Annotated in this window: 52 protein-coding genes and 2 pseudogenes (2 of these 54 cut by a window edge); 43 read left to right on the top strand and 11 right to left on the bottom strand. The window is 66.9% G+C overall.

Annotated features, from left to right (window positions below; all coding sequences use genetic code 11):
- The 20 genes from R5H19_RS06935 to R5H19_RS07030 all read left to right on the top strand — a co-directional run.
- A protein-coding gene (locus R5H19_RS06935; protein ID WP_318158261.1) for a DJ-1/PfpI family protein crosses the window boundary here: on the top strand, positions 1-339 show its 3' portion. Its footprint begins 273 nt before the window's first position; only the last 339 of its 612 coding nucleotides appear in the window; its start codon lies beyond the left edge, outside the window; its stop codon occupies positions 337-339.
- 10 nt (positions 340-349) lie between these two features.
- Complete coding sequence (locus R5H19_RS06940; RefSeq protein WP_318158262.1) at positions 350-547, top strand: hypothetical protein; 198 nt, start codon at positions 350-352, stop codon at positions 545-547.
- Entirely contained in the window at positions 547-951 is a 405-nt protein-coding gene (locus R5H19_RS06945) for a GFA family protein (RefSeq protein ID WP_318158263.1), read from the top strand. The genes R5H19_RS06940 and R5H19_RS06945 overlap by 1 nt, the downstream gene beginning before the upstream one ends.
- A 28-nt stretch (positions 952-979) precedes the next feature.
- Entirely contained in the window at positions 980-1,348 is a 369-nt protein-coding gene (locus R5H19_RS06950) for a VOC family protein (protein WP_318158264.1), read from the top strand.
- A gap of 27 nt (positions 1,349-1,375) precedes the next feature.
- Positions 1,376-1,525 carry a hypothetical protein gene (locus R5H19_RS06955; protein WP_318158265.1) on the top strand — a complete coding sequence of 50 codons (150 nt, stop codon included), beginning with the start codon at positions 1,376-1,378 and terminating at the stop codon, positions 1,523-1,525.
- A gap of 60 nt (positions 1,526-1,585) precedes the next feature.
- The gene (locus R5H19_RS06960) at positions 1,586-2,290 is read left to right on the top strand and encodes a YafY family protein (RefSeq protein WP_318158266.1); all 705 of its coding nucleotides are present in this window, start codon (positions 1,586-1,588) and stop codon (positions 2,288-2,290) included.
- Positions 2,291-2,413: 123 nt separating this feature from the next.
- The gene (locus tag R5H19_RS06965) at positions 2,414-4,237 is read left to right on the top strand and encodes a DUF885 family protein (RefSeq protein WP_318158437.1); all 1,824 of its coding nucleotides are present in this window, start codon (positions 2,414-2,416) and stop codon (positions 4,235-4,237) included.
- Between the two features lie 79 nt (positions 4,238-4,316).
- Positions 4,317-4,727 carry an MbcA/ParS/Xre antitoxin family protein gene (locus R5H19_RS06970; RefSeq protein ID WP_318158267.1) on the top strand — a complete coding sequence of 137 codons (411 nt, stop codon included), beginning with the start codon at positions 4,317-4,319 and terminating at the stop codon, positions 4,725-4,727.
- A 95-nt stretch (positions 4,728-4,822) separates the two neighbouring features.
- Entirely contained in the window at positions 4,823-5,524 is a 702-nt protein-coding gene (locus tag R5H19_RS06975) for an RES family NAD+ phosphorylase (RefSeq protein ID WP_318158268.1), read from the top strand.
- 348 nt (positions 5,525-5,872) lie between these two features.
- Positions 5,873-6,922 carry a glucokinase gene (locus R5H19_RS06980; RefSeq protein ID WP_318158269.1) on the top strand — a complete coding sequence of 350 codons (1,050 nt, stop codon included), beginning with the start codon at positions 5,873-5,875 and terminating at the stop codon, positions 6,920-6,922.
- A gap of 5 nt (positions 6,923-6,927) precedes the next feature.
- Positions 6,928-10,143 (top strand): TonB-dependent receptor, encoded by a 3,216-nt coding sequence (locus R5H19_RS06985; RefSeq protein WP_318158270.1) that lies wholly within the window; start codon positions 6,928-6,930, stop codon positions 10,141-10,143.
- Positions 10,144-10,303: 160 nt separating this feature from the next.
- Positions 10,304-11,692, top strand: coding sequence for an APC family permease (locus tag R5H19_RS06990; protein WP_318158271.1), 1,389 nt, complete (start codon positions 10,304-10,306; stop codon positions 11,690-11,692).
- A gap of 4 nt (positions 11,693-11,696) precedes the next feature.
- Positions 11,697-14,414, top strand: coding sequence for a sugar-binding domain-containing protein (locus R5H19_RS06995; RefSeq protein WP_318158272.1), 2,718 nt, complete (start codon positions 11,697-11,699; stop codon positions 14,412-14,414).
- Between the two features lie 16 nt (positions 14,415-14,430).
- The gene (locus R5H19_RS07000; RefSeq protein WP_318158273.1) at positions 14,431-15,438 is read left to right on the top strand and encodes a LacI family DNA-binding transcriptional regulator; all 1,008 of its coding nucleotides are present in this window, start codon (positions 14,431-14,433) and stop codon (positions 15,436-15,438) included.
- A gap of 239 nt (positions 15,439-15,677) precedes the next feature.
- Positions 15,678-16,523, top strand: a complete 846-nt coding sequence (locus R5H19_RS07005; RefSeq protein WP_318158274.1) for a sulfotransferase — start codon at positions 15,678-15,680, stop codon at positions 16,521-16,523.
- 1,450 nt (positions 16,524-17,973) lie between these two features.
- Positions 17,974-18,456: a hypothetical protein gene (locus R5H19_RS07010; protein ID WP_318158275.1), complete on the top strand. Its 483-nt coding sequence runs from the start codon at positions 17,974-17,976 to the stop codon at positions 18,454-18,456.
- The gene (locus tag R5H19_RS07015; protein ID WP_318158276.1) at positions 18,453-19,202 is read left to right on the top strand and encodes a DUF1828 domain-containing protein; all 750 of its coding nucleotides are present in this window, start codon (positions 18,453-18,455) and stop codon (positions 19,200-19,202) included. Before R5H19_RS07010 ends, R5H19_RS07015 begins: the two co-directional genes overlap by 4 nt.
- A gap of 145 nt (positions 19,203-19,347) precedes the next feature.
- On the top strand, positions 19,348-20,340 hold the full coding sequence (locus R5H19_RS07020; protein WP_318158277.1) for a DUF4238 domain-containing protein: 993 nt from the start codon (positions 19,348-19,350) through the stop codon (positions 20,338-20,340).
- Between the two features lie 188 nt (positions 20,341-20,528).
- Positions 20,529-21,368, top strand: a complete 840-nt coding sequence (locus R5H19_RS07025; protein WP_318158278.1) for a macro domain-containing protein — start codon at positions 20,529-20,531, stop codon at positions 21,366-21,368.
- A gap of 140 nt (positions 21,369-21,508) precedes the next feature.
- The gene (locus tag R5H19_RS07030; protein ID WP_040673615.1) at positions 21,509-22,069 is read left to right on the top strand and encodes a TIR domain-containing protein; all 561 of its coding nucleotides are present in this window, start codon (positions 21,509-21,511) and stop codon (positions 22,067-22,069) included.
- 164 nt (positions 22,070-22,233) lie between these two features.
- Here R5H19_RS07030 and R5H19_RS07035 read toward each other — a convergent pair whose 3' ends face one another.
- Positions 22,234-22,917, bottom strand: a complete 684-nt coding sequence (locus R5H19_RS07035) for a discoidin domain-containing protein (protein ID WP_318158279.1) — start codon at positions 22,915-22,917, stop codon at positions 22,234-22,236.
- A 152-nt stretch (positions 22,918-23,069) separates the two neighbouring features.
- On the opposite strand from R5H19_RS07035, the gene R5H19_RS07040 reads away from it, so the two are divergent.
- From R5H19_RS07040 to R5H19_RS07050, 3 genes are read left to right on the top strand one after another with little or no spacing between them, the layout of a single operon-like run.
- Positions 23,070-23,432 carry a metalloregulator ArsR/SmtB family transcription factor gene (locus R5H19_RS07040; RefSeq protein WP_318158280.1) on the top strand — a complete coding sequence of 121 codons (363 nt, stop codon included), beginning with the start codon at positions 23,070-23,072 and terminating at the stop codon, positions 23,430-23,432.
- Complete coding sequence (locus R5H19_RS07045; protein WP_318158281.1) at positions 23,410-23,910, top strand: SRPBCC family protein; 501 nt, start codon at positions 23,410-23,412, stop codon at positions 23,908-23,910. The genes R5H19_RS07040 and R5H19_RS07045 overlap by 23 nt, the downstream gene beginning before the upstream one ends.
- A 36-nt stretch (positions 23,911-23,946) precedes the next feature.
- Positions 23,947-24,885, top strand: coding sequence for an alpha/beta hydrolase (locus tag R5H19_RS07050; RefSeq protein ID WP_318158282.1), 939 nt, complete (start codon positions 23,947-23,949; stop codon positions 24,883-24,885).
- A 323-nt stretch (positions 24,886-25,208) separates the two neighbouring features.
- On the opposite strand, the gene R5H19_RS07055 is transcribed toward R5H19_RS07050, so the two are convergent.
- Positions 25,209-27,425 carry a family 20 glycosylhydrolase gene (locus tag R5H19_RS07055; RefSeq protein ID WP_318158283.1) on the bottom strand — a complete coding sequence of 739 codons (2,217 nt, stop codon included), beginning with the start codon at positions 27,423-27,425 and terminating at the stop codon, positions 25,209-25,211.
- 256 nt (positions 27,426-27,681) lie between these two features.
- Positions 27,682-28,569, bottom strand: coding sequence for a phenylalanine 4-monooxygenase (gene phhA / locus R5H19_RS07060; protein ID WP_318158284.1), 888 nt, complete (start codon positions 28,567-28,569; stop codon positions 27,682-27,684).
- Between the two features lie 138 nt (positions 28,570-28,707).
- Between phhA and R5H19_RS07065 the strand changes: the two genes are divergently transcribed.
- From R5H19_RS07065 to R5H19_RS07080, 4 genes are all read left to right on the top strand, one after another.
- A complete protein-coding gene (locus tag R5H19_RS07065; RefSeq protein ID WP_318158285.1) occupies positions 28,708-29,184 on the top strand; it encodes an Lrp/AsnC family transcriptional regulator in 477 nt (158 codons plus the stop codon).
- Positions 29,185-29,224: 40 nt separating this feature from the next.
- A complete protein-coding gene (locus R5H19_RS07070; protein WP_318158286.1) occupies positions 29,225-30,025 on the top strand; it encodes a lysophospholipid acyltransferase family protein in 801 nt (266 codons plus the stop codon).
- Positions 30,022-31,041 carry an alpha/beta fold hydrolase gene (locus R5H19_RS07075; protein ID WP_318158287.1) on the top strand — a complete coding sequence of 340 codons (1,020 nt, stop codon included), beginning with the start codon at positions 30,022-30,024 and terminating at the stop codon, positions 31,039-31,041. The genes R5H19_RS07070 and R5H19_RS07075 overlap by 4 nt, the downstream gene beginning before the upstream one ends.
- Positions 31,042-31,137: 96 nt before the next feature.
- Positions 31,138-34,500: a GH92 family glycosyl hydrolase gene (locus tag R5H19_RS07080; protein ID WP_318158288.1), complete on the top strand. Its 3,363-nt coding sequence runs from the start codon at positions 31,138-31,140 to the stop codon at positions 34,498-34,500.
- Here the strand turns inward: R5H19_RS07080 and R5H19_RS07085 are convergent.
- Together R5H19_RS07085 and R5H19_RS07090 are read right to left on the bottom strand one after the other, a co-directional pair.
- Positions 34,497-35,126: a 2OG-Fe(II) oxygenase gene (locus tag R5H19_RS07085; RefSeq protein WP_318158289.1), complete on the bottom strand. Its 630-nt coding sequence runs from the start codon at positions 35,124-35,126 to the stop codon at positions 34,497-34,499. The genes R5H19_RS07080 and R5H19_RS07085 overlap by 4 nt on opposite strands.
- A 23-nt stretch (positions 35,127-35,149) precedes the next feature.
- A pseudogene (locus R5H19_RS07090) lies at positions 35,150-35,367 on the bottom strand (DUF3820 family protein).
- A gap of 76 nt (positions 35,368-35,443) precedes the next feature.
- Between R5H19_RS07090 and R5H19_RS07095 the strand changes: the two are divergent.
- Together R5H19_RS07095 and R5H19_RS07100 are read left to right on the top strand one after the other, a co-directional pair.
- A complete protein-coding gene (locus R5H19_RS07095) occupies positions 35,444-35,848 on the top strand; it encodes a DUF1778 domain-containing protein (protein WP_318158290.1) in 405 nt (134 codons plus the stop codon).
- Complete coding sequence (locus R5H19_RS07100) at positions 35,845-36,357, top strand: GNAT family N-acetyltransferase (protein WP_318158291.1); 513 nt, start codon at positions 35,845-35,847, stop codon at positions 36,355-36,357. Before R5H19_RS07095 ends, R5H19_RS07100 begins: the two co-directional genes overlap by 4 nt.
- Positions 36,358-36,396: 39 nt before the next feature.
- Here the strand turns inward: R5H19_RS07100 and R5H19_RS07105 are convergent, their stop codons facing one another.
- A complete protein-coding gene (locus R5H19_RS07105; RefSeq protein WP_318158292.1) occupies positions 36,397-37,872 on the bottom strand; it encodes an AAA family ATPase in 1,476 nt (491 codons plus the stop codon).
- A 101-nt stretch (positions 37,873-37,973) separates the two neighbouring features.
- Between R5H19_RS07105 and R5H19_RS07110 the strand changes: the two genes are divergently transcribed.
- From R5H19_RS07110 to R5H19_RS07145, 8 genes are all read left to right on the top strand, one after another.
- Positions 37,974-39,062 (top strand): PQQ-dependent sugar dehydrogenase, encoded by a 1,089-nt coding sequence (locus R5H19_RS07110; RefSeq protein WP_318158293.1) that lies wholly within the window; start codon positions 37,974-37,976, stop codon positions 39,060-39,062.
- A 167-nt stretch (positions 39,063-39,229) separates the two neighbouring features.
- Positions 39,230-39,523, top strand: coding sequence for a GIY-YIG nuclease family protein (locus tag R5H19_RS07115; protein WP_318158294.1), 294 nt, complete (start codon positions 39,230-39,232; stop codon positions 39,521-39,523).
- Between the two features lie 128 nt (positions 39,524-39,651).
- Positions 39,652-40,275 (top strand): YbhB/YbcL family Raf kinase inhibitor-like protein, encoded by a 624-nt coding sequence (locus R5H19_RS07120; RefSeq protein WP_318158295.1) that lies wholly within the window; start codon positions 39,652-39,654, stop codon positions 40,273-40,275.
- Between the two features lie 135 nt (positions 40,276-40,410).
- Entirely contained in the window at positions 40,411-40,566 is a 156-nt protein-coding gene (locus R5H19_RS07125; RefSeq protein WP_007809737.1) for a DUF1328 domain-containing protein, read from the top strand.
- Between the two features lie 54 nt (positions 40,567-40,620).
- Positions 40,621-40,983, top strand: coding sequence for a hypothetical protein (locus tag R5H19_RS07130; RefSeq protein ID WP_318158296.1), 363 nt, complete (start codon positions 40,621-40,623; stop codon positions 40,981-40,983).
- A 28-nt stretch (positions 40,984-41,011) separates the two neighbouring features.
- Entirely contained in the window at positions 41,012-41,497 is a 486-nt protein-coding gene (locus tag R5H19_RS07135) for an ABC transporter ATP-binding protein (RefSeq protein ID WP_318158297.1), read from the top strand.
- Complete coding sequence (locus R5H19_RS07140) at positions 41,494-41,817, top strand: hypothetical protein (protein ID WP_318158298.1); 324 nt, start codon at positions 41,494-41,496, stop codon at positions 41,815-41,817. The genes R5H19_RS07135 and R5H19_RS07140 overlap by 4 nt, the downstream gene beginning before the upstream one ends.
- Entirely contained in the window at positions 41,814-43,001 is a 1,188-nt protein-coding gene (locus tag R5H19_RS07145) for an AI-2E family transporter (protein ID WP_318158299.1), read from the top strand. Before R5H19_RS07140 ends, R5H19_RS07145 begins: the two co-directional genes overlap by 4 nt.
- Positions 43,002-43,019: 18 nt before the next feature.
- On the opposite strand, the gene R5H19_RS07150 is transcribed toward R5H19_RS07145, so the two are convergent.
- The 4 genes from R5H19_RS07150 to R5H19_RS07165 form a co-directional block, all read right to left on the bottom strand.
- Entirely contained in the window at positions 43,020-43,766 is a 747-nt protein-coding gene (locus R5H19_RS07150) for an SDR family NAD(P)-dependent oxidoreductase (protein ID WP_318158300.1), read from the bottom strand.
- Positions 43,763-45,346: an efflux transporter outer membrane subunit gene (locus R5H19_RS07155; RefSeq protein ID WP_318158301.1), complete on the bottom strand. Its 1,584-nt coding sequence runs from the start codon at positions 45,344-45,346 to the stop codon at positions 43,763-43,765. Before R5H19_RS07155 ends, R5H19_RS07150 begins: the two co-directional genes overlap by 4 nt.
- Positions 45,346-48,537: an efflux RND transporter permease subunit gene (locus tag R5H19_RS07160; RefSeq protein ID WP_318158302.1), complete on the bottom strand. Its 3,192-nt coding sequence runs from the start codon at positions 48,535-48,537 to the stop codon at positions 45,346-45,348. The genes R5H19_RS07155 and R5H19_RS07160 overlap by 1 nt, the downstream gene beginning before the upstream one ends.
- 184 nt (positions 48,538-48,721) lie before the next feature.
- A complete protein-coding gene (locus R5H19_RS07165; protein WP_318158303.1) occupies positions 48,722-49,963 on the bottom strand; it encodes an efflux RND transporter periplasmic adaptor subunit in 1,242 nt (413 codons plus the stop codon).
- A 142-nt stretch (positions 49,964-50,105) separates the two neighbouring features.
- Between R5H19_RS07165 and R5H19_RS07170 the strand changes: the two genes are divergently transcribed.
- Positions 50,106-51,068: a LysR family transcriptional regulator gene (locus tag R5H19_RS07170; RefSeq protein ID WP_318158304.1), complete on the top strand. Its 963-nt coding sequence runs from the start codon at positions 50,106-50,108 to the stop codon at positions 51,066-51,068.
- A gap of 18 nt (positions 51,069-51,086) precedes the next feature.
- On the opposite strand, the gene R5H19_RS07175 is transcribed toward R5H19_RS07170, so the two are convergent.
- Entirely contained in the window at positions 51,087-51,884 is a 798-nt protein-coding gene (locus R5H19_RS07175) for an undecaprenyl-diphosphate phosphatase (protein WP_318158305.1), read from the bottom strand.
- Positions 51,885-52,182: 298 nt separating this feature from the next.
- Here R5H19_RS07175 and R5H19_RS07180 point away from each other — a divergent pair, with 298 nt between their 5' ends.
- From R5H19_RS07180 to glnA, 5 genes and pseudogenes are all read left to right on the top strand, one after another.
- The gene (locus R5H19_RS07180; RefSeq protein ID WP_318158306.1) at positions 52,183-53,238 is read left to right on the top strand and encodes a TraB/GumN family protein; all 1,056 of its coding nucleotides are present in this window, start codon (positions 52,183-52,185) and stop codon (positions 53,236-53,238) included.
- A gap of 80 nt (positions 53,239-53,318) precedes the next feature.
- Positions 53,319-53,921, top strand: coding sequence for a hypothetical protein (locus R5H19_RS07185; protein ID WP_318158307.1), 603 nt, complete (start codon positions 53,319-53,321; stop codon positions 53,919-53,921).
- 443 nt (positions 53,922-54,364) lie between these two features.
- Positions 54,365-54,703: a P-II family nitrogen regulator gene (locus R5H19_RS07190; RefSeq protein ID WP_318158308.1), complete on the top strand. Its 339-nt coding sequence runs from the start codon at positions 54,365-54,367 to the stop codon at positions 54,701-54,703.
- Positions 54,704-54,806: 103 nt separating this feature from the next.
- Positions 54,807-56,045: pseudogene (locus R5H19_RS07195) on the top strand (ammonium transporter); the annotation flags it as partial.
- Between the two features lie 195 nt (positions 56,046-56,240).
- Positions 56,241-57,186: the 5' portion of a type I glutamate--ammonia ligase gene (glnA, locus tag R5H19_RS07200; protein ID WP_318158309.1), read on the top strand. Its footprint extends 464 nt past the window's final position; only the first 946 of its 1,410 coding nucleotides appear in the window; its start codon is at positions 56,241-56,243; the stop codon falls past the right edge of the window.

The raw sequence follows: 57,186 nt of genomic DNA on the forward strand, positions 1-57,186 counted from the left end.
TACACCGCCGGTGCGCCGGTGGCGGCGATCGACAGCGGCGTGCTGGCGCTGGCCCGCAGCGGCCTGCTCGACCATTGCCGACACACCGGCAACTGGGCCGGGCACATCGACAGCCACGTACCGGCTTACGCCGGCGCGGAGCAGTATGACGCCGGCGTGCTGGCGGTCAGCGATGGCGGCGTGATCAGCGCCAGTCATCTGGGCAGCGTGGAGTTCGCCCGCGAGGTGATCCGCACGCTGGACCTGTACAGCCCTGGCGACCGCGAACATTGGTACCGGCTGTTCAAGCACGCCCAGCTGCCGCCGTGGTGCGTCGGCGAAGCCGTGGCGACGGCCTGAGGCATTCGCCATGAAATCATCCCTGCAACGCGTGCTGATGGCCTATCGCCCGCTGTATCTGAACGGCTTGCTGCTGGACGGGCAGTACAAGCTGCCCAGGACCGATCCGCCGGAGGATCCGGCGGAATCCCCGTGTTCGCCCCGACCACGCCAGCGCATCCTGCTGGCCGCGCTGGCCCACATCGTCTTCCCGCCGCGGAGCAAGTGATGATCAGGACCTACCACGGCAGCTGCCACTGCGGCGCGGTGCGCTACGAGGCCGATATCGACCTCGCCGCCGGCACCGGTCGCTGCAACTGCTCGATCTGCACGAAGACGCGCGACTGGGGCGCGGTGATACGGCCCGACGCCTTCCGCCTGCTGGCGGGCGAGCAAGCCTTGTCGGACTACCGGTTCCACTCCGGCCGCGTCCATCACCTGTTCTGCAGGCATTGCGGCGTTCGTTCATTCGGCCGCGGCCATATCGAGGAGATCGGCGGCGACTTCGTCTCGGTCAGCGTGGCCTGCCTCGACGACGTCGAGCCGCAGGAACTGATCGACGCGCCGCTGCGCTACTCCGATGGCCGCCACGACAACTGGATGTCGGCGCCGGCCGAAACGCGGCATCTCTGATGCCAATCACAGCCATAGAAGAGGCGCCATGATCATCGACCACATCAGCCTGCCGAGCAGCGATCTTTCACGCAGCCAGGCTTTTTTCGGCCAGGTGCTGGCCCCACTGGGCATCGGCGTGGTGAAGGAATATCCCGGCGCGGTCGGCATGGGCCGCGACGAGCCGGAGTTCTGGCTGGTCACCGGGCCGGCCGCGCCAACCCCGCTGCACGTGGCCTTCGCCGCCGCCAACCGCGCGCAGGTGGATGCCTTCCATGCCGCCGCGCTGCTCGCCGGTGGCGCCGACCATGGTGCGCCGGGCCTGCGCCCGCACTATCACGCGAACTACTACGCCGCCTTCGTGATCGGCCCGGACGGGCACAACCTCGAAGCGGTCTGCCAGCTTGCGCAGGACTGAACCGTCCATCGGTCAGGAGTACCCCGCATGGACACCGCGCTGAACGAGACCACCCTGTTCAAGCTGGGGCCCGAGCTGCCGGCAATCCGAGCCCACGTCGACCGCGCGCTGGCGCGCTTGGCGATGCGGCGCGCCGCGGCGAAGGGCGCCGAACTGCTGGCCGCGCAGTCGGCCTGATGCCATGGGCCGTGACGTTCGACGCTGTTCGCCACCGTCCGCCTCGGCGATGATGCGCGGATGCGCCGCGCCGATCGCCTGTTCCTCATTATCCACGCCCTGCGCGGCCGACGCACCGCGCTGCAGGCGCGTTCGCTGGCGCAGACGCTGGGCGTGTCGCTGCGCACGGTGTACCGCGACGTGGCCGACCTGCAGCTGTCCGGCGTGCCGATCGAGGGCGAGGCCGGCGTCGGCTATGTGCTGCGCAAGGGCTCGGACATCCCGCCGCTGATGTTCACCGCGAACGAGCTCGAGGCGCTGGTGGTCGGTTCGCGTTTCGTGCGCGCGTTCGCCGGCACCCAGCTGGCCGACAGCGCGCAATCCGCGCTGTTGAAGATCGAGGCGGTGCTGCCGCCGGAACTGCGCGAGCGCGCCGCCCGCACGCGGATCTTCGCGCCGGTGTGGCGCGATCAGGAGCGCGAGGATTTCGCCGCGCTGATCGACCGGCTGCACGCGGCCATCCTCGGCAACCAGGTGTTGCGGCTGGAGTATCGCGACGAAGGCGGCAACCCCAGCACGCGCGAGATCGAGCCGCTGTGCCTGTCGTTCTGGGGCGGCAAGTGGACGCTGGGCGCGTGGTGCCGCTTGCGCCGCGACTTCCGCAATTTCCGTCCGGACCGCATCGACACCTGCGCACCCAGCGGCGAAACCTTCGCCGACGCCGGCGAGCGCAATCTGGCCGCCTATCTGCGTGCGGTCGGCACGGGTGGGCTCGACCTCGGCTGAGCGGCACGGGCAGCTGCTCGTTGCCATGCCGCGGAATGAAGGCGAGGATAGGCGCTTGCATCACGTTGCGTGATGGATGTCGATGTCGCCCCGCTACAAGGAACCCGTGTGAACAAGTCCCTGATGATGGCGCGGCTGGCCGCGCTCGCGCTGGCCTGCAGTGTCGTGCCGCTACCCGCGGCCGGCGCCCTGCCGCCGGTCCCCGCCGCAGCCCCCGCCAACGCCAGCGCCAGCGCCGATGCGCGCTTCAAGAGCATCTACAGCGCCGAATGGGCCTGGCGTACCGGCCAGGCCGGCATCAGCACTTCCGGCGAGCCGCAGCTGAACAGCGGGCGGCTTGACCAGGTCGACGCGGCCAGCCAGCAGCGGCGGCTGGACTACTGGCAGGACGTGATGAAGCAGCTGGCCGGCATCGACGTCGCGCAGCTGTCGCCGGCGAACCGGGTGAATTACGCGATCTACCGCGAGCAGATCGGCAATTTCGTCGCCGGGCAGAAGTTCAGGGCCTGGCAGATGCCGTTCAACAGCGACTCCGCGTTCTGGTCCGACCTCGGCTACGTGTTGGGCGGCGATCGTCTGCGCACGGCCGACGACTACCAGCGCTACCTCGACCGGCTCGGCCAGGTGCCGGCCTACTTCGACCAGCAGATCGCCAACATGCGCGCCGGCCTCGAGCGCGGCTTCAGCGTGCCGCGTGCGGTGCTGGACGGGCGTGACGTGTCGATCGCCGCGGTGGCCGAGCTGAAGGACCCGACCCGCAGCAGCTTCTACGAACCCTTCCGGCAACTGCCGGCGTCGATCCCGGCCGATCGCGCGCAGGCGCTGCAGGGCCAGGCGCTGCGGCGCATCCGCGACGAGGTGATCCCCGCCTACGCGAAGCTGCTGGCGTTCTTCCGCAGCGAATATGTGCCGCAGGCGCGCACCACGCTGGCGGCCGAGGCGCTGCCGGACGGCAAGGCGTTCTATCGCCAGCAGATCCGCGAATACACCACGCTCGACCTCGATCCCGAGGCGATCCACCAGATCGGCCTCGACCAGGTGGCGAAGATCCACGCGCAGATGCTGCAGGTGATGCAGGAAACCGGCTTCAAGGGCAGCTTCGCCGAGTTCCTGCAGTTCCTGCGCACGGACCCGCAGTTCTACGCGAAGACGCCGGACGAACTGCTGATGCGCAGCGCCTGGGTGGCCAAACAGGTGGACGGCCAGATGCCGCGCTTCTTCGGCCACCTGCCGCGCGCGCACTTCACCATCAAGCCGGTGCCGGCCGACATCGCGCCGTACTACACCTCCGGCCGCGGCGGCGCCGACGCGTATCTGGTCAACACCTACGACCTGAAGTCGCGGCCGCTGTTCAACGTGCCGGCACTGACCCTGCATGAGAGCTACCCCGGCCATGCGCTGCAACTGGAGCTGGCCGACGAGCAGCACGACCAGCCCGCGTTCCGTCGCAACAGCTACATCTCCGCCTACGGCGAAGGCTGGGGGCTGTACTCGGAATACCTCGGCAACGAGATGGGCATCTACCACACGCCGTACGAGCGTTTCGGCTACCTCACCTACCAGATGTGGCGCGCCTGCCGGCTGGTAGTCGACACCGGCGTCCACCATCTTGGCTGGACGCGCCAGCAGGCGATCGACTACCTCACCGAAAATACCGCGTTGTCCGCGCGCGAGATCGCCAACGAGGTGGACCGCTACATCAGCTGGCCGGGCCAGGCGCTGTCGTACGAGCTGGGCTACCTGAAGATCCTCGAATTGCGCGCCAGGGCGGAGCAGGCGCTGGGCGCGAAGTTCGACCTGCGCCACTTCCACGACACCGTGCTGCAGCTGGGCTCGGTGCCGCTGCCGGTGCTGGAGCAGCGCGTCGACCGCTTCATCGCCGATGGCGGCCCGGAGCCGGATTACGGGTGCGACTGCGCGAAGGCGAAGGGTGCTGCGGGGCATTGAGCGTGGCTGGCATTGGGCTGGCCTTTTACTTCAATTGTGAAGTAATATGTGAAACAACTTCACAGGGAGAGTAGGCGCCATGGCCGCTCATTCGACCCGCATCGCCGAAGCCGCACCCCGTTACACGCCGCCGGATACGCTTGCCGACCCGGCGCTGCGCGCGTTCTTCCGGCTGGCCGAGCACTGGAAGTTGCGCATCGCCGAGCAGCGCCGGCTGCTCGGCGACCCGCCGGAGTCGACCTTCTACAAATGGAAGCGTCAGCAGGGCGGCGCCCTGGGGCGCGATACGCTGGAACGCATCAGCTACCTGCTCGGCATCTGGAAGTCGCTGCAGATCCTGTTCCCCGACCCGGCCCAGGCCGATGCCTGGCTGCGCAGGCCGAACGCGGCGCCGCTGTTCGGCGGCCATTCCGCGCTGGAGCGCATGCTGTCGGGCAACGTCGCCGACCTGTACGTGGTGCGTCAGTACCTGGATGCGCAGCGCGGCTGACGCATGCCGTGAGCGCGGTCGCGACGAGCGAGACGGAAATGCCGCACGCTCCGCTCTCCCTGCCATGCGGGGAAGGGGCACATCATGGAGCCGCGATGCCAACCGAACTTCCACCCGTCAAACGCATTCGCTGGAATCAGGCCTACCGCATCGTGCCCAGCCGCTTCCCGCCGGTCGGCGTGTACGACCGCATCGCCGATCCGGCCGATCTCGACGCGCTGTTCGCGATCGAGGCGCTGACCAACCCGCGCCTGCGCGAGGAAGCCGGCGCATTGAAGCTGGTGCCGCGGGAGCATCGCATCAGCGGGCCCGGCTCCACCCCGGTGATGGCTGCGTTCACCCATCTCAATCCGGACGGCAGCCGCTTCTCCGACGGCAGCTGGGGCGTGTTCTACGCCGCGCACAGCGTCGCCACCGCGGTCGAGGAAACCGTGTATCACCGCGAACGCTTCCTTGCCGCCACCGCCGAGCCGGCCTGTGACATTCAGATGCGCTGCTATCGCACCAGCGTCGACAGCAAGCTGCACGACATCCGCGGCGGCTGGGCGGCGGCGCACGACCCCGTCAGCTATGCCGCCAGCGTGACGCTGGCGCGCGAGCTGCGCGACGCGGGTTCCAACGGCATCGTCTACGACAGCGCGCGACATCGTGGTGGCGAGTGCCTCGCCGCGTTCCACCCCGACGTGGTGGGCCCCTGCGTGCAGGCGCAGCACCTGGTCTATCGTTGGGACGGCACCCGCATTGTGCAGGTGCTGCAAGTGAACGAACTCAAGCGGTCGCTGCCGGACGCGCCGTAGCCGCGGGTGTCGGCAAGGGCGTGCCGCCGGGAAGCCCGGGCGCCGCCAGGCGCGTGCGCCGTCCCCTCATCCCGCGCCACTTCCGGCCGCGAGCGTCATCGGCCACTGGCGGCGGAGGCAGGGCCGGGTGGCCGCATTCCCGTTCCTCGGCATGGCGATCGGCCACGGATGCCGAAATGTTGCAATGCGGCCGTGGTGGTCGCGGTACGGGCGAAAAAGAAAGACAAATAACACGATCTATCAGAATGTTGCATGGCATGTGCTTCCGGTATTTGGCTTGCTGCTTCGCAAGTTGACACCGGTGACAATGGCTCGCAATCTGATGCCGTTCCAGTGCGGGGAGGCACAGTGGACGCGGCAAGCACCCGTCTCGATCTAGCAGCGCATGTCCCGGCGATGCCATTTCTGGCAGCCGACGTTGGCGGAACGTTTGCCCGCGTCGCCCTGATCCAGGTGCCCCAGGACCAGCGGCGCGAGGTCGAAGTGCTGGCCTATCGCAAGCTCGCCTGCGCGGAGTTCGGCGGACTGGCGGAGCTGCTGCAATCGTTCGTGGACCGCGACGCGCGGACCAGCGTGCGGCACTGCGTGCTCGCCTGCGCCGGCCAGGTAAAGGGCGACGAGGTGCTGAGCGACAATTCCCCTTGGCCAATCAACCTGGCGCACGTGCGCCGTGCGATGGCGCTGGACGACGTTGCCGTCCTCAATGACTTCGAGGCCCTGGGATACGCGCTCGGCAACGAGCCCGCCAGTGGCGCCCGCCTTCTGTGTGGACCGGCGATCCGGGCCGAGGGGGCGATCCTGATGATCGGGCCGGGAACTGGCCTGGGTGCGGCCGTGCGCTTGCCCGGCTCGGCAGGCGGCCACGTGCTGGCGACGGAAGCCGGCCAGATGGATTTCGCCGCCGGCTCGGTCCGCGAACGCGAGGTTCTCGCCCACCTGGCGCCCCAGGGCGGCTACGTGGCGTATGAGCGCATCGTGTCGGGCCCCGGCCTGCTGACCTTGTACGCCGCGCTGTGCGCATTGCAGGGGGAAGCGCCGCGGCTGGCAACGCCCGGGGAAGTCACCGCCGCGGCCGCCGCATGCAGCGACGCGCGGGCCGTGGAAGCCGTGCAGATCTTTTGCGCGTCGCTCGGAAGTTTCGCCGGCAGCCTCGCGATGACCTTCATGACCACGGGCGGCGTGTATCTGGCCGGCGGCTTCCTGCATTCCATGTTCACGCTGCTCGAGCGCAGCGCTTTCGAAGAGCGGTTCCTGCACGGGCGCAGCGTGCGCGCGTTCCTTGCGCGGGTTCCGGTGTGGGTCACCGAACACGGGCGCAATGGCGTGCTCGGGGCGGCCCAGTGGTATCTCAGGCGCGGCGTGCCCCGGGGGGCGCTGCACGCATCAACCAAGAGGTAAGGCTCATGTCCACCCTACATCGCAGGCACCCCTTGTCGTTGGCCGTATCGATGGCCTTGCTGGCGGCGGTGGCGACGTCGGCGACGGCGGCACCGCGCCCGGGCACCGCCCCGGATGCCGCGGGGCCACAAACCGCTGCCCCGCAGGACGCATCGGCGACACCCGCGGCCGATGCCCAGAAAGCCGAGTCCAGGAAGAAGGGCGCCGGGGCGGACAAGGACGCCAGGAATGCAGTCTCGCTGTCTGCCGTCACCGTCGTCGGCGTGCGTGCCTCGCAGATGCGCGCGATCGAACTGAAGCGCCAGGCCCCCAACATCCAGGACAGCATCACCGCCGAGAGCATCGGCCAGTTGCCCGACGTGACCATCACCGACGCGTTGCAACGCGTCACCGGCGTGCAGGTCAACCGCGACGCCGGCGTGGGCACCACGGTGGACGTGCGCGGCCTGCCCGAGGTGGGCACCATGCTGAACGGCGAAGTGTTCATCACGGCGGACCAGATCGACTCGCAGCAGCCCGACTTCACCATGCTGCCCGCCACGCTGTTCCATGGCGTGGACGTCATCAAGTCGCCCACCGCCAGCACCACCGACGGCGGCATCAGCGGCGCGCTCGACCTGCATACCTATCGCCCGTGGGACCTCCCCAGCGGCTTCACCTACAGCTACTCCGCCAACGGCGAGCGCGGGCGGACCAGCAGCAAGTGGGGGCCCGAGGCCAACGGGCTCATCTCGTACAACGACGAGGGCCGCTGGGGCCTGCTGGTTTCCGCCGACTATTCCGACACCACGCGGTCGAACTCGAACGAGGGTCTCGACCAGTACGGCGTGGTGCTGAACGGTGAAAACGCGGCCAGCGCCGGCGGCTACAACGGCTTCCTGACCCCGTGGAACGGCGCGCCGATTCCTCCGCAGATCGTGCAGAACCCCGACGGCAGCGTCGACGTCAACGGCGACGGCAAGTCCGACGGCGTGTTCATGGGCAGCCAGAACATCGGCCTGTACGACATCACCACCCAGCGCAAGCGCAAATCCGGCAGCGCCTCGTTCCAGATGGACATGGGCAGCGGATTCACCTTCACCAGCGACTACTTCTACGCGCAACAGAAGCAGTTCGACCGCAACGTCGGCATCCAGATCAACTCCACCAACTGGCAGGGCGCGACCTACGTGCCGCTGCAGTCCCGCGACACCGGCCGCCCGGTGGCCGGCTCCTACGGCACGCCCGAGCCGGGCTGGGACGGCACCCACCTGTACACCACCCAGGTCTACGAAAAGTGGCCGGGCGACGTGGAGTCGTTCTCGCAGGTCACGCGCAGGAATTCCATTGCGAAGAACTTCAACGCCCAGCTGGATTTCGACAACGGCGGGCCCTTCACCGGAAGCATCCGCGGCATCCACGACACCGCGCAGCAGTCGAACGTGGAGACCGACCTCAACATCTCCAATTCCAATGGCGAGATGTGGGGCAACGTGCTCAAGGACGGCGTGCCCGATGATGCCGTGCCGCCCGGCACCTACATCTACCCCGACGAACTGGGCGGCAACCGCGTCTTCAACGCCAACGGAATGGCGCAGAACACGGTCCCCATCGTTGCCGACCTGCGTGGCCGCTACCTGATGGTCAGCCTGCCCTCGTCGCTGGCCACCCAGTTCGCCGACCCCAACGGCTGGACCATGAAAACGCTGGAGTCCTCCGGCGATTACGACCGCAAGGTCGCCCTCAACGCGGTCCGCTTCGACGGGCACTTCGACTTCGGCACCGGCATCAAGCTGGATTTCGGCGTGCGCAACAGCATCCGTCATGCCGACAACGTCGGCTACACCCTGGTCACCCCGGTGTACGGCGGCATGGGTGCCAGCGACCCGAACGGATGCCTGGTGCGTTACGTGGCCGCCGACGTGGTGCTGAACAGCGGCTCGTGCACCGCGGGCAATGACCTGGGCTACTTCCGCGCCGGCCCGCTCTCGGCGCAGCAGATTCCGAACACGCCCGCGCCGCTGGCCAGCCACTGGAAGCAGTACGCCAACCTGCTCGGCTCGGGGATCACCTTCTGGGCGATCGACCCGCATGCGATGGACAACCCCGAGGCGTACTGGAAGTCGCTCTATCCGCAGACCCAGCGGCAGGGCGAACCGGGCACCACCTGGGCGGTGGGCATCAAGGAAACCTCGGCCTATCTGCAGGCGAATTTCGACGGCACCCTCGGCAGCATGCCGTACAGCGCCAACGTCGGCCTGCGCGTGATCCGCACCAACCTCGGCGTCACCCAGCGCCTCAGCGGCGACCCGGGCGCCTACGGCACCGAGCCCGCCGACGTCGGCGCCCAAGTCACCCGGCGCAGCTACAAGGACTACTTGCCGGCGGCCAACTTCGCGCTGGATCTCACCGACAGCCTGAAGTTCCGCCTGGGCTTCTCCAAGAACATGATGCCGCTCGACCTCAGCACCTGGGGCGGCGGCCTGCAGCTGAACTACTCGCTGGTGGAAACCCCGCAGGGCCCGCTGTTCCGCGTGGCCGCCGGCAGCTCCAGCGGCAACCCCAACCTCGACCCGTGGCGCTCCAAGAACTACAACGCCTCGCTCGAGTACTACATCAATCCCACCAGCATGATCAGCCTCGCGCTGTTCCGCATCAACGTGCAGAGCTTCATCAAGAGCGGCAGCGTCATCGACTGCACGCTGCCGGACGAGGACGGCGTCGTGCGCAATCATTGCGTCACCATCACCGAGCCGATCCAGGGCACCGGCAACAGCATCCACGGCATGGAGTTCGACTACCGCCAGGGCTTCACCTTCCTGCCGGGCTTCCTCTCCAAGACCGGCATGGAGATCAACGCCACCTACGCGCCGAGCGACTCGGGTGAAACCGACCTGGCCGGGCACAAGATCCCGTTCCAGGACAATTCGACCAAGTCCGGCAACTTCATCCTGTGGTACCAGGATGACCGCTTCCAGGCCCGCGTCGCGTACAACTACCGTTCGCGGCGCGCGGTGTCGGAGGACGTCGGCGGCATCACCGGCATGGAGATGTACGAGGCGCCGCAGAAGTACCTGGACGCGTCGGTCTCGTACAAGATCGCCAAGACGGCCGAGGTGTTCGTGGACGGCACCAACCTCACCAACGAGTACCAGCGCTACTACCTGGTGTGGCCCGACCAGCCGGGGCATTCGAACTACTCCGAGCGCATGTTCATGGTCGGCATCCGGGGTCAGTGGTGATCGGACGGCACGCCGATGACCTGCGCGTGCCGCAGCCGGGGCCGAAGGCGACAAGATCGAGGTAATCCGTATCGCGGATGCGCACGGCACCCGCGAGCCGGCACGACGCAACAGCCATTCCATCCTCCACCTCGACGCGCCCGACGACGGCAAGGCTGACATGCAGGCCACCACCACCACACGACCCACCCGCGGCAGCAGCTTCCATCGCTCCATCGGCCTGTTCACCGGCACCGCGATCAACATGACCCAGATGTGCGGCATCGGGCCGTTCATCACCATCCCGATCATGGTCGCCACCATGGGCGGGCCGCAGGCGGTGATCGGCTGGATCGTCGGTGCCCTGCTCGCGGTAGCCGACGGCATGGTCTGGGCGGAGCTGGGCGCGGCGATGCCCGGCTCCGGCGGCACCTACGTCTACCTGCGCGAAGCCTTCCAGTACCGCACCGGCAAGCTGATGCCGTTCCTGTTCATCTGGACGGTGCTGCTGACGATCCCCTTGCTGATGTCCACCGGCATCATCGGCATGGTCGAGTACCTGGGCTTCTTCTTCCCGCACCTGGGCTGGTGGCCGGTGCACCTGATCAGCCTGCTGGCGACCGCCCTGGTCACCCTGCTGCTGTACCGGCGGATCGAATCGATCCGCGTGATCACCATCGCGCTGTGGGTGATCATGCTGCTCTCGGTCGTCGGCGTGTCCGCGGCGGGCTTCGCCGATTTCCATCCGGAGTTCGCCTTCAGCTACCCGGACGGCATGTTCGGCGGCCAGTTCTTCGTGGGCCTCGGCGCGGGGCTGATCATCGGCATCTACGACTACCTCGGCTACTTCACCACCGCCTACATGGGCGACGAGCTGCGCAACCCGGGCCGGACCATGCCCGGCTCCATCATCATCTCGGTGATCGCGATGATGTTCGTCTACCTCATCCTCAACATCAGCGTGCTCGGCGTGGCGCCGTGGCAGGAGATCGCGCAATCCAAATCCATTGCGTCGCTGGTGGTGGAGCACAGCTGGGGCCACAGCGCCGCCGCGGTGATGACCATCCTCATCATCGTGACCGCGTTCGCCTCGGTGTTTGCCGGCCTGCTCGGCGGCTCGCGCGTGCCGTTCCAGGCGGCGCACGACAAGGTGTTCCTGTCCGTGTTCGGCAAGCTGCATGCGAAGCACGGTTTCCCGCACGTGGCCCTGCTCACCATGGGCGTGATCACGGCCATCGGCACCTTCTTCGACCTGGCCGAAGTCATCAATATGCTGCTGGCCGCGACCATCATCGTGCAGTTCATCGCGCAGATCGCCGCGCTGGTGGTGCTGCGCAAGCGCCAGCCGCAACTGCCCCGGCCATACCGGCAATGGCTGTACCCGGTGCCGTGCGTGATCGCGCTGGTGGGCTGGATCTACGTCTACCTGTCCGCGTCCACCTTGTCGCTGATCCTGTCCGGCATCTGGATCGTCGCCGGGCTGGCGGTGTTCGCGCTCTGGGCCAGGGTGAATCGTTCCTGGCCGTTCGCCCCCGTGGAAATCCGCGAAGCCTATCTCGAGAAGGACTGACGCCATGCGCCTGCTGGCCACCACCGTATTCCTGTCGACGTTCGCGCTGGCCGCCTCGGCGGCCGTGCCGACCGCGCGCAGCGGAGTCGTCGCGCCCACGCGGGTGGACGGCGGCGGCGGTTCCACCACCGCCGTGGCCGCTTGGCAGATCCAGTCCAGCGACAAGGCGCAGGAAGACGGCGCCGCGATTTCCGCCGCCGGTTTTTCCACCCGCGGCTGGTACCCGGTGAGCGGCCGCGCCACGGTGATGGCGGGCTTGCTGGAAAACGGCGCGTACAAGGACGTGTTCTACAGCGACAACCTGCGCGCGGTGCAGGCGCCCGACGCCAGCGGCACGCTGTTCGTGAACCCCTGGTGGTATCGCACCGAGTTCACCCTCGCCGAGGGAGCGCACGGGCTGCACACGCTGCTGCGCACCAACGGCATGATCGCCAGCGCCGACGTGTGGGTGAACGGGCACCTGGTCGCCGACCAGGCCAGCGTCGCCGGCGCCTATCCGGTGCACGAGCTCGACGTGACGCCGTGGGTGCATGCGGGCAGCAACGTCCTGGCGCTGCGCGTGCATCCGGCCGACCCGCGCCGCAGCCTGTCGATCGGCTGGGTCGACTGGAACCCGACCCCGCCGGACAACAACATGGGCCCGTGGCGCGGCGTGGACATCGTGCGCACCGGGCCGATCCAGCTGCGTTTCGCGCAGGTGACGCCGACGCTGTCGTTGCCCGATCTGGCGCACGCCGCGCTGACGGTGAAGGTGGAAGCGCGCAACCTCGACACCGTGGCGCGCGAGGCCACGATCACCGGCGAGGTGGCCGGGGTTTCGCTGCGGCGGACGATCCGCCTCGCCGCCGGCGAAACGCAGACCGTCGCATTCACGCCGAAGACCGACCCCGGCCTCAAGCTCAGCCATCCGAACGTCTGGTGGCCCGCCGGCATGGGGGCGCAACCGCTGTATGCGTTGCAGCTGGCCGCCACCGTCGATGGCGCGACCTCCGACAAAACCGCCGCGACGTTCGGCATCCGCAGCGTCAGCTCGAAGCTGACTGCGCAGGGCTACCGCCAGTTCTTCATCAACGGCCTGCCGGTGCTCATCCGCGGCGCCGGCTGGGCGCCGGACATGTTCCTGCGCGACGACCCCGCGCGCATGGAGGCCGAGTTCAGCTACGTGCGCAACCTCGGCCTCAACACCATCCGCAGCGAGGGCAAGCTGGAGAACGCGCGCTTCTACGAGCTGGCCGACCGCGACGGCATCATGATCCTGGCCGGTTGGGAATGCTGCGACAAATGGGAGTCGGCGGCGAAGACCGGCGGCGCACCATGGGATGCCGCGGATATGAAAGTGGCGCAAGCCTCGATGGCGAGCGAGGCGCGCCTGCTGCGCAACCATCCGTCGGTGATCGGTTTCCTGATCGGCAGCGACAACGCGCCGCCGCCGGCGCTCGCGAAGATGTACGTCGACACCTTGCAGGCCGAAGACTGGTCGACGCCGATCATCGCGGCGGCCGTCGACCAGGCCACCGCCGAGACCGGCCCGTCCGGCATGAAGATGACCGGGCCCTACGCCTGGGTGCCGCCGTCCTACTGGTACGCCGACCAGCTCGGCGGCGCGTTCGGCTTCAACTCCGAAACCAGTGCGGGCGCCGACATCCCGCGACTGGAAGACCTCACCCGCATGCTGTCGCCGCTGGAGCTGGAGACGCTGTGGCGGCACCCCGAAGTGCGCCAGTTCCACGCCGCCGCGGACTGGTCGACCTTCGCCAGCCTCGCGCCGTTCGACACCGCGCTGGCCAAGCGCTATGGCGCACCGAAGAACCTCGCCGACTACGTGGCCAAGGCGCAACTGGAGAACTACGACAACGTGCGCGCGCAGTTCGAGGCGTACAACGCGCACCGGGATGCGGCCAAGCCCTCGACCGGCGTGATCTACTGGATGCTCAACAACGCCTGGCCGTCGCTGCACTGGCATCTGTACGACTACTACATGAATCCGGCCGGCGCCTACTTCGGGGCGAAGAAGGCCAACGAGCCGGTGCACATCCAGTACTCGTACGACACGCGCGACGTGCTGCTGGTCAACCAGACGCTGACCGGCGAGCATGGCCTGCAGGCACGTATCCGCGTGCGCAACCTGGACGGCAGCGTGCGTTACGAGCGGCGTGTGCAGAACATCGACCTGCCCGGCAACGGTACGCGGCAAGTGGCGACGCTGCCGGCGCCGGCCGGCCTGTCGCCGACGTACTTCATCGAACTCGAACTGGCTTCCGCCGATGCCCGCCCGATCAGCCGCAACGTGTACTGGCTGCCGACCCAAGCGGATCAGCTCGACTGGGCGCATTCGAACTGGTACCTCACGCCGGTGACGCGCTACGCCGACCTCACCGCGTTGCAGTCGCTGCCGGCGGCGACGAGCGAGGTCCGCGCCACGCTGCAGCACAGCGGGGCGGACGAGGTGGTCACCGTCACGCTGGCGGTTCCCGCCTCGTCCGCGGCCGTGGCATTGTTCCAGCACGTGTCGGTCAAGCGCTCCGCCGGCGGCGAACCCGTGCTGCCGATCCGGTGGAGCGACAACGACGTGACGCTGTGGCCCGGCGAATCGATCACCCTGACCGCGCGTTACGCGGGGCAGGGGGCGGCGACGCCGGTCGTCGAAGTGAGCGGATGGAATGCGCCCGCGCGCAGCTATCCGCTGGTCGCCCAGCCTGCCGCACAGGAACAGAGCCATTGAACAAGGCCAGACTTGCATGACCCGCGTGACCATCAACGACGTCGCCCGCGCCGTCGGCACATCGAAGAAGACCATTTCGCGGGTGCTCAACAACGATCCGAACGTGAGCCAGTCCATGCGCCAGCGCGTGGCGGATGCCGTCGCCGCGCTGAACTACCGGCCGCTCACCTCGGCGCGCAGCCTGGCGGCCAATCGCTCCTTCATGATCGGCCTGCTGTACGACAACCGTTCGCCCAGCTACATCATGGAGGTGCAGGCCGGTGTGCTGGAAGCGTGCGAGGCGCAGCACTACAGCATGATGGTGCAGCCGCTGGTGTCCACCGCGGCGGACTTCGTCGAGCGCGTCGAGGACATCCTGTCGAGGCACCGGCCCGACGGGTTGGTCCTCACGCCGCCGCTCACCGACCACCCGCAGTTGCTCGAGTGCCTGCGCCGGCAGGGCGTGCCGTTCGCCTCGATCGCGCCGCGCCACCCCGAGGATTGCATCGGCGTGATGCTGCACGAGCGCGAAGCCGCCGCGGCCATGGTCGAACACCTGGTCTCGCTGGGTCATCGGCGCATCGCCCACATCATCGGCGACCTCGAACACGGCGCCGGCATCTGGCGCCTGGCGGGCTATCGCGACGGCCTCGCGCGCGCCGGGCTGAAGGAAGACCCGGCGTACATGGTGCAGGGCCGGTTCTCCTTCGAGTCGGGCGTGGCGGCCATGCGCCAGCTGCTGGCCCTGCCGAGTCGGCCGACCGCCGTCTTCGCGGCCGACGACGACATGGCCGTGGGTGCGATCTGGGCGGCGGCGGAAGCGGGGGTGTCGATTCCGCGCGAGATATCCATCTGCGGCTTCGACGACACCACCATCGCCACCCAGGTGTGGCCGCCGCTGACCACCGTCCACCAGCCCGTGCGCGAGATGGGCCGGCGCGCCACCGAGGAACTGCTGCGGCGCGTACTGAACAAGGGCGAGGCCGGGATGGTCGTGGTCGACTACCAGATGCGCATCCGTGCCTCGACGGCGCGCATCGCCTAGGAGCGTGGGCGGCAGGAACTCAAGGGGCTGCGGCTTCGCGCTTTCGGCCAGCTTTTCCGCTCCTTTTCGTCAGATAGCTACGGCTATCTTCCTCAAACGATCGAAAAACCTGGCTCGAAATCGCTTTGCCTCGCTCCCTTGGTTCCCACCGCCCACGCTCCTAGCCGATCGCCTTACCATCCGACCGAGCCCGCCGGGCGTCTTCGCCATCCACGTCACCGCCAGAGGAGAGTGCCCGCATGCCTGCCGCACATGACGTCGCCAAGCCGGCCCGGAAGTTCCACTTCATTTCCGGCCTGCCACGCTCGGGCAGCACCTTGCTGGCCGCCATCCTCAACCAGAACCCGCGTTTCCGCGCCGGCATGACCAGCCCGCTGGCCGACATCATGGGCATGGTGATCGCCGAGGCGAGCAGCAAGAACGATTTCTCGTTCGACGTTTCCGACAACCAGCGCGCCGCGATGCTGCGCGGCCTGGCCGAGAACTTCTACGCGGAGCAGGCGGACGCCAGCGTCGTGTTCGACACCAGCCGGCTGTGGTGCAGCCGCATGCCGCTGCTCGGCACGCTGTTCCCGCAGGCCAAGGTCATCGCCTGCGTGCGCCAGCTGTCCTGGGTGCTGGACAGCATGGAACGGCTGGTACGCCGGCAACCGGTCGGCGTCAGCAAGGTGTTCCGCTTCGACACCAACACCACGGTGTACTCGCGCGTCGAGGCGCTGACCGACCCGCGTGGCATGGTGGGCTTCGCCTTCCAGGCCACCAAGGACGCGTTCTACGGCCAATACGCCCCGGGCCACCTGCTGCTGCTGACCTACGAGAGCCTGGTCCGCAACCCCTTGGCGGCAATGCGCGCGGTCTACCAGTTCATCGGTGAGCCGTGGTTCGAGCACGATTTCGACAACGTCGCCTTCAGCGCGGACGAATTCGACGCCCGCGTCGGCATGCCCGGCCTGCACAGCGTGCGCCCGAAGGTGGAACCGATCGAGCGCAGCTCGATCCTGCCGCGCGAAATCTTCGGCCGCTTCGTCAACGAGTCGTTCTGGATGGATCCGAAGAACAATGTGAGTCAGGTGCCGATTGTGTAGGGGCTGTATTTGGGCGTCGGACTCGAGGCTGCGACGAACCATCACCGGCAGTGGCGGTCGGCCATAGCCGGGGCGCTCGCCCCATCTCGGTGAGGTCGTAGCGTCCGGCTTCGACTCATCGCGGGTGTCGTCAACAACCGGTCTGGGATGACACCGTGAATCTTTCGCCACAAGACAAAGAGCTTCTCCGTAGGATCGATGAAGTGCTTCACTACCGGTGGGATCCCATCGGAGTTGCTGGCATCCCGCAGGCTAGAGATGAGTACGAAAGTTATGTTCCACAGGTGTTTCAGCTGCTCAAAGGGACCCTGGACGGCAGAGATGTCGCCGCCTATCTCAATTGGCTAGGCACGGAACATATCGGTGTGGGATCCAACCCTGGTCGCGACGCGGAGGTGGTAGAGGCACTGCTGCGATGGCGAAACCACCTGATGCAATAGTCTCCTTGAACGTCTGCTCCTGGCGCCGGAAGCAGCCGCTTCGAGATAGCCATCCAGCTCATTTCAGAGCGACCTCGAAGCAAAAGCTTTCGTGCGCCTTCGGCGCGCGAATGGCTTTCTCTTGAATGGCCAAGAGAAAGTCACCACTGCGCTGCAGGAGCAGCGCGAACAGCGAAGCTGGCCCGAAGGGCGAAGGGCAGGATGCCCGGAGTAAAGAGAAGGCCACCCTCCTCGGCGCTTGCCGGGCTCGGGCAACCGCTCCTGCGTTGCCTCAACTCGGGCATCCATGCCCTCGGCAGCCCGACAAGTCCGTGAGCCGCGGCCGGGCTTTTCGCCAGCACATCCCTGTGCTGGCGAAAAGGCATCGGCATCATGCCGATGCCCCTGCGGGCCTGTCGTCCACGGCTCACCGCCTCACAAGGGGGGGTAGATCAAGTTCAAAGGTGTCCGTCAAACCCGGGCCCTCTCAACCTGACCAAAGCGGAGGCTTCGACGCAGCTTAACCCAGCGACAAAAAAGACCCGCCCGCGACTCTCCCGGTACCAAGCCCGACTCTTTTCCACCGGCGCCTGGCTCGCCGAGTCCCGACGCCGGGTCTTTTCCAGCCGAGCGCGGCTCTTTTTCGGCGGAGCGTGGCTCCCGCGAGTGCCAGGCTTGCTCTTTTCCTGCGGCGCTTGGCTCTCCGAGTGCCAAGGCCGACTCTTTTAGGGTGGCGTCTGGCTCCCGGCGTGCAGCGATTGTGACTCCCGCATGCCGCGCTCGGCTCTTTCAGTCTCGTTCGACAGGATCCCGGGCCGATGTCGCGGACGGATTCAATGTGTCCACGGCGAATGCAGGATGCGCTGCACAGGTCCTCGGGCTGGAAGCCGGGCTTCTTGAATGCGAGGAAATCGTCGTTGAAGATCGAGGTCAGGTTCGCTTCCTCGCGACAGTAAGTGAACCTGACCCCGATAGTCCTTTACCCCAGACGGCCCCGCTTATATGGTGACCGGGCTGGGGGAGGTACAAGCATGGGATGGCTGGACGAGTGCCGCGAAAAATGTCGCAGGGTCAAATTCGTGTCCGAGCAGCTGGTCTGGGACGAAAAGACCAATCACCTTGGATCGCTCAAGGCGACGAGCCAATTGCTCGACCACAATCATGCGTCGATTCCGGGTCTCTACTTCAAGGGCGTCTATAGCCCCAAGCCGTTGACCGGCGATGTCTACTCGTTTGCACTCATGGCATTGCAGGGGCGCACGCATCATCGAGTGTTCATGCTTGAGGTCTACCCGGTGCATGTCGTTTCGCATCGCGGTCAAGCCGAATGGATTAAGGGGCCGCACGTCCATCTAGGCGACGCGCGACTTGAACAGTTCACCCGCGCCGTTCGCGGCAACATCAGCATGGTTTCGGTCACGGGTTGGATCGAACGCTTCCGGCGTCACGTCCATGTCCGTGACAATGGCGACCTTCGCCTAACACATCCACTGAGCGACACGCTGTTCGGATGATCACCCTCGATTGCCAATGGTTCAGCGCCAACAACGGTTGGCACTGCACAAAGATCGAAGGACGTGCGGAGGAAACCCTGTACGTCAGCACACCGGTATTGCTCGCTGATGGCAAGCCGCTGGACTTCTACCTGATCAAGCGTGGCAACGCGTTCCTCTTTACAGACGACGGACTGACCCTCTTTGCGTTGCAGAACTACGGCATCGACATTGATACCCGCCGACACCTGAAAGGGCTAGAGGCTGTCACAGATCGAATGGGGTTTAAAATTGCGGAGAACGGTGCGATCGAAGCCCTCATTCCGGAAGGTCAAGCTGCGTGGTGGATGGGGCAAGTTCTTCGGATGTTCTGCGGCATCGCCGATTGGCAGTCGGAACGGTTCGACCAGCACGACGAGGACTTCAGCCTCACCGATGAAGTGGAGCGTCTGCTCAAGGCAAAAGCTCCTAATCGAAAGTTGACGATCAACCCGCGCGTCAAGCTCAAGGGGCTGGATTACAGCTTCGACTTCCTCTGGGGCGAAACTTACGTCGATGCGATCTCGCCGACCGCGCAGTCGGTCAGCGCGCGCCTACGCAAAGCGATTCTCGCCACGCAGGGCGACGACGATATCGGGCTTCTGTTCATCTTAGATGATCGTTTTGATCGGGAGCGTGCGGACAGGGAGTTGCCGGTCCTTGGGCAAGTAGCCGAGACGGTGCGGCTTTCGGACTTCAAGCAGCACTACGCCGTCTTGCAGGGATGAAATGCGGCAGAGCGAAGCGCAGCTATCAGTTGTGTCGGGCTGGCATCGCCTCACCCAAAGGTAAGACAAGATCGGGATCAGGTTCACTTTCTCACGGCAGTAAGTGAACCCGACCCCGATAGTCCAGCAACCCCGATAGTCCAGCATGAAGCCGAGCAAGCCGCCGGTATGCCTCAGAGTCACTGAACCAACGATGCCTGCCCACAACCATCACTTTCTTTCACAATGCTATCTGCGCGGATTCACCGACAACGGAAGCAAGAAGTCCAAGCTGATCGGCATTGACCGCCAAACCGGGAAATCATTTCCCACGACGCCACGCAACGTCGGCAGTTTGCGTGACTTCAATCGAATTGAAGCGGAGGGCATTGATCCGGACGCGCTAGAAAACTCCTTGTCCGAGTTCGAGACGGGTGCGGCCCTGGGGTTGCGGGCTCTTGCTGAGGGAGCGAAGTTTGAAGGAGAAGTGCTGGACAACGTGCTGACACTGGCGGGCTTGCTTCACGTTCGTTCTCCCGCCCGTCGAGAGCAATGGCGAAAGTTTCAAGCGTCGATCGCTGAGCGGATAATGGATTTGACCCTGGCAACGCCTGAGCGCTGGGAGAGCCAACTGAGGCAAATGCGTGAGGCTGGGCAAGAGCCGAAAGGCGACACGAGCTACGAAACCGCGAAGAAATTCTTTGACAGCAAGGCTTACACCATCGACGTGGCGCGTGAGCATCACATCCGCATGGAATTTGTGAGCTTGGATGCGGTCATGCCGTTTTTGATGGAACGTCGGTGGCTCTTGCTTGAGGCAACCGCGGACACGGGACCATTTGTAACGTCGGATCATCCCGTCAACTTGTCTTGGAAAGAACCTGAATCAGTGCCGCTTTTTTATCGAGATCACCCTGGCCATGGCATGAAGGAAACGCGGGTTTGGTTTCCCGTTTCCAAGAACCTCGGCATGATTGGAGAGTTCGATGGTCGCGAAGGCAGGCACCCGGCGACCAAGCAAACTGTGGCTGCCATGAATTCCATGACGATCAGCTTCTCACAGCGCCAGTTCTATGCCCCTAATTTGGGGTTTCCTATTGTCGGACCAAGTGGGGAAATTCGAGACGGCCGACATCTGTTAAACGCGCTCCGTCGATAGAATGGATCGTGAGCATGGATCACGCCGCCAACCGCGGCAGATCAAGGGGACGGAGGTAGTTAAATTGGATTAATTACCATCGGCGCTGCAGGACAAGGACTTCATGCTCGACACAAAGGCTCTGGCGAAGGCCTACGGCTACAAGTCTTGATGCTGCGAAAGAAAGAAGGTCAGGGGAATCGTTCAACATGAAACCAAAAGTCACGTTCTTCGACAGAAATGTGATCAAGAGATCCGTGAAATTTGTTGCGGGCGCATCAACCGTCCTGTCCGCGGTCCTGTTGTTCGTCGACATACCAGCCGACTACAAGATAGGGGCTGGCATCGCGTTCTTGGCCGTGCTTGCCCTGATCCACGTCGCCACTTGGGTGCGCGCGAATTCGCTTCGTGAAATCAGCATCGAGATTGAAGGAAGTAAAGTAAGCATCACCACCGGTGACATTTTCAAGCAAAAGGGGCTGAAGGCGATTGCTTTCAACGAATACCTAGACACCCGGGTGGACAACGTCATCATCAGCAAGGCATCGCTAAACGGAAAGTTTATCGAGTCTGAGCTGAAGGAGTCTGTCGAGGCGCTCGACGACTATATCGCGAACTTTCGATTCGACGATGGGGATATTTTCGAGACCACGGTTCAGCGACGTATCGGTAAGACGACGCGTTACCGGCTTGGCACGATCTGCGTGTACAACGACTTCCTCCTCACGGCCTTTGCCCGATTTGACGCTAACAACCAGGCCAACCTGACGATGCCGGAATACCTAGAGTTCCTCATCAACTTCTGGGACAAAGTTAATAAGGTCTATGCCCAGCAAAGCGTGTCAACAACTATTTTTGGCTCTGGAATTACCCGTATCAAGGGTCACAAGACGATCAGCGATGAGGACTTGTTGAAGATCATGCTGTGGACCTTCCGGATCAGCGAGATGCGGTTCAAGTATCCTGCAAAGCTAACCATCGTCATTCACGAGAGTAAGATCGATCAGATCAATCTCTTGGACATCGCATCGGTGAAGAACGGCGTCTAGCGTGCGGGCCTTTCTAACTCTTGCGGCGGCTGATCGCTTACGGCGAATAGAGAGCATTGCCGCCATTCGTTGTTTGGATCGTTAATAGCTGCTGGCGACAGAGTGGGCGCGGCATTAATCGGGAATTTCCGGAGAAACTAATGACTTACCGAAACGGCTCCTATGTCGCCTTCCACGCTGGCGGAACGACTGATCCCACGGCATCAGATATCAAGTACTACAACACGATGAAGATGTGGAGTGCTAACAAGAACATCGAATTCACATTAATCAACAGCCATGAGAAGACAGCGGCAGTACGAGATTCATCAACAAAGGAAACTTTGCGTCGGTCGCTGGTCGCGCGCCTCAACAACTCCAAGCACATGGTGCTTGTCCTGACGACGACGACAAAAAACGACACCGACTGGGTTCCATTCGAGATAGCTCACGCCGTAGATGTGTGTCAGATGCCGATCATCGCTGTCTATCCGGACTTCGACTCGATACTGGCACCGGCAGACCTTGCGAATTATTGGCCTCCTGCTCTTGCGTCACGCATCACGAACGGCAAGGCTCGCGTAATCCACATCCCGTTCAAACTACCGGCTGTACTTGACGCTATCGCGCAGTTTGGCGTCTCGAACACGGCCTATCCGACAAATGGCTACGGCTTCTACAACCGTGAAACTCAGGTTGGATGGGGGCTCATAAAGCCCTGACCATTCGTTGCAGTGTATTGACTTCGGAAGCCACTGAACTCAAACGTTGAACGACCGGTCCTGGCCGAAACCGACCATCGAAACGATCTGACGCCTGCCTCGCTTGCCATCCCACTCCCCTGACGCCAATCGACAGAACTCCCGAACGAAGCCATCCGTGAGTTTCACTGCACGAGAATCTCGTCAGTGAACAAATGCGCCGGCTTGCCGGCGCCCTCATGCCCGGCCGGCAACATGCCGTAGTTCTGCGCGGTGACGCGCAGGTAGCGCGCGGTCACCGGCGCGGCGGCGTCGAAGCGCACGGTGCGTATGGTCGCGCGCAGGTCCATCGGGTCCACCGCGATCGGCGTGGACTGCAGCGTGCGCCAGCTCTTGCCGTCGTCCGACACGGCGAAGGTGACGCGGCGGGGCAGCAGCGCCCATGAGCCGCTCTGCTGCAGGAAGCGCATTTGGATGCGGTGGAACGGCGTGGCGGGCTGCAGGTCGAGGGTGGCGTCGAGGTCGGCGCCGCGCCAGCCCACCCACAGGCCGTCGTTGAAGTCGTCGTCGCCGATCACGCCGTCGACCAGTTGCGTGGCGGTGCCGGCGTAGTGCGGGTCGGGGCCGGTGAGGTAGTTGATCGGCTTGCCCAGCACCTTGTTGTCGACGCTCTGGAACGTCTGGCTGGGCAGGTAGGGCACGCCGCGGCGGAAAGGCGCGATCTTCAGCGTGGCCGGCAGGTAGCGGTCCAGCACGTCGCCGAAGGCGGGCGACTGCGCAGTCGGCTCGCTGCCGTCCACGGTGTAGTGCAGCGCGATGTCGTCGAAGCCGCGCGCGGCGCGCACGCGCCAGCGAATCAAAGGGGACAATCAAAGGGGACGGAGGTGGTTAAATTGGATTAATTACCTCCGTCCCCTTTGTCGCCTTTGTCGCGGGACCCTGGCGAGGTTGGGGCGTCCGCTTTCGACCCCGGGGAATCATCCGCTTGCAAACTGCCCGAATGCGGTTTACTGTGAACCACATGGTTCACTATCAAGCCCGTCTCGACGCAACGTTCGCCGCACTTTCCGACGTCACCCGACGCGGCGTGCTGGAGCAGCTCGGGGGGGCGGACGCCTCGATCACCGACCTTGCCCAAAGGTTTCACATGACCCTCACGGGCATGAAGAAACATGTCAGCGTGCTGGAGCAGGCGGGGCTGGTGACCACGGAGAAGGTCGGGCGGGTACGAACCTGCAGACTCGGGCTGCGCCGGCTGGAAGAAGAGGCCGCCTGGATCGAGCGGCACCGCCAACTCTGGAGCGCACGTTTCGACGCGCTGGACGAGCTTGTCGAGCACATGAAATGCAAGGAGAAGGCAGATGCCCAAAGCAAAAGAAGGTAGTCCCGCCGCCATGAACCGCACCGCCGTGGAACGCAAGTCCGACCGCGAACTCGTCGTGACGCGAACGTTCGATGCCCCGGTGCACATCGTTTTCGAAGCGTGGAGCAAACCCGAATTGTTCAGGCGCTGGTGGGTTCCGCAGTCGGCGGGCCTGTCGCTGCTCTCGTGCGACATGGACGTGCGCACCGGAGGCACGTATCGCCTCGTCTTCCGCCATCCGATGTCCGATCAACCGATGGCGTTCTTCGGCACGTACCGGGAAGTGACGCCGAACGAGCGCATCGTGTGGACGAACGAAGAAAGCGATCAGGGCGCCGTGACCACGGTGACGTTCGAGGAAGATGGCGGCAAGACGCAGGTCACCTTCCACGAACTCTACCCCACAGAAGCGGCCCTCGACGAAGCCCTCGCCGGTTCTGCCGAAGGCCTGCCCGAGCAGTTCGCGCAGCTGGATGAGTTGCTCGCAGGCAGAGCGTGACCACACTGCGGCCACCGGTGCATGGAAGGGGCGGCGATGAAACGCACGATCGCCGCCATGCTGGCCAGTTCGGCGCCAGGTGAGGACGATATGCGCAGACGGGATTTCCTGAAGACCGCCATGGCGACCGCCGTGCTGACTGCGGCCCTTCCCGCTCGAGCCAGGAAGACTGCCGCCGCTTCGAGCGGGAGTTTTGCCGACATCAATGGCCAGCATCTCTTTTACAGCGTGCATGGCGCCGGCAAGCCGCTCATTCTTCTCCACGGTGGCATCGACCCGGGCAGCTTCGGGAGCAATCTGGCCGAACTGGCCAAGGGCCGGCGGGTGATCGCCCCCCATCTCCAGGCACACGGGCGCACACCGGACACCGACAGGCCACTGCGCAGTGAAACGATGGGCGACGACATGGCCGCCCTGATCGGCCATCTGAACCTCGGCAAGGCCGACGTCATGGGCTACTCGCTGGGCGCCAGCGTCGCGCTGCAGACCGCTGTCCGCCATCCGGATGTGGTCGACCGGCTAGTGATCGTGTCCGCGGCAATGAGGCAGGACGGCTTTTATCCGGAGGGGGTGGCGGCCTTCAAACAGCTGGAGGCCAACGCTGCCACGTTGGGCCCTGGCGTCAAGGCATCGCCGTTGGGGGAGGCCTATCCCGATGTCGATTGGGCCAACCTCTTCAGGAAGGTCGGCGACCTGACCACACGCCCGTTCGACTGGAGCGCCGACGTCGCCAGGCTGCAGGCACGTACACTGCTGGTCTTTGCCGACGCTGACGCCATCCGGCCCGAACACATGGTCGAGTTCTGGAAGGCGTTGGGAGGCGGCCGGCGCGATGCCGGGATCGATGGCTCCCTGCGGCCCGCCAACGAGCTCGCCATCTTGCCGGGTACCACGCACTACACGCTCCCGGTCGAGCCGATGCTGCCGGAGATCGTCGAACGCTTCCTCGGCGCTGCATTGAAGGCAGTAGGTTAGGGCCCCGCGAAGCGCTCACGAAGCCATCAGGGCGCGGGAGAGTTTTGATGTTTTGAGCCATCGGACATGCCACCGCGGACACGTGAGGGTCCGTGGGTGAGGATGGTCGTGATGTGCAGTGCCCGGCTCGGCGGCAGGCGTCTCCGCCCAGTTGTCGGCTTCGAGCAATTCTTCTCGACGAATCCGGGGCTGGCTTTGGGACCCGGTCATGTCAGGCAGGGGCCGAAAGCCGCCCTTGTCGCAATGCGACGCCTGCCTCGCTGCCCAGGCCACTCCCCGGGCACCCGCTGCCAGGACTCACGAGCGAAAATCGTCCGTGAGTTTCATTGCACGAGAATCTCGTCGGTGAACAAATGCGCCGGCTTCCCCGCGCCCTCATGCCCAGGCGGCAGCATGCCGTAGTTCTGCGCGGTGACGCGCAGGTAGCGCGCGGTCACCGGCGTGGCGGCGTCGAAGCGCACGGTGCGTATGGTCGCGCGCAGGTCCATCGGGTCCACCGCGATCGGCGTGGACTGCAGCGTGCGCCAGGTCTTGCCGTCGTCCGAAATGGCGAAGGTGACACTGCGCGGCAGCAGCGCCCATGAGCCGCTTTGCTGCAGGAAGCGCATCTGGATGCTGTGGAACGGCGTGGCGGGTTGCAGGTCGAGGGTGGCGTCGAGGTCGGCGCCGCGCCAGCCCACCCACAGGCCATCGTTGAAGTCGTCGTCGCCGATCACGCCGTCGACCAGTTGCGTGGCGGTGCCGGCGTAGTGCGGGTCGGGCGCGGTGAGGTAGTTGATCGGCTTGCCCAGCGCCTTGTTGTCGACGCTCTGGAACGTCTGGCTGGGCAGGTACGGCACGCCGCGGCGGAAAGGCGCGATCTTCAGCGTGGCCGGCAGGTAGCGGTCCAGCACGTCGCCGAAGGCGGGCGACTGCGCAGTCGGCTCGCTGCCGTCCACGGTGTAGTGCAGCGCGATGTCGTCGAAGCCGCGCGCGGCACGCACGCGCCAGCGGTGGTGGGGCGCGTTGAACTCGAGCTTGTAGTCGACCAGGTTGCGGTCTTCCGGGCCGTAGGCGATGTGGCGCTCGTCCAGCCACGGGTAGTGCGCGCGCACGCGCCGCTGGAAGTCGGCGTAGTCGCGGGCGTCGGGGTTCCACAGCCGCTCGGCCAGCGCGAGCACGCGCGGGTAGAGCATCGCTTCCAGGTTGCGCGGGGTGACGCGCTCGCTCCACAGCGGCGCCTCGGCGCCGAGCAGCTGGCCCTGGTGGCCGGCGTAGGCCGGTGCGGCGAACGGGTCGATGCGGTAGACGTCCTGCGTGGTGAGCTCTTCGATCGGCGTGTCCAGATAGAACGGCCCGGCGACGATCAGCCGGTTGCCGTTGGCCAGTGCCTTGGCCGCCTCGGCGTCGCCGCGCCACATTTCCACCACGGCGTTTCGATCCGCGCCGCCTTCGAGGATCTCGTCCCAGCCGACCAGCGTCTTGCCGCGCGCTTCGAGATCGCGCTGGATGCGCTGCACGAACCAGCTCTGCAGCGCCGCGACGTCGGCCAACTGTTCGTCGTGCATGCGCTGCTGCGACGAGGTGCTCGCCGCCCACTGCTGCTTGGGCACCTCGTCGCCGCCGATGTGGATATACGGCGCGGGGAACAACTCGGCCACCTCGTCGAGCACGTCGTGCAGGAACGCAAACGTGGCCTCGTCGCCCGCGCAGTAGATGTCGGTGAACACGCCCCAGGTCGCCGGCACCGCAATCGGCTGCTCCGGGCAGGACAGCGACGGGTAGGCCGCGACCGCCGCCGACGCATGGCCCGGCATCTCGATTTCCGGCACGATCATCACGTTGCGCTGGCGCGCGTATTCGACGACGTCGCGGATCTCCTGCTGGGTGTAGAAGCCGCCGCTGCGGCTGCCGTCGGCCTCGCTGCGCCAGGCGCCGACGCTGGTGAGCTTGGGGTACTTGCGGATCTCGATGCGCCAGCCCTGGTCGTCGGTCAGGTGCCAGTGCAGCACGTTGAGCTTGTAGCGCGAGAGCAGGTCGATCTGCTGCTTGAGCAGAGGCACCGGGATGAAGTGCCGCGCCGCGTCCAGCATCACGCCGCGCCAGGCGTAGCGCGGCGCGTCGTCGATGCGCACGGCCGGGATGGCGAGCGTGGCGTGACGCCCGGGCGGCAGCAGTTGCCGCAGCGTCTGCGCGCCCCAGAACAGGCCGCGATTGTCGGCCGCGGCGATCTCGACGCGCTGCGGCGTGACGCTCAGCCGGTACGCCTCCTCGCCGTGCACGGAAGGATCGGTGCGCAGTTCGATGCGCGGCCGGTCGCTGGCGGCGCCCAGCCGCAGCGCGATCCCGCTGTCCTCGCGGATGCCGTCGCGCAGGAACGCGGCGATTTCCTGCCCGCGTGGTCCGGCCGGCGCAACGATGCGCACGTTGCGGTTCAGCGCAAAGCTGCCGTGGCCCATCTCGATCCGATTCGGCTGCGGGATGACCGCCGTTTGTGCATGTGCGGCTTGAACGAACAGCGGGAATGCGAGAAGCATCAGCGCAACGAGATGTCTGGGCATGACCGATGTTCCTGGGTGATGTGGGAACGATGCTCGTGCGAGGCTTCGAGCAATTCAAGCGACGGGGTCCCGACGAATACAGCCGGACCGCCGTTGCTGGCGCGCAAGCTGCGCACGAAGCGTCGGCTCGATCGCCAGGTTGAACAGGGCCGGGTGGCGGGCTCGACCGACGGTCGACCCTCAGGCTCCGATCGGCAGGCAACGAAAAGGGCCGGCATGTTGGCCGGCCCTCGCGCGTCCGTGTGGCGTGGACGGATCAGGTATCCGCGTTGGTGGCCCAGCCCACGCGATCGCCGCGGGTGAACACGCGGTCGCTGTCCAGCACGTCGCCGGCGGCGTGCACGGGCTGTTCGCGCAGGCGCGCGTAGATCGGGGTGAAGTCGGGCCGGGTCGCCTCGAACAGCTGCTCGAAGCTGTCGATCACGAAGTAGGTCTGCTGGTAGGTGTCGATGCGGTAGCGCGTGCTCATCACGCGTTCCAGGCCAAAGCCGATGCGGTTCGGCGACGGCGAATCCAGGCAGTAGATCGACTCGCCCTTGGAGCTGACGATGCCGGCACCGTAGATGCGCATGCCCTCGTTCGTGTTGATCAGGCCGAATTCCACCGTGTACCAGTACAGCCGGGTCAGGTTCATCAGCGCGTCGGGGCCGATCGCGAACGCCTTCATGCCGCCGCGGCCATACGCCTGCATGTAGTCGGCGAACACCGGATTGAGCAGCAGCGGCACGTGGCCGAACAGGTCGTGGAACAGATCCGGCTCGCTGAGGTAGTCGAGCTGGTCGGGCTTCCTGATCCACCAGCTGACCGGGAAGCGGCGATGGGCCAGGTGATCGAAGAACACCTCGTCCGGCAGCAGGCCTTCCACCGCCACCAGTTCCCAGCCGGTGGCCTTGGCCAGCACCTTGTTCAGCTCGGCGAACTTCGGAATGCCGCCGTCGCCCAGGCCGAAGCGCTCCACGCCGGCCATGAATTCCTGGCAGGCACGCCCGGGCAGCAGCTCGCGCTGGCGCTTGAACAAGGTGTCCCACACCTCGTGGTCGGTCCGGCTGTAGCTGGCCCACGGCTGCTCGACCACGCCGGTGGCATAGACCGGCACGTAGCCGCGGTCGGTCTGCTGGTGTTCGACTTTGCGGGGCGTGTCCATGGGCTCGACTCCGGTGCGGCTTGGGGCAAGCCACAGCATACGGCCGTTTCGCCGCACTAAGGTTGTTTTGTTGTCTTGATCGACGCGATGAATGCACTATTCTTGCGTTTGAATGGATATGAAGCAAGGATGTTGCGCATGACGACACTCGATCGCACCGACCTGCGCATGCTTGCCGTGCTGCAGAGCGAGGGCCGCATCACCAACGCCGAGCTGGCCGAGCGGGTCAGCCTGTCGCCGTCGGCCTGCCTGCGCCGGCTGCAGCGGCTGGAGGCGGACAAGGTGATCACCGGTTACGCCGCGCAGGTCGATCCGCAGGCGGTGGGGCTGGGCCTGCAGGCGTTCGTGCGGGTGCAGCTGAGCAAGCACGAGAGCGCGGCGGTCGAGGGCTTCGTCGAGCGCGTCAACGGCTGGGACGAGGTAGTCGCCTGCCACGCGCTGACCGGCGACATGGACTACCTGCTGCACGTCTACGTGGCCGACCTCAAGGACTTCTCGCGCTTCCTGCTCGACCATCTGTTGAACGCGGCCGGGGTTGCCGATGTCAATTCCAGTTTCGTGCTGCGCACGGTGAAGCGTTCGCCGTCGCTGCCGCTGGCCCAGCTCGAACGTTGAACCACGCGCCCGTACCGACTGACGTTAAACTAATCGACCGATGAGCCTCGATACCACTACCGTGCCCGACCGCGACCTGCTGCGTCCGCTGCGTTACCTGTGGCGGGTACCGCTGCTGCTGCTGCACATCGTGCTGGGCATCGCGCTGTGCGCGTTCATCCTCAGCTGGAATCAGCACGCGGTGATGGAGAACGGCCGCGAGCCATTCGCGCACCGCATGATCCGCTGGTGGTCGGTGCGCCTGCTGCGCATCTTCGGCCTGCGTGCGGTGCGCTTCGGCGAGGCGCGGCGCGATCCGGTGCTGTTCGTCGCCAACCACACCTCATGGATCGACATCGTGATGCTGCACAGCCAGCGCGCGGCCTGCTTCGTGGCCAAGGCGGAGATCGCCGGCTGGCCGCTGGTCGGCTGGCTGGCCAGGAACGGCGGCACCATCTTCCACCGCCGCGGCAACAACCACTCGCTGTCCACGGTGATGCAGGCGATGGTCGAGCGGCTGCGCGGCGGCCGTTCGGTGGCGGTGTTCCCGGAAGGCGGCACCGGCCACGACGGCGTGCTGAAGACCTTCCACGCGCGCATCTTCCAGGCGGCGCTGGATGCCGAGGTGCCGGTGCAGCCGGTGGCGCTGCGCTTCGCCCGTGACGGACGGCGGCAGGTCGACGCCGGTTTCCGCGAGGGTGAGAATTTCCTGCACAACATCGTGCGCATGCTGGGCGAGGCGCCGATGGATGCCGAGGTGCACTTCCTGACGCCGGTGCCGGCCACTCCGGAGGCGCGCCGACGCATGGCCGAGCTGTCGCGCGAACGCATCGCCGCCGCCCTGGAAGATCGCCCCGGATGAGCCTGCTGCACGGAAAGGATTTCCGCCCGCCCTGGCCGCTTACCAGCGGCCACATCCAGACCATGCTGTCCTCCAGCGGGGTGCGCCGCATCCTGCTGCCGCGCGCGGCGAAAGCCGTACTGCAGGGCGCCGAGCCGGTGGTGGTCGACGGCGGCGGCGGGGTGCGCCTCACCGGCGCGCATACCGCGCAGAAAACCCGGCCGCAGTCGCGCGGCCTGGCCGTGCTGTTCCACGGCTGGGAAGGCAGCGTCGATTCCACCTACGTGCTGCAGACCGGCAGCCGCCTGCTCGCCGACGGCTGGGACATCTTCCGGCTGAACTTCCGCGATCACGGCGACAGCCACGGGCTCAACGAGGCGCTGTTCCACTCCTGCCGCCTCGACGAGGTGGTGCACGCGCTGGGCGACATCGCCGCGCGCTGGCCGGCGCGGCCGATGGCGCTGGCCGGCTTCTCGCTGGGCGGCAACTTCGCGCTGCGCGCGGCGATGCAGACCTCGCGCGTGGGCATTCCGCTGAGCTACGTGCTGGCGGTGTGCCCGATCATCGACCCCGGCGAGGGCCTGTTCTCGCTGGAGGAATCCGCGCCGTGGTTCTACCAGGCGTACTTCATGCGCAAGTGGCGGCACTCGCTGCTGGCCAAGCAGAAGGCGTTCCCGCAGCACCAGTACTTCGAGATGTCCGAACTGAAGCAGCACCTGCGCGGGCTGACCGAGTCGCTGGTGCTCAGGCATACCGACTTCCAGTCCCTGCAGCAGTATCTGGACGGCTATTCGGTGGCCGGCGACATCATGCAGGCGATGCAGATCCCGGCCACCATCCTCACCGCCAAGGACGATCCGGTGATCCCGGTGGCCGGCTTCGAGAAGCTGCAGCTGCCGGCCAACGTCGAACTGGACATCGCGCCGTTCGGCGGCCACTGCGGCTTCATCCGCGGCTGGGACATGACCAGCTACACCGACGACTACATCGCCGCGCGCTTCAACGCGGTGGCGGACGCGGCCGTGCCGGCGGGCTGAACGCCGGCACGATCGCCTGGACGAGCGGGTGCCCACGGACGAACGCGCACCATCACCGTGGGCAAGCCAGGGGCGGGCATGATCGGATCGGGGAGGATGGGGAACTTGCACGCGGCCGGCTGGCTGCGCCGCGGTTTGTGGCTGGCCTGCCTGCTGCCGTGCCTGGCGGCCGGCGCCGCGGACACGAGCTTCCTGCGCTCGTTCGAAAACGCGGAGCCGGCGCCGCTGGCGCCCTTGCCCGGCGCCTCGTTCAGCGTCGACGTGGCCGGCGGTCCCGGCCGGGCGGCGGCGCTGACCGCCAAGCCCGGCGTCGGTTTCAGCGGGCTGCGCTCGCTGCACTACCGCGGCAACGCGGGCGGGCAACAACAGGCGGAGCTGTACGCGGTGGATCTGCCGGTACGGCCGGATACGCAGCTGTCGTACCTGATCTTCCCGCTGTCGAACGCGGACGACCTGCGCAACCCTGCCACCTATGTGGCGGTGGACCTGCTGTTCGACGACGGCAGCCGGCTGTCCACCCGCGGCGCGCGCGACCAGCACCGCATCGGCGCCTCGGCGCGCGCGCAGGGCGACGGCCGCACGCTGTACCCGGACCAGTGGAACTACCTGTCGATCGACGTCGGCGCGGTCGCCGCCGGACGCACCATCAAGCGCATCGTGCTGATGCACGACGGCCCGGCCGCCGGCTTCGAGGGCTATCTGGACGACCTGCGCCTCGGCGCCGCGCCCGCGGATACCCGCCGCCGTCCCAGCGAGTTCGTCGACACCCGCCGCGGCAGCAACTCCAACGCCCGCTTCTCGCGCGGCAACAACTTTCCCGCGGTGGCCGTGCCGCACGGCTTCAACTTCTGGACGCCGGTGACCGACGCCGGCTCGAACTGGATCTACCAGTACCAGCAGCGCAACGATGTCGACAACCGCCCACGGCTGGAAGCGTTCGCGCTGTCGCACGAACCGAGCCCGTGGATGGGCGATCGGCAGACCTTCCAGCTGATGCCGGCCGCGGTTCCCCGCGGTGCGCCGAGCGCGAATCGGGCGGCGCGCGCGCTGAGCTTCAGCCATGCGAACGAGACCGCGCACGCGCACACCTATCGCGTTGCCTTCGACAACGGCATCATCACCGAGATCGCGCCGACCGACCACGCCGCGATGTTCCGCTTCACCTTCGTGGGCGATCGTGCGCAGCTGGTGTTCGACAACCGCGACGACCGCGGCGGCATCGTGCTCGATCCGACCGGGCGCAGCTTCAGCGGCTGGTCCGACGTGAAAAGCCGGCTCTCCGCCGGCGCCACCCGGCTGTTCTTCTACGGCACGCTGGACCGGCCGGTGCGCGAGAGCGGCCGGCTGCGCGGCGAAGGCCGCGACCGCGTGGCCGCCTGGTTCGGTTTCGACACCACGCAGACGAAAGTGGTGAACCTGCGCATCGCCACCTCGCTGATCAGCCTGGCCCAGGCGCAACGCAACCTGGCGCTGGAGATCGCGCCGCAGGAAACCTTCGACGACGTGCGCGAACGCGCGCAGCGGCAGTGGGACAAGCAGCTCGGCATCGTCAAGGTGCGCGGCGCCAGCCGCGACGAGCTGACCACGCTGTACTCCAACCTGTACCGGCTGTTCCTGTATCCGAACGCCGCCTACGAGAACACCGGCACGGCGGCGCAGCCGCACTACCGCTACGCCAGCCCGTTCTCCGCGCCGGTCGGCCCGGACACGCCCACGCAGACCGGCGCGCGCGTCGTCGACGGCAAGCCGTACGTCAACAACGGCTTCTGGGACACCTACCGCACCGCGTGGCCGGCCTACGTGCTGCTCACGCCGACGCAAGCAGGCGAGATGATCGACGGCTTCGTGCAGCAGTTCCGCGATGGCGGCTGGATCGCGCGCTGGTCGTCGCCCGGCTACGCCGACCTGATGGTCGGCACCAGCGCCGACGTGGCGTTCGCCGACGCGTGGCTGAAGGGCGTGCGCGGCTTCGACGTGCGCGCGTTCTACCAGTCCGCCCTGAAGGACGCCACCGTGGTCAGCCCGCTCGCCGGCACCGGCCGCAAGGGGTTGCAGCGCTCGATCTTCCGCGGCTACACCGACACCGGCGTGGAGGAAGGCCTGTCCTGGTCGATGGACGGCTACATCAACGACTTCGCGATCGGCAACCTCGCCGCCGCGCTGGCGCGGCAAGCCGCGACGGACGACCCGTATGCCGCGCACTACGCCGACGATGCGGCGTACTTCCGCCAGCGTGCGCTGGGCTACGCGAACCTGTTCGACCCCGCCGTCGGCTTCTTCGTCGGCCGCGATGGCAACGGTGACTGGCATCACGGCGCACCGGATTTCGACCCGCTGCGCTGGGGCGGCGACTACACCGAGACCAACGCCTGGAACATGGCCTTCCACGTGCCGCAGGACGGCGCCGGCCTGGCCGCGCTGTACGGCGGCCGCGCCGCGCTGGCGGCCAAGCTCGATGCGTTGTTCGCCACGCCGGGCGAGTTCCACGTCGGCAGCTACGACGAGCCGATCCACGAGATGCTCGAAGCGCGCGATGTGCGCATGGGCCAGTACGGCCACAGCAACCAGCCCTCGCACCACATCATCTACATGTACGACTACGCCGGGCAGCCGTGGAAGACGCAGGACAAGGTGCGCGACGTGCTCAGCCGCCTCTACGTCGGCAGCGAGATCGGCCAGGGCTACCCGGGCGACGAGGACAACGGCGAGATGTCCGCCTGGTACCTGTTCAGCGCCGCCGGCTTCTATCCGCTGCGCATGGGCACACCGGAATACGTGATCGGCGCGCCGTACTTCCCGCACATGGACATCGCGCTGGAGAACGGCAAACACCTGGTGATCGACGCGCCCGCGGTGAGTGACGTCAACCGCTACGTGCAGGGCCTGCGCGTCAACGGCCGGCCGTGGCACCGGCTGACCCTGCCGCACGCGCTGCTGGCGCAGGGCGCCACGCTGGAATTCAGCATGGGGCCGAAGCCTTCGCGCTGGGCCAGCGGCGAAGATGCCGCGCCGCCATCGCTCACCGGCGCGGGCGTACCACGACCGTTGCGCGATCTTCTCGACGAGCGGTTGGGCCGCGTCCATGCCTCGTCCACCATCGCAGGCCTGCCGCTGCTGTTCGACAACGACTCCGGCGCCGAGGTGATGCTGCCCGGCGTGGCGACCACAATCGATTGGCGCTTCGCACGGCCGCTCCGGGTGACGATGCTCACGCTGACTGCAGGCAGCACGGCCACGGCACCGTCGGCTTGGCAGTTGCAGGGCTCCGCCGACGGACAGCACTGGGCCACCCTCGATGCACGCCACGGCGAACGCTTTGCCTGGCCGCAGCAGACCCGCGCCTTCGCCGTGCGGGCGCCGGGCGAGTACGCGTACTACCGCCTGCAGGTCGACGCGGCCACGACCGACGCCAGGCGCGCCCTGGCCGAGATCGAGTTGCTCGGTGCCGATCCCCGCTAGGCGGGGACGTCCTCGCCGGCGGCATCCAGCGGGCGCTGCCGCATCCAGCAGGCGATGCTCAGGCGCTCGCGCGTGGCCGGCAGCACCTCGTGTTCGAACCGCGCGGAGAGGAACAGCAGCAGGGTGCCGGCGTGCGGATGGATGTCGCGGTGCGCGCCGTCCTCCAGGTACAGCCGCAACGCGCCGCCGTCGGCTTCCTGCCAGCCCTCGTTGAGGTAGAACACCGCCGAGACCACCCGTGCATCGCTGTCGCGCAGGCGATCCAGGTGCCGCGCATAGCGCGCGCCGGGCGGATACACCGCGTAGTGCGCCTCGCACTTGACCAGGCCCAGCATCAGCTCGCGGTTGAGTGCCATGCGCAACGCGTCGAGGCGCGCGACGAATGCCCGTTGCGGCGGGCTCGCTGCCGCCGGGTCGAACCATTGCGTGCGGTCGCCGCGCAACTCCGTGGCGGCGTGCGCCGCACCGACGACCCGCGCCGGCGCCAGCTGCCGCGCCGCGTACAGCGACATGCACTCGTCGGCGAGCGCACGGGTCTGCGCCGGCGTCAGCAGCTCGGTCAGCATGCACCAGCCGTCGCCGGCCAGTGCGTCGGCGGCGGTGCGGAAGAGGCTGGCGTCATCCATGCGCGCAGTGTAGCCAGCGCGGCTCAGGAAGGGTGCCGGCGCAGCGGCTCCAGCAACCGGGACAGGCCGTTGTGGTCGATTTCCAGCATCAGCGCCAGCAACCGGCCCAGCTCGCCGTTCGGAAAGCCCGTGCGCGCGAACCAGGGAGATACGCGCCGGGCAGGTCGGCGAGCAGCCGGCCCTGGTACTTGCCATAGGGCATGCGCGTCGTCACCAGCTTCTGGAGGTCTTCAGGTTGCACTGGGGTGTTTCCGTGCGTGATGCTGGCAATGCTACAATGTGCGTCGAACAGACGTACATATGACGAGGTGCCGGCCATGACGGCAACATCCAGAAAAATATCGCTTTCCCGTCCACAGGCGAGCGCGCCGGGCAAGCTCGTGCGAAAACCCGCCAAGGTCAAGAAAGTCGCCACGAAGCCGGTGGCGCCGGCCGCCAAACCCAAGGCCACGGGCCTCAAGCAGGCTAGGTTGGGCGTGCGGCTGGACGATCAGGTGAAGACCTTGTTGCAGCACGCGGCGAGCTTGCGCGGGCGCAGCATGACCGACTTTCTCGTCGACAGTGCCGTCGAAGCCGCCGAGCGGGTCATCAAGGATGCTTCGGTGGTCAGCCTGGCCATGGAGGATGCGCGCCGATTTGCCGAGGCCCTGTTGAACCCGCCTAAACCGAACGCAGCGCTGAAATCCGCTGCCCGACGCTACCGTGATCTGACTTCCTTGTGAGCGGATGGAAGGTCCGTTTCGAGGATCTTGATCGGGCGAACCAGCCGGTCGAGGCGTTCGATTGCGGCAACGCCGTGCTGACCCGTTACCTGCGCACGCAAGCGGGTCAGGACGTAAGGCGCCATATCGCGGCATGTGTCGTTGCGCTCGACGGGGAGACGGGTGCCGTGGCCGGTTATTACACGCTCTCTGCAAGCCGGGTGGATCGCAATGGACTTCCCGACGAACTGGTGAAGAAGCTCCCCCGGCACGAACACCTTCCCGCCGCGCTGCTGGGGCGGCTCGCCGTGGATGTGGCGTATCAGGGTAAGGGCCTGGGCGGCGCATTGCTGATGGATGCAGCAGAAGCAGTCATCGCGTCCCCCGTGGCGGCTTGGGCGATGATCGTGGATCCGATCGACAATGCGGCAGCGGTGTTCTATGGCAAGTATGGCTTCCAGAAGCTTGAGACGGATGGTACGCGAATGTTCATCCCGATGAAGACCTTGGCCAAGGCGCTGTCACAGTGAGGTGGTTGCTCGCGGGCTTCGGTGATTTTTCGCCCGCGTTCAATCCGCCGCCACACAGCGCCCCTGCGCCCACGCCCGCAACGCCTCCACCTGCTCGCGCATCAGCACCGACAGCGGCCGCGTCTGCTTCAAGGCATTGAGCAAGGTCGCCTGATCCGGTGGCGTGCCGTTGCCGGCCGCATCGTAGAGTGAGCTGACGATGGTCTGCTCGATTTCGGCGCCGGAGAAGCCGTCGCTGGCGGCGGCGAGGGCGGGCAGGTCGAAGCTGGCAGGGTCGAGTTTGCGGCGGGCCAGGTGCATCGCGAAGATCTCGCCGCGCACGGCTTCGCGCGGCAGGTCGACGAAGAAGATCTCGTCGAAGCGGCCCTTGCGCAGCAGTTCGGCGGGCAGTTCCTGTACTGCGTTGGCGGTGGCGACGACGAAGACCTTGGCCTTGCGTTCGGCCATCCAGGTGAGCAGGTAGCCGAGTACGCGGCGCGACACGCCGCCGTCATCGCCGCCGCTGGCCAGGCCCTTTTCGATCTCGTCGATCCACAGCACGCATGGCGCCAGCAGCTCGGTGCTGGCCAGCGCCTCGCGCAGGTTCTTTTCGGTCTCGCCCTGGTACTTGTCGTACAGCGTGCCGAAGTCCAGCCGCACCAGCGGCACGCCGAAGCCGCCGGCGATTGCCTTCGCCGCCAGGCTCTTGCCGCAGCCCTGCACGCCGAGCAGCAGCACGCCCTTGGGCGGGTCGAGCACGGGGTCCGGCGCGGCGGCGAGGAACACCGCGCGGCGCCGCTGCACCCATTCGCGCACCCGCGACACGCCGGCGATGTCGGCGAAGCTGGCGGTGGCGTATTCGTAGTGCAGCAGGCCGGAACGGTTGAGCAGGTCGAACTTCGACTGCATCAGCTCGGGCAGGTCCTGCGGGCCCAGCGCGCCGTCGTTGTAGATCAGCTTGCGCACGATGCGTCGCGCGTCCGGCGCGGACAGGCCGAGCAGGTTGCGCACGATGGTGCGCGCGGCGTCGTTGTCGACCTCGATGCGGCGGTTCTGCTCGCGCTGCCAGGCGACCGCCTCGCCGCGCAGGATGCCGGCCAGTTCCTTGAGGTCGGGCAGCGCCAGCGGCACGCGCAGCGACAGCGCTTCGAGTTCTTCCGGCAGTTCGACCTTGGCGCCGACCAGCACGATGGTGTGTGCGGCCGAGCGATGGCGCTGCGCGATCTCGCGCAGCTGGCGCTGGCTCATCGCGTAGCCGAGCAGGCCGTGGAAGTCGAACATCAGGTAGATGCCGCGCTGGTCCTGGGCGCGGATCGCCTCCAGCGTGGCGGTGGCATCGGGCGCCACCGCGGCACCGGGCTGGGCGAAGTCCAGCCGGGTGAGGCCGTCGGTGAGGGTCCAGCGCCACAGCGGGTACAGTGCCTGCGCGATCACGTGGCGGAAGCACTCGATCACGCGCTGCTCGTCCACCGTCTCGATCACCAGCAGCGGCGTGGCCGCGCGGACCAGGGTGGTGAGGTCGTCCAGTTCGCTCATGCGTCCCCCTCAGAAAGCCGCCAGTTTACCGGGCGCCGGTGCTTCTGGCTTCACGCGCGCCGGTATACGCTGCACGTTCCCTGTCGTCGTGGAGCCCCGCCATGCGTCTTCTGCTGTCGTTGCTGCTGATCCTGTCGTCGCTGCCGGCATGGGCCGCGCCGCCGCTGCAGCGGCTGGTCCTGCCGAAAGGCTTCCACATCGCGCTGTACTCCGACCAGGTGCCGGACGCGCGCGAGATCGCGCTGGGCGCGAAGGGCACGGTGTTCGTCGGTTCCAACGACGCCGGCAAGGTCTACGCGCTGACCGACGCCAACGGCGACGGCGTGGCGGACAAGGTGCGGGTGATCGCCAGCGGCCTGCAGCTGCCGGTGGGCGTGGCGTTCAAGGACGGCGACCTGTACGTCTCCGCGGTGAGCCGCATCTATGTGCTGCGCGACATCGAAAACCATCTGGACGATCCGCCGAAGCCCGCCGTGGTGACCGACAAGCTGCCCGGCGAGACCCACCACGGCTGGAAGTTCATCGCGTTCGGCCCGGACGGCAAGCTGTACGTGCCGATCGGCGCGCCGTGCAACATCTGCGATCCGGCGCCGGCGCACGGCAAGCTGATCCGCATGAACGCCGACGGCGGCGGCTGGGAAGACGTGGCCCGCGGCATCCGCAACACGGTCGGTTTCGACTGGCAACCGGGGTCGAAGCACCTGTGGTTCACCGACAACGGCCGCGACCTGATGGGCGACGACATGCCCAGCGACGAACTGAACGAGATCACCCGCCCCGGCGAGCACTTCGGCTATCCGTACTGCCACCAGGGCGACACGCTCGACCCCGAATTCGGCAAGGGCCGCAGCTGCAAGGACTACGTGCCGCCGGTGCTGAAGCTTGGCGCGCACGTGGCCGCGCTGGGCATGCGCTTCTACGAGGGCCGCATGTTTCCGCCCGATTACCGGGGCGCGATCCTGGTGGCCGAACACGGCTCGTGGAACCGCACGAGGAAATCCGGTTACCGCGTGATGGCGGTGCGCCTGGACGGCAGCAAGGTCGTCTCCTACGAGCCGCTGATCACCGGCTTCGAGCAGGACGAGAAAGCCTGGGGCCGTCCCGTCGACGTGCAGCCGTTGCCCGACGGCAGCGTGCTGGTCAGCGACGACCTGGCGGGGGCGGTGTATCGGGTGACCTACAAGCCGTGAGTGCGGTGCCATTTTGTTGCAAAGTGCGATGACCAGCTTCGCTGTTGAAAGGCGCCTCCTGCCTGCGCAGGAATGACGACTTGAGGGTTATGGGCGAGCGGTCCGCTTCTTTTATCTTGTCATTCCTGCGCAGGCAGGAATCGCATTTCAACACTGGAGAAAACGCCATGGACCGGCGACAACCCTGCGTCCACATGCTGGCGAGCAAGAGGAATGGCGTTCTCTACATCGGCGTCACCAGCGACCTGGTCAAACGCATCTGGCAGCACAAGAACGATGTGGTCGAGGGTTTTACCCACCGCTACGGTGTGCACACGCTGGTGTGGTACGAGCTTCATCCCACCATGGAGTCGGCGATCCTGCGCGAGAAGACGCTCAAGGCCTGGAAGCGCGACTGGAAGATGCGGCTGATCAACGAGGGCAACGTCGGGTGGCGGGACTTGTATCCGACTATTCTGTAGTTGTCGAAGTGCGATGCCTGCCTGCGCAGGCATGACGAGCGTGGAGGGTGCCGCGTTTTTCCGCCGTCATGCCTGCGCAGGCAGGCATCGCACTCGACAGGCAACCTGCTATCCAACGGAGAAACCCCATGCACCTGCGCAGCGACAGTTTCGCCAACGGCCAGCCGATCCCCGCCGAGTTCGCCTTCGGCAAGCGTGGCGATCCGGTCGCGCTGTCCGACAACCGCAGCCCGCAGCTGGCGTGGAGCGGTGCGCCGGCGGGTACCCGTTCATTCGTGCTCACCTGCATCGACCCCGACGTGCCCAGCCGCGGCGACGACGTGAACCAGGAGGGCCGCACGGTGCCCGCCGACTTGCCGCGGGTGGAGTTCGTGCACTGGCTGATGGCGAACATCCCGGCCGAATGCGGCGAACTGGCCGCTGGCGCCTGCAGCGACGGCATCACCGCGCGCGGCAAGCGCGCGCCGTTCGGCCCGCCGGGCAGCGTGCAGGGCGTCAACGACTACACCGGCTGGTTCGCCGGCGACGCCGACATGGGCGGCGAATACCTCGGCTATGACGGACCGTGCCCGCCGTGGAACGATGCGCTGCTGCACCATTATCACTTCAAGCTGCATGCGCTCGACGTGGCCGCGCTGCCGTTGGCCCACGGTTTCTCGCTGGCCGAACTGCGCGCGGCGATGGCCGGCCATGTGCTGGCCGAGGCGGAGCTGGTCGGCACCTACAGCCTGAACCCGGCCGTCACCAGCTGAACGCACGCGGGCGCAAACGTCGGTGTGGCGTGCATGGCGGCGCCGGCGCTCTTCACACCCGCATGGCACGGGCTGTGGGTGAATGGCGGCGGGCGGTTTCCCCACGACCGTCATCACTGCAAAGAGGACGCTCCCATGCTTCACTACGCCCTGGTTTTCCTGGTCATCGCGATCATCGCCGCCGTGCTGGGTTTTGGCGGCATCGCGGGTGCTGCCGCCGGCATCGCGAAGATCCTGTTTGTCATTTTCCTGATTCTGGCCATCATTGCGTTCTTCCGCCGTGCCAGTTGACGGCCGGCCGTCGCATTGCATCTGTGCCACCATGAGTCTTCTCCGGAGCAAGCAATGAACAATCCAGTCCAGCCCCCCGAACAGGCCGTCGGCGATCGCATCGACGAACGCGCCGAGCGGATCAAGCAGGCCACTTCCGAGGCGGTGGCCACGACCAAGGAAAAGGTGGAGCGCGCCGCCGATCACGTCGAGGAAGGCCTGCATCACGCCACCGACAAGGCGGCCGAGGCCGCCCACAAGGCCAGCGACAAGGCCGCCCGGGTCAGCGAGCGCAGCCGCGAGGTGTATGACGAGACGGTGGATCGCGCCGACGCGTGGCTGGAACAGGTACGCGACTACGTGCGCGAGAAGCCGGTGCAGTCGGTCGCCATCGCGCTCGGCGCCGGCTGGCTGCTCGGCCGCATCCTGCGACGCTGAGCGTCGCGACGCGACGCAGGGAACGGGAATGCACGACGAGGGTGAGTCACCCCACGCAGCGGCGGCGCCGGATCCGGCGCCGTCGTCGTCTGGATGGCTGACCGAGGTCGGCCAGCTCGCGCGCGCGGTCAAGCGGCTGTTCGGTGCGCAGATGCAATTGCTGGCGGCGGAGCTGGGGCTGGCGCGCAGCGCGGTTTCCTTGATGCTGCTGGCGGGGCTGGCCGCCACCGTGGCCGGCGTCGGGCTTGGCCTGAGCTTGCTGGGCCTGCTTGGCCTGCTGCTGGCGACGTGGTTCGAGTCGTGGATCTGGGCGCTGCTGGCGCTGGCGCTGCTGCAAGTGGTGTTCCTGTTCGGCTCGATCCTGCTGTTCCGCCGCTGCATGCACTGGATGAGCCTGCCCGCCACGCGCAGCGAGTGGAGTGCGATGATGCGCGAAACCTTGCGCAAGGCCGAAGCCGGCGATGCGGCCGGGCCGGGCGGCGGGCAGGACACTCCGGGCGAGGATCGGTCATGAAGGTATTCGATCGTGTGGCGAAGGTGCGGGCGGCCCGGTTGCGCATGCGCGCGGCGCGGCATGCGCTGACCACGCCGGCGGCGGCCCTGCTGGTGCGTGGCCGCAGGCATCCGTTGGCGACGGTGGGCACCGCCGCCGGAGCCGGCTTCGTGCTGGGCAGCCTCGACGTGCATCCGCTGCGGGTGCCGGGGCTGGGTTCGCTGCTCGGCGGGGGGTTGGCCGAGGCGGTGGCCTACGGCGCGCGCCTGATGGTCGAACTGGGTGCGCTGGCACCCAGCCCTGCCGCGGCGGCAGCTGCCGATGGCGATGAACCGGCATGAGCGAACCCGAACCCTCGCTCCCGCCGGCGCCCGGCGCAGCCGGCGTCGAGGTCGGCGCGCTCGCCATTCCGGATGAACCGGAAGCGGCCGACGAATCCGCACGGCAGGGGCTGCCCCGGCTGAATGCCGCACGCGGCATGCGCCGGCACCTGCGCGCGATCCGCGTGGTGCTGAACGTGCTGCTGCTGCTGGCGCTGCTGTACACCATCACGCTGACCAGGGCCCTGATGATTCCGCTGGTGCTGGCCGCTTTCATCGGCTTGGCCCTGAACCCGATCGTCGCCTTCGGTGCGCGCCTGCGCCTGCCGCGCTGGCTCACCGCCAGCGTGCTGATGCTCGGCCTGATCGTCGGCATCGGCAGCGGCGTGGGCCTGCTGGCGCAGCCGGCGGTCGGCTGGTTCCACGGCGCGCCGGCGGCGATCAAGAGCTTCGTGCCGAAACTGCGCAGCTTCACCAAGCCGCTGGAAGCGGCCAACCGCGCCACCCAGACCCTGGTCAGCAGCGGCACCAGTACCCGCGCGGCCGTGCCGCAGTCCGCGCCGGTCCCGATCAGCGCCTGGGACGTGGTCTCCACCGCACCGAAGGTGTTGGCGGCCGTGCTCAGCGTGCTGCTGCTGGTGTTCTTCTTCCTGATCTACGGCGACTCGATGCTGCGCCGGCTGGTCGAGATCACCCCCGGCTTCACCTACAAGCGGCATGCGGTGAGCATCGTGCGCGGCATCCAGAGCGAGGTGTCGCGCTACCTGCTCACCGCGCTGCTGATCAACGCCAGCCTCGGCGCGGTCACCGCCGGCATGCTGTGGCTGTACAAGGTGCCCGACCCGCTGCTGTGGGGCGCCGTGGCGATGTTCGCCAACTTCATTCCCTACGTCGGCGCGATCGTCACCACCACCGTGCTGGCGGTGGTGTGCATGCTCTACGCGAACGATGCCAGCCTCGAAGTGTTCCTGCCGGTGCTGACCTTCGCCGGCCTCACCGCGGTGGAAGGCAACCTGATCACGCCCTTCATCCAGGGCGCCAGCATGCGGCTGTCGCCGATCGCGATCCTGCTCTGGCTGCTGGTCTGGGGCTGGTTGTGGGGCATTCCCGGCGCGCTGCTGGCGGTGCCGATGCTGACCTGCGCCAAGCTGATCTGCGAGCGCGTGCGCGGCTGGGAGTGGTTCGCGCACATCGTGCAGCGCTGACCCGGTACGGCGGATCCCTCACCAGGCAATCGTCTCGCCGTCGCGGAAGAAGCGGCCGGTCGGCGCCGGCGTCGGCAGGCTGGCGGCCCACACGATGCCGGCGGCGCCGTCGCTCACCGGGCGGCCGCCGGGGCCGCCGAGGTCGGTGGCGACCCAGCCCGGGCACACCGCGTTGACCGCGATGCCGCTGCCTTCCAGTTCCGCCGCCAGCGTGCGGGTGTAGGCGTTGAGCGCGGACTTGGAGCTGCGATAGGCCACGCAGGCGCTGCCGCTCGACGCGCTGGCGGCGCAACCGCTGGAGACGTTGACGATGCGGCCGTAACCGTGCCGGCGCATCAGCGGCAGCAGCGCGCTGCACAGCCGCCAGCTGCCGAACAAGTGGGTCTGCATCGCCGCCAGCGCCTGGGTGAGGTCGCCGTCGCTGGCTCGCGCGTCGTGGTCGTAATAACCGCCGGCGTTGTTGATGAGCACGTCGAGCCGGCCCCAGGTGACGTCGATCCGGCGCGCCAGCGTGTCGACCTGCTCCTGTTGCGTGACGTCGAGTTGCACCGCGATCACCTCGCCGGGCGCGCCGGCCAGCTGGCGAGCCGCGCGCAGGCCCTTGTCCAGGTCGCGTGCGCCCAGCAGCACGGTGATGCCGTGCTCGCTGAGCTGGCGCGCCACCTCGAAGCCGAGCCCGCGGTTGGCGCCGCTGACCAGCGCCACGCGATACGTCGGCGTGATCGCCGGCGTCGCTGCCGGCGGGCGCCGGGCGGGCCGGCTCATGGCGCGGTGCCGGCCTGCGCCAGCGCGCTGCAACGTTCGTCGCCGCAGGCCTGCCAGCCGCCGCCGAGCGACTTGTACAGGGCCACCGCGCGGGTGTTGATCGCCGCTTCGGCCTGGGCCAGGTCGTCCTCGGCGGCGAGCTGGGTGCGTTCGGCGTCGAGCAGTTCGAGGAAGCCGGTGGCGCCTTCCTGGTAGCGCACGCGGGCGAGGTCGGCGGCGCGCTTGCTCTGTGCGGCCTGCTCGATCAGGTGGTCGACGCGCACGCGCTGCTGGTTGAAGCCGGTGACCGCGTTGTCGATGTCCTCGATCGCTTCCAGCACGGTGCGCTGGTAGTTCGCCTGCGCCGCCTCGGCGCGCGCCTCGCTGGCATGCAGGTTGGCGCGCACGCGCTGCACGTTGAGCCCGGCCCAGCTGATGCTCGGCGCCAGCGACCAGGCGCGCGTCGCCGGGCTGCCGAAATCGTTGCTGCGACCGGACAGGAAGCCGAGGAAGCCGCCCAGCGTGAGGTGCGGGAAGAAATCCGCCTTGGCCACGCCGATGCGCGCGGTGGCGGCGGCGTATTCGCGTTCGGCCATGCGCACGTCCGGACGGCGCGCCAGCACGTCGCCGGCGTCGCCGATCGGCAGCGTCGTGGCGATTGGCTTGAAGCTCTTCGGCGACACGTCGATGTCGAGCTCGCCGGGGCGCGCGCCCAGCAACACGGCGAGGCGGTATTCGATGGCGCTGGCCTGGGCCTGCAGCAGCGGCAGCTGCGCCTGCACCGCGGCGAGGCGCGCCCTGGCGCTGGCTACGTCCTGCTCCGAGCCGGTGCCGACCTGCTGGCGCACTTCGGTGAGCTGCACGGTCTGGCGCTGGTTGTCGATGTCGCGGCGGGCGATGTCCAGCCGCAGCTGGCTGCCGCGCAGCTCGAAATAGTTGCGCGCCACCTCGGCCAGCAGGCTGACCTGTGCGTCGTGCAGCGCCGCTTCGCTGGCGCCGAGGTCGGCGCCGGCCGCCTCCACCGAGCGGCGCACACCGCCGAACAAGTCCAGTTCCCACGACGCGTCGAAGCCGGCCTGGTAGGTGGTCGTGGTGAGTCGCTGCTCGCTGAAGCCCGGCTGCTGGCCGCGACTGCGGGTGTAGCTCGCGCCGGTGTCGATGCTGGGCAGCTGGTCGGACTTCGCGCCGCTGAGCAGCGCACGCGATTCGTTGAGCCGCGCCACCGCAATGCGCAGGTCGAGGTTGTTCGCCGCCGCGCGCTGGATCAACGCATCCAGCACCGGGTCGTCGAACTGCTTCCACCACGCGGCCTGGAACTGCGCGTTGCTTTCCTGGGCGGCGTCGAGGCTTTGCAGCTGCGGCGCGGCGATCTTGACGGCGTGGTAGTCGGGGCCGACGCTGGCGCAGCCCGCCAGCACGATGGCCGCGGCCAGCAGCGAGGCTCGGAACACCCCAATGGACGTGGAGCGGCGGCGCGTAGGGCGGGCACTGCCCGCCGCGGTGTCGGCATCGCCCGCCGTAGCGGTATGGCGGGCGGTGCCCGCCCTACGGTCGAGATCCCGGGACGCATAGGTGCCGAACATGGTCATGAAAATTTTCATCAGTGGTTCTCCAGCGCCGGCAGCGCATGCGCGGCGGCGCGTTCGGCCGCGCGCGCCTCGCGGCGCTCGACCAGCGCGCGGATGACGACGTAGAACAGCGGCGTGTAGATCAGTCCGAAGATGGTCACGCCGAGCATGCCGGCGAACACCGCCACGCCCATCGCGTGGCGCATCTCGGCGCCGGCGCCGTGCGAGGTCACCAGCGGCACCACGCCCATGATGAAGGCGATCGAGGTCATCAGGATCGGGCGCAGGCGCAGCCTTGCCGCTTCCAGCACCGCCTCATGGCGCGACATGCCTTCCAGCTGCATTTCGCGGGCGAACTCGACGATCAGGATCGCGTTCTTGCACGCCAGTCCGACCAGTACGATCAAGCCGATCTGGGTGAAGATGTTGTTGTCGCCGCCCGAGAGCCACACGCCGGCGATCGCGGACAGCAGCACCATCGGCACGATCAGGATCACCGCCAGCGGCAGCGACCAGCTCTCGTACAGCGAGGACAGCACCAGGAACACCAGCAGCACGCACAGCGGGAACACCAGCACCGCGGTGTTGCCGGCGAGGATCTGCTGGTAGGTCAGCTCGGTCCATTCGAAGCTGAAGCCGTTGGGCAGGTTGTCCTTCGCCAGCTTCTCCATCGCCGCCTGCGCCTGGCCGGAGCTGAAGCCCGGCGCCGGGCCGCCGTTGATCTCGGCGGTGGCGTAGCCGTTGTAGTGCTGCACGCGATCCGGGCCGGCGCCCTGCTTCACGGTGACGAACGAACCCAGCGGCACCATCCGGCCCTGCGCGTTGCGCGTCTTCAGCTGCAGGATGTCCTCGGGCGTATGGCGGAACGCCGGGTCGGCCGAGACGTTCACCTGGTAGGTGCGGCCGAAGCGGTTGAAGTCGTTGACGTAGAGCGAGCCCAGGTAGGCCTGCATGGCCTGGTACACGTCGCCCAGGTTCACGCCCACTGTCTTGGCCTTCTCGCGGTCCACGTCGGCGTCCACCTGCGGCACGCTGACCTGGAAGCTGGAGAACAGCCCGGCCAGCGCCGGCTCCTTGCGGCCGGCGGCGATCAGGTTTTGCGTCTGCTGGTACAGCTCGTTGAAGCCGCGGTCGCCGCGGTCCTCGATCTGCATGCGGAAGCCGCCGATCGTGCCCAGCCCCATCACCGGCGGCGGCGGGAACACCGCGATGTACGCATCCTGGATCGTGGCGAACTTCTGGTTCAGCGCCCCGGCGATCGCGCCGGCGGAAAGATCCGCGCTTTCGCGCTGGTCGAACGACTTCAGCGCCACGAACACGATGCCCGAGTTGGTGGAGTTGGTGAAGCCATTGATCGACAGGCCGGGAAACGCGATGGCGTGTTCCACGCCTGGCTGCTTCATCGCGATGGCGCTCATCCGCTTGATCACGTCCTCGGAACGGTCCAGCGACGCCGCGTCGGGCAACTGCGCGAATGCCACCAGGTACTGCTTGTCCTGGCCCGGCACGAAGCCGGTCGGTACGTGCGAGAAGCCGAACCAGGTCAGCGCGATCAGGCCGGCATACACCACCAGCGCCAGCTTGCCCTTGCCGACGACGCGCCTGACGCCGCCGACGTAGCGCTCCGCGCCGCGATGGAAGACGCGGTTGAACGGGCGGAACAGCCAGCCGAGCGCGCGGTCGATGCCGCGGGTGAGGCGGTCCTTCGGCGCGTCGTGCGGTTTCAGCAACACGGCGGCCAGCGCCGGGCTCAGGGTCAGCGAGTTGAACGCGGAGATCACCGTGGAGATCGCGATGGTCAGCGCGAACTGGCGGTAGAACTGGCCGGTGAGGCCGCTGACGAAGGCGGTCGGGATGAACACCGCGCACAGCACCAGCGCGGTGGCGACGATCGGTCCGGTGACCTCGTACATCGCCTTGCGCGTCGCTTCACGCGGTGATTCGCCGAGCTCGATGTGCCGTTCCACGTTCTCCACCACCACGATCGCATCATCGACCACGATGCCGATCGCCAGCACCAGGCCGAACAGGCTCAAGGCGTTGAGCGAGAAGCCGGCCAGGTGCATCACCGCGAAGGTGCCGATCAGCGACACCGGCACCGCCACCAGCGGGATGATCGAGGCGCGCCAGGTCTGCAGGAACAGGATCACCACCAGCACCACCAGCAGGATCGCTTCCAGCAAGGTGTGCGCCACCGCCTCGATCGAGCCGCGCACGAACACGGTGGGGTCGTACACGATGGAGTAGTCCACGCCCTGCGGGAAATCCTGCTTCAGCTGCGCCATGGTGGCGCGCACCTCGTCGGAAATCTGGATCGCGTTGGAGCCGGGCCGCGCGAAGATCGGCAGCGCCACCGCCGGCTGGTTGTCGAGCAGGCTGCGCAGCGCGTAGTTGTTCGAGCCGAGATCCACCTTGGCGACGTCGCCAAGGTGCGTCACGCCGCCATTGGCGTCGGTGCGCACGATGATGCGGCGGAAATCTTCCTCGCTGACCAGCCGGCCGCGCGTGTTGATGTTGAGCTGGAACGCGGCGTTGCCCGGCCCCGGCGGCGCATTCAGCGCGCCGGCGGCGACCTGCACGTTCTGCTCGCGGATCGCGTTGATCACGTCGCCGGTGGTCAGCGAGCGCTGCGCCAGCTTCTGCGGGTCCAGCCACACGCGCATCGAGTATTCGCCGGCGCCGAAGATCTGCACGTCGCCGACGCCGTCGAGCCGGCCCAGCACGTCCTTCACGTGCAGCCGCGCGTAGTTCGACAGGTACAGCATGTCGTAGCGCTGGTCGGGCGAGGTAAGGTGCACCACCATGGTCAGGTCGGGCGAGCTCTTCTGCGTGGTCACGCCGAGCCGCTGCACTTCCTCGGGCAGTTTCGGCAGCGCCTGCGCCACGCGGTTCTGCACGTCGACCTGGGCGGTATTGAGGTCGGTGCCCAGCGCGAATGTCACGGTGAGGGTGAGTGCGCCGTCGCTGGTCGCCTGCGAGGAGGTGTACAGCATGCCCTCCACGCCGTTGATCTGTTCCTCCAGCGGGGTGGCGACGGTTTGCGCGATCACCTTCGGATTGGCGCCGGGATAGGCCGCGCGCACTACCACAGTGGGTGGCACCACTTCGGGGTACTCGCTGATCGGCAGCTGGAACACCGAGATGGCGCCGGTGATCACGAACAGCAGCGACAGCACGGCGGCCATGATCGGCCGGTCGACGAAGAATTGGGCGATGTTTTTCATGCAATGCATCCTCGACGAAACGTTGGCGACGTCTCGGCTCTTTGCTCCTCCCCCTGCTTGCAGGGGGAGGTGGGGAGGGGGTAACGCTCTTGTTCTTGCTTTGCAGCGGGTCGGAGGGCTTCACCCCTCTCCAACCTCCCCTGCGGCAATCCCCTTGGGATTGCCGCAGGGGAGGGAGTTGTGCTCAGCCTTGCGGAGCCTTGGTTGCCGTCGTATCGGCCTGCGCCGTGCGCTTGTCGGCATCCGGCATATCGCCGCGCTCGACCAGCGCCTTGTCCGCGCTGTTCAGCCGGTAGCTCATCGCCACCTTCTGCGGATTCACTTCCACCCCGGGGCGCACGCGCTGCAGGCCGTTGACCACCACCAGGTCACTTGGCTGCACGCCGCTGTCGATCACGCGCAAGCCATGGAACAGCGCACCGGTGTCGACCTTGCGGTACTGCACCTTGTGATCCTTGTCGACCACGTAGACGAACTGGTTGCCCAGGTCGGTGCCGATCGCGCGGTCGTCGACCAGCACGCGCGATTGCGCGGGACCGCTCTGCAGCTGCACACGGGCGTACAGGCCGGGCGTGTACAGGCCGTCCGCGTTGTCGAACACCGCGCGCAGGCGCATCGTGCCGGAGCCGGTGTGCAACTGGTTGTCGACGAAGTCGAGGCGGCCCTCGTGCGGATAACCGGATTCGTCGGCCAGGCCCATCGCCGCCTCGATCCGCGCATTGCGGCCGGCCTGCTTCGCGTCGGCGCGCAGGTGGTCGAGCTTGAGCCAGGTCTGTTCGTCCACGTCGAAGTAGACATAGACCGGGTTGACCGAGACCACGCTGGTCAGCACGTCGCTGCTGGTGACCAGGTTGCCTGGGGTGACGCGGGCGTTGCTGACGCGACCGTCGATCGGCGCGCGTACCCGGGTGAAGTCCAGGTTCAGCCGTGCCGCGGCGAGCGCGGCGGTGGCTGCGCCCAGCTGTGCCCGCGCGCTCTGCGCGGTGGTGGCCTGGCGGTCGGCTTCCTGCTGCGCGATCGCGTGCTGGGCCAGCAGCATCTCGGCGCGGCGCTGGTTGGTCTGGGCCAGATCCAGCTCGGCGCGGGCCCGTGCCTGCTCGGCGGCGAGGCGGTCGACCTCGGCCTGATACGGGCGGGCGTCGAGCTGGAACAGCACGTCGCCCTTGTGCACCAGCGCGCCTTCCTGGAACTGCACCGATTCGACGAAGCCGCCGACCCGCGGCTGCACCTGCACCGTGTTGACTGCCTCCAGCCGGCCGGTGAACTCGGCGCTGTCGCTGACCTTGCGGGTCAACGCCTGGGCCACGGTGACTTCCGGGGGCGCCGCGTCGGGGGTCTGCGCCTGGCTGTCATTGCCGTGCAGGAGGACCCAGCTGCCGAGCAGGGTGACGGCGATCAGCGGGACCAGCATCCATTGTTTTTTCATGTTTCGCTCCCAACACCTTGTTGGCCGGACAGGGGGGCCCGGCGAGGGTCGAGAGAATAGGTGTACTTTCCGGTATAGAAAATCCATTCCTCGCGCACTACACTCGTGCGCCCCAGTCACGAATCGACGAGGAATTGAAGCAATGGAAGACTTTTCCGCCATATCGACCTTCGTCCGCGTGGTCGAGGCCAAGAGCTTCGCCGCCGCCGCCAGCCAACTCGGCATGACCCCCTCCGGCGTCAGCCGGGCCGTTTCCCGGCTGGAAGCCCAGCTCGGCGCCCGGCTGCTGTTCCGCTCCACCCGGTCGCTGCGCCTGACCGACGACGGGGCCGCGTTCCATGCCCGTTGCAAGGAAATCCTCGCCGACCTGGCCGAGGCGACCGAGGCGCTGAACTTCGCCAACAGCAAGCCGACCGGCAAGCTGCGCGTGGGCATCTCGCTGTCGGTGGGGCGTGCCGCGGTGATCCCCCGCCTGACCGAGTTCGAGCAGCGCTACCCGGACATCCGGCTGGAACTGTCGATGAGCGACTCGCCGGCGGATCTCAACGGCGAGGGCCTGGATTGCGCGATCCGCGTGGGCCAGCTGGAGGATTCCAGCCTGATCGCGCGCAAGATCGGCTACCTCAGCAACGTGGTGTGCGCCTCGCCCGAGTACCTGCGCAAACACGGCGCGCCGCACAGCATCGAGGACCTGAAGGATCACCGTTGCATCAACTACGTCTACCCGAACGGCCGTCCGCGCCAGTGGCAGTTCGACACGCCGGGCGGACAGGTAAGCGTGGACATCGACGCGCACATGCTGATCAACGACGGCGAGTCGGTGCTGCAGGCGGTGGCGTCCGGCCTGGGCATCACCCAGATGCCGCGCATGATGGCCGCCTGCATGCTCGACAAGGGCATGCTCGAAGTGGTGATGACCGACACCCGCTCGACCGGCAAGCCGGTGTGGATCGTCTACCCGCAGAAGCGCCACCTGTCCGCCCGCGTGCAGGCCTTCATCGAATGGGTGCGCGAGCTGTTCGACCGCACCAACCAGTGCACGGTCGCCACGCCGAAAGCCATGCCGAAACCGGCCTCCAGGGAGGCGCTGGTCGAGGCGGCGTAGGCTCGTGCCGGTGCGGGCTCAGGCCCCTGCCGGTACCAGCCACAGCAGCGCCACACCGAAGGCGATGCGGTAGAGCGCGAACGGGGTGAAGGTGTGGCTGCGGATGTAGCCGAGCAGCCACTTGACCGCCACGAACGCCGTGATCGCCGAGACCACGAAGCCCACCACCAGGGCCGTCCAGTCCTCGTGCGCGGCGCCGCCGCCCTTCACCACCTTCAGCAGCTCGTAGCCGGTGGCCGCGTACATGGTGGGAATGCCGACCAGGAACGCGAACTCGGTGGCCGCCGCGCGATTGCTGGTGCCGAACAGCAGCGCCGCGAAGATCGTCGCGGCCGAGCGCGAGGTGCCGGGGAAGATGCCGGCGATCATCTGCGCGATGCCGACCAGGATCGCCACGCGCCAGGTCACCGCGCTGCGCTCCGGCTGGCGCGCGGCCAGCCGCTCGGCGGCGATCATCCACAGGCCGCCGATCACCAGCGCCCAGGCCACCGGGGTCACCGTCTCGGGCAGCTTGAAGCCCAGCTTCACCGCGATGAAGCCGAGCACGGCGGTGATCGCGAACGCCACCATCAGCTTCAGCAGGTAGTCGCGGTTGGCTGGCTCGCGCCACTGCGTCAGCAGCTGCCAGATACGCTTCCAGTAGATCAGCGTGACCGCCAGGATCGCGCCGGCCTGGATGCCGATGTTGAACAGGTCCGAGCGCGCGCCCAGGCCGAACTGCTCGGCGATCAGCAGGTGGCCGGTCGAGGAGATCGGCAGGAATTCGGTGATGCCTTCGATGATGCCGAGCAGGATGACGCGGAGCAGGTCGGTCACGGGGGGTCCAAGGGAAAAGTCGGGTCGCGTCGGCACGGCAGGCAACCGACGGGGAAGCGGCATAGCTTACGGCTATTGTGGCCAGGGTGGGCGGCCTGGCCACGCGGAGCCGTATCGCCTCGGCGCTGCGGTCGAGGTCCGAAGTCAATATGAAAGATTCATATTGACGCGTCGTGCAGCATGAACGACATTGCCCGGCGCTCGCGGCAGCCTGCCTGCTGCGCGTGCCGGTTTGATGCTGAACGTGGCGGCCGCGCAACGACGTCCGGTCACGGGATAAATAGTCAAGGGAAATGACATGTTCAAGGTTGTCAGGCCTCTCTTCTGCCTGCTGTTACTGGCTGCGTCCTGCCTTGCAGAGACGTTGCTCGCGCAATCGTCGTCGCCTGTGTCCGGCGCGGTAACCGACATGGCGCCGGTGCTGGTGAGCGGTGCCCAGCCGGGGCCGGGGTTGTGGAAGGTGAGCAAGAACGGCCATGTGCTATGGGTACTGGGGACCGTCTCGCCGTTGCCGGAACACATGCAATGGAAGGGTGGTGACGTCGAGAAAGTTGTGGCTTCTTCGCAGCAACTGCTCGAACCGCCCGGCCTCGAGATCGGTGCCCACCTGGGTTTCTTCGGCAAGCTCTTGCTGCTGCCTTCGATGATCGGGCTCAGGAACAACCCCGACGGCGCCACCCTGCAACAGGTGTTGCCTCCGGCGCTTTACGCGCGCTGGGACAGCCGGCGCCAGGAATATCTTGGCGACAGCCACCGCTTCAAACGCCTGCGGCCGATCTTTGCCGGGAAAGCGCTCTATGACGTGGCCATGAAAAGGGCCGGCCTGACTGCCGACGGCGGCGTGCGGGGGATCGTGGATGTGATGGCTGCACGGCATGGGGTGGCCGCCGTCGGTACCAGCTATCGGCTGATACTCGAAAATCCACGCGCGGCGGCGAAGACGTTCAAACAGTCATCGATGGAAGACCTGGAATGCCTGAGCCAGATCATCGACGCCATCGGCAGCGACATGGGACAAGTCGCCGCGCGCGCGAACGCCTGGTCCACTGGTGATATCGAGACGCTTCAAAGCACGCTGGCCAGCCCGCAAAAGGATTCCTGCCTGTCCGCGATAAGCGGTGCGAGGTTTCCGAGAAGGCTCGGCATGTCCGATGTCCAGCAACGGATCGATGGCGCATGGCTGGGTGCGGCCAGGAAGGCCCTCAAGGACAACACCCAGACATTCGCGTTGCTGCCCATGGAGCAGTTGCTGTCGGCTGACGGCTATCTGGCCCGGCTGCACCGCGAAGGATTTGCCGTACAGTCGCCCGACGAACAACAGGTTGGTCCGGCCTCCGGTCAGGCGGGGCGTTGATCCGAGTGCACGGACTCGCTGCCTCGCGGCACGGCAGGACAACGATCGGGGCACATTTGGCCCGCGCATGGCGTGAATCCATGGCGCGGACGGCGATTCTTGCGCTGGTCGCGCTCCTCCACCTGGGATTGTTCGCCCTCTTGCAGGGCGTGCCATGGCCGCGTGTACGAGTCGTTCATGCAACTGCCGGAGATGCGGCCATCAGGATCCGCTTCATCACGCTGCCCGCCAAGTCGCCTCCGGGCATCTCCGCGCGAACACGGCAGGGCACAGCATCAAAACTTATTCCGGTGACGGTCGTGCGTCGCCCCGTCGTCCCGGACAAGGCTCCGGCAGAGGTTCGCCCGCAACGGTCGGAATCGCCGGCGGTACCGGTGGCGGACTACGTTGCCGGTGGCAGCCGCTTCGACGCCGGTCTGCGAGCAGCGCAGCAACGCGTGCCGGTCGTGCGCCTGCCGGGTTCGAGCAGGCCGATTGTTTCCGGTGTGCACATGGTCGATCCACGTTCGCAGGGGGTCAGCGGTGCGGTACGCATGCTCGCGGGTCTGTTCGGTGCCACCGATCCCCACTGCGTTGCGGTCGACTCATGGCGAAGCCTGACCACGCAGGAAATGCTCGACCGCCATATTTCACCCGATGAGGTGGACAGGATGGCCGAAGAGTACCGGTGCAAACCGCGTTGAGTGCGCGGCTTGTCCGTTCGACCAGGGCCGGGGACTTCCCGGCGAGCCGTCGCGGGGGGTGTGCGTCATGCTGCCGTGCCGAGGGCGGCCGGGTGAGCTTCCGGTAGACCGGCAGCGGCCCCGGTGCGTGGCAGCGGGATGAATGCGGCCGGCGCACTGGAACAGTGCAAACGGTTCGTGCTGGTGATCGCGGCTGGTGCCAACACGGGCAGGCGCCGGCCTGCCCGCCGGCCGTGATGCCGCTGTTGCAACGACTTCATCCGATGGCACAGGCCTTGCTGAGCAAGGCCATGGCAGCCGTGCGCGGCTTGCGCATGGCCGGGACGCCGACGTGCGTGGCGAACGTGTCCGTCGCCTCGTACGGCGACTGGAGCTGGGCGCGGCTGCATGTTTGCCAGCCCTGGTCGGATCGTTCTGAAAGACCTCCTGCGGTGGAGTCACCCATGAAACTGATCACCAGCATCATCCGTCCGTACAAGCTTGACGAGGTGCGCGACGCGCTGGCGCATGCCGGCGCCTCGGGCATCACGGTGACCGAGGTGCGCGGCTTCGGCCGCCAGAAGGGCCACACCGAGCTGTACCGCGGTGCCGAGTACGTGGTCGATTTCCTGCCCAAGCTGAAGGTCGAGATGGTGGTGCCCGACGCGCTGCTCGATGCGGTGCTGGAGGAGCTGCAGCACGCCGCGCGCACCGGCAACGTCGGCGACGGCAAGGTGTTCGTCACCGGCGTGGAACGGGTGGTGCGCATCCGCACCGGCGAGCTCGACGCCGATGCGCTCTGATCCCCGCTCCGTGAGGTTCCCCATGAAGAAGTCCAACCTCCCTCGCGGCATCGCCAGGGGCCTGCTGCTGCTCGCCACGCCGCTGCTGCACGCCGCCACGCCCGCACCCGTGGTCGACAAGGGCGACGTGGCGTGGATGCTCACTTCCACCTTGCTGGTGCTGCTGATGACGGTGCCTGGTCTGGCGCTGTTCTATGGCGGCCTGGTGCGCGCGAAGAACGTGCTGTCGGTGCTGATGCAGGTGCTGACCGTGTGCTCGTTGCTGCTGCTGTTGTGGGTGGCGTACGGCTACAGCCTCGCCTTCAGCGGCGGCGGCGCGGTGATCGGCAATTTCCACAAGCTGTTCCTGCACGGAGTAACGAAGGACACGCTGGCGGCCACGTTCACCACCGGCGTGGCGCTGCCGGAATATGTGTTCGTGGCGTTCCAGGCCACCTTCGCCGGCATCACCGGCGCGCTGATCGTGGGCGCGATCGCCGAGCGCATGCGTTTCGGCGCGCTGCTGCTGTTCGTGGCGATCTGGTTCACCTTCGCCTACCTGCCGATCGCGCACATGGTGTGGGCCGGACCGCAGGGCTTCCTGTTCGCCCGGGGCGCGCTGGATTTCGCCGGCGGCACCGTGGTGCACATCAACGCCGGCGTGGCCGGGCTGGTCGCCGCCTGGTTGGTCGGGCCACGGCTCGGTTTCGGCCGCGAACCGATGAAGCCGCACAACGTGACTTTCACCATGCTCGGTGCGGCGCTGCTGTGGGTCGGCTGGTTCGGCTTCAACGCCGGCTCCAACCTGGAGGCGAACGCGGGCGCGGCGCTGGCCTTCCTCAACACCCTGTTGGCCGCGGCGGCGGCGGTGCTGGCGTGGCTGGCGGTGGAGGCGCGGAAGCGCGGGCACGCCTCGATGGTGGGCGGCGCCTCCGGCGCGGTGGCCGGGCTGGTCGGCATCACCCCGGCCTGCGGCACGGTGGGGCCGCTGGGCGCGATCGTGATCGGCGCGCTGGCCAGCCTCGGCTGCGTGTGGGGCGTGGCCGGGCTGAAGCGGTGGCTGCATGCGGACGACGCGCTCGACGTGTTCGGCGTGCACGGCGTCGGCGGCATCGTCGGTGCGCTGCTGACCGGCGTGTTCAGCACGCCGGGGCTGGGCGGCACCGGTGCGGCGGGCTATTCGGTGCTCCGCCAGCTCGGCGTGCAGGCGCTGGGCGTGGGCATCACCGTGCTGTGGAGCGGACTGGTCGCGGTGGCGGCCTGCCTGGTGGTCAAGGCAGTGTTCGGGCTGCGCGTGCCGCACGAGGCCGAGCGCGAAGGGCTGGACATTACCTCGCATGGCGAAAGCGCCTACGATGGCTGAGGCAAGGGCTGCGGTACAGGCCGTGCAGCCCATGATGGTGCAATATGCCTGAAAGTTTGCACCGTCATGTTGCCAGTGGTTCCCGGGCTACGGTCGCGGCCTCCGCCAAGCCCTTGCCGGACAAGAGTTCCGGTTGCTGGCATGGACCTTGCCAAAGGCTTGTCATCCGCCACCATCCACCATCGAGGTTGTTCCATGTCCGCCAACAAAGTGCTCGACCTGATCCAGGAACACGAAGTCGAGTTCGTCGACCTGCGCTTCGCCGACATGCTCGGCGTGCACCACCACGTCACCTTCCCGGCCCACGCGATCGACGAGTCGACGTTCGAGGACGGCAAGATGTTCGACGGCTCCTCGATCACCGGTTGGAAGGGCATCAACGAGTCGGACATGATCCTGCTGCCCGACCCGGACACCGCCCACCTCGACCCGTTCAGCTCGCACGTGCAGCTGATCCTGCATTGCGACGTGCTGGAACCGAGCACCATGCAGGCCTACGGCCGCGACCCGCGCTCGATCGCCAAGCGCGGCGAGGCCTACCTCAAATCCACCGGCATCGCCGACACCGCGTACTTCGGCCCCGAGCCGGAGTTCTTCATCTTCGACTCGGTGCGCTGGCAGAACGATCCGGGCCGCGTGTTCTACGAGATCGGTTCGGAAGAGGCGGCGTGGTCGTCGCGCTACAAGTACGACGGCGAGAACCACGGCCACCGTCCGGGCGTGAAGGGCGGCTACTTCCCGGTCAGCCCGGTCGATTCGCTGGGCGACCTGCGCGCGGACATGTGCAAGGTGCTGGAGTCGCTCGGCCAGACCGTCGAGGTGCACCACCACGAAGTGGCGAACGCCGGCCAGTGCGAGATCGGCGTCAAGTTCAACACGCTGGTGAAGAAGGCCGACGAGCTGATGACGATGAAATACGTCATCAAGAACGTGGCGCACCAGAACGGCAAGACCGTCACCTTCATGCCCAAGCCGCTGGTCGGCGACAACGGCTCGGGCATGCACGTGCACCAGTCGCTGGCCAAGAACGGCGAGAACCTGTTCGCCGGCGACCTCTACGGTGGCCTCAGCCAGACCGCGCTGTGGTACATCGGCGGCATCTTCAAGCACGCCCGCGCGATCAACGCGTTCGCCAACTCCA

It is taken from the genome of Rhodanobacter sp. KK11 (assembly GCF_033345435.1).
Taxonomy (GTDB): Bacteria; Pseudomonadota; Gammaproteobacteria; order Xanthomonadales; family Rhodanobacteraceae; genus Rhodanobacter.

Coding starts and splice junctions, on each gene's coding strand:
- R5H19_RS06995 (WP_318158272.1), top strand. CDS start 11,697: ATGCGCCTGCTGGCCACCACCGTATTCCTGTCGACGTTCGCGCTGGCC.
- R5H19_RS07145 (WP_318158299.1), top strand. CDS start 41,814: ATGAGCGAACCCGAACCCTCGCTCCCGCCGGCGCCCGGCGCAGCCGGC.
- R5H19_RS07045 (WP_318158281.1), top strand. CDS start 23,410: ATGCCCAAAGCAAAAGAAGGTAGTCCCGCCGCCATGAACCGCACCGCC.
- R5H19_RS07020 (WP_318158277.1), top strand. CDS start 19,348: ATGAAGCCGAGCAAGCCGCCGGTATGCCTCAGAGTCACTGAACCAACG.
- R5H19_RS06990 (WP_318158271.1), top strand. CDS start 10,304: ATGCAGGCCACCACCACCACACGACCCACCCGCGGCAGCAGCTTCCAT.
- R5H19_RS06975 (WP_318158268.1), top strand. CDS start 4,823: ATGCCAACCGAACTTCCACCCGTCAAACGCATTCGCTGGAATCAGGCC.
- R5H19_RS06945 (WP_318158263.1), top strand. CDS start 547: ATGATCAGGACCTACCACGGCAGCTGCCACTGCGGCGCGGTGCGCTAC.
- phhA (WP_318158284.1), bottom strand. CDS start 28,569: ATGGACACGCCCCGCAAAGTCGAACACCAGCAGACCGACCGCGGCTAC.
- R5H19_RS07005 (WP_318158274.1), top strand. CDS start 15,678: ATGCCTGCCGCACATGACGTCGCCAAGCCGGCCCGGAAGTTCCACTTC.
- R5H19_RS07155 (WP_318158301.1), bottom strand. CDS start 45,346: ATGAAAATTTTCATGACCATGTTCGGCACCTATGCGTCCCGGGATCTC.
- R5H19_RS07130 (WP_318158296.1), top strand. CDS start 40,621: ATGAACAATCCAGTCCAGCCCCCCGAACAGGCCGTCGGCGATCGCATC.
- R5H19_RS07095 (WP_318158290.1), top strand. CDS start 35,444: ATGACGGCAACATCCAGAAAAATATCGCTTTCCCGTCCACAGGCGAGC.
- R5H19_RS07125 (WP_007809737.1), top strand. CDS start 40,411: ATGCTTCACTACGCCCTGGTTTTCCTGGTCATCGCGATCATCGCCGCC.
- R5H19_RS07105 (WP_318158292.1), bottom strand. CDS start 37,872: ATGAGCGAACTGGACGACCTCACCACCCTGGTCCGCGCGGCCACGCCG.
- R5H19_RS07015 (WP_318158276.1), top strand. CDS start 18,453: ATGATCACCCTCGATTGCCAATGGTTCAGCGCCAACAACGGTTGGCAC.
- R5H19_RS06955 (WP_318158265.1), top strand. CDS start 1,376: ATGGACACCGCGCTGAACGAGACCACCCTGTTCAAGCTGGGGCCCGAG.
- R5H19_RS07025 (WP_318158278.1), top strand. CDS start 20,529: ATGAAACCAAAAGTCACGTTCTTCGACAGAAATGTGATCAAGAGATCC.
- R5H19_RS07135 (WP_318158297.1), top strand. CDS start 41,012: ATGCACGACGAGGGTGAGTCACCCCACGCAGCGGCGGCGCCGGATCCG.
- R5H19_RS07160 (WP_318158302.1), bottom strand. CDS start 48,537: ATGAAAAACATCGCCCAATTCTTCGTCGACCGGCCGATCATGGCCGCC.
- R5H19_RS07000 (WP_318158273.1), top strand. CDS start 14,431: ATGACCCGCGTGACCATCAACGACGTCGCCCGCGCCGTCGGCACATCG.
- R5H19_RS07085 (WP_318158289.1), bottom strand. CDS start 35,126: ATGGATGACGCCAGCCTCTTCCGCACCGCCGCCGACGCACTGGCCGGC.
- R5H19_RS07150 (WP_318158300.1), bottom strand. CDS start 43,766: ATGAGCCGGCCCGCCCGGCGCCCGCCGGCAGCGACGCCGGCGATCACG.
- R5H19_RS06985 (WP_318158270.1), top strand. CDS start 6,928: ATGTCCACCCTACATCGCAGGCACCCCTTGTCGTTGGCCGTATCGATG.
- R5H19_RS06965 (WP_318158437.1), top strand. CDS start 2,414: ATGATGGCGCGGCTGGCCGCGCTCGCGCTGGCCTGCAGTGTCGTGCCG.
- R5H19_RS07070 (WP_318158286.1), top strand. CDS start 29,225: ATGAGCCTCGATACCACTACCGTGCCCGACCGCGACCTGCTGCGTCCG.
- R5H19_RS07030 (WP_040673615.1), top strand. CDS start 21,509: ATGACTTACCGAAACGGCTCCTATGTCGCCTTCCACGCTGGCGGAACG.
- R5H19_RS07050 (WP_318158282.1), top strand. CDS start 23,947: ATGAAACGCACGATCGCCGCCATGCTGGCCAGTTCGGCGCCAGGTGAG.
- R5H19_RS07165 (WP_318158303.1), bottom strand. CDS start 49,963: ATGAAAAAACAATGGATGCTGGTCCCGCTGATCGCCGTCACCCTGCTC.
- R5H19_RS07140 (WP_318158298.1), top strand. CDS start 41,494: ATGAAGGTATTCGATCGTGTGGCGAAGGTGCGGGCGGCCCGGTTGCGC.
- R5H19_RS06950 (WP_318158264.1), top strand. CDS start 980: ATGATCATCGACCACATCAGCCTGCCGAGCAGCGATCTTTCACGCAGC.
- R5H19_RS07185 (WP_318158307.1), top strand. CDS start 53,319: ATGGCGCGGACGGCGATTCTTGCGCTGGTCGCGCTCCTCCACCTGGGA.
- R5H19_RS06970 (WP_318158267.1), top strand. CDS start 4,317: ATGGCCGCTCATTCGACCCGCATCGCCGAAGCCGCACCCCGTTACACG.
- R5H19_RS07010 (WP_318158275.1), top strand. CDS start 17,974: ATGGGATGGCTGGACGAGTGCCGCGAAAAATGTCGCAGGGTCAAATTC.
- R5H19_RS07190 (WP_318158308.1), top strand. CDS start 54,365: ATGAAACTGATCACCAGCATCATCCGTCCGTACAAGCTTGACGAGGTG.
- R5H19_RS07110 (WP_318158293.1), top strand. CDS start 37,974: ATGCGTCTTCTGCTGTCGTTGCTGCTGATCCTGTCGTCGCTGCCGGCA.
- R5H19_RS07065 (WP_318158285.1), top strand. CDS start 28,708: ATGACGACACTCGATCGCACCGACCTGCGCATGCTTGCCGTGCTGCAG.
- R5H19_RS07170 (WP_318158304.1), top strand. CDS start 50,106: ATGGAAGACTTTTCCGCCATATCGACCTTCGTCCGCGTGGTCGAGGCC.
- R5H19_RS07040 (WP_318158280.1), top strand. CDS start 23,070: ATGGTTCACTATCAAGCCCGTCTCGACGCAACGTTCGCCGCACTTTCC.
- R5H19_RS07115 (WP_318158294.1), top strand. CDS start 39,230: ATGGACCGGCGACAACCCTGCGTCCACATGCTGGCGAGCAAGAGGAAT.
- R5H19_RS06940 (WP_318158262.1), top strand. CDS start 350: ATGAAATCATCCCTGCAACGCGTGCTGATGGCCTATCGCCCGCTGTAT.
- R5H19_RS07080 (WP_318158288.1), top strand. CDS start 31,138: ATGGGGAACTTGCACGCGGCCGGCTGGCTGCGCCGCGGTTTGTGGCTG.
- R5H19_RS07120 (WP_318158295.1), top strand. CDS start 39,652: ATGCACCTGCGCAGCGACAGTTTCGCCAACGGCCAGCCGATCCCCGCC.
- R5H19_RS06960 (WP_318158266.1), top strand. CDS start 1,586: ATGCGCCGCGCCGATCGCCTGTTCCTCATTATCCACGCCCTGCGCGGC.
- R5H19_RS07180 (WP_318158306.1), top strand. CDS start 52,183: ATGTTCAAGGTTGTCAGGCCTCTCTTCTGCCTGCTGTTACTGGCTGCG.
- R5H19_RS07075 (WP_318158287.1), top strand. CDS start 30,022: ATGAGCCTGCTGCACGGAAAGGATTTCCGCCCGCCCTGGCCGCTTACC.
- R5H19_RS07055 (WP_318158283.1), bottom strand. CDS start 27,425: ATGCCCAGACATCTCGTTGCGCTGATGCTTCTCGCATTCCCGCTGTTC.